47 protein-coding genes, 1 pseudogene and 1 riboswitch (1 of these 49 running past the window's edge) are annotated in these 51,621 nt (G+C 72.1%); of the genes and pseudogenes, 26 read left to right on the forward strand and 22 right to left on the reverse strand.

What is annotated here, in order from left to right:
* The 3 genes from ACIP94_RS24275 to ACIP94_RS24285 all read right to left on the reverse strand — a co-directional run.
* A protein-coding gene (locus ACIP94_RS24275) for a SpoIIE family protein phosphatase (RefSeq protein WP_402429277.1) crosses the window boundary here: on the reverse strand, positions 1–2,406 show its 5' portion. It extends 144 nt beyond the left edge of the window; the window shows 2,406 of its 2,550 coding nt (coding positions 1–2,406); its start codon is at positions 2,404–2,406; its stop codon lies off the left edge, out of view.
* Between the two features lie 139 nt (positions 2,407–2,545).
* Positions 2,546–4,477, reverse strand: coding sequence for an AMP-dependent synthetase/ligase (locus ACIP94_RS24280; protein WP_402429280.1), 1,932 nt, complete (start codon positions 4,475–4,477; stop codon positions 2,546–2,548).
* Between the two features lie 181 nt (positions 4,478–4,658).
* A complete protein-coding gene (locus tag ACIP94_RS24285) occupies positions 4,659–5,609 on the reverse strand; it encodes a TauD/TfdA dioxygenase family protein (RefSeq protein WP_402429283.1) in 951 nt (316 codons plus the stop codon).
* Positions 5,610–5,846: 237 nt separating this feature from the next.
* Between ACIP94_RS24285 and efeU the strand changes: the two genes are divergently transcribed.
* Both efeU and efeB read left to right on the forward strand, forming a co-directional pair.
* Positions 5,847–8,039: an iron uptake transporter permease EfeU gene (gene efeU, locus ACIP94_RS24290; RefSeq protein ID WP_402429285.1), complete on the forward strand. Its 2,193-nt coding sequence runs from the start codon at positions 5,847–5,849 to the stop codon at positions 8,037–8,039.
* 47 nt (positions 8,040–8,086) lie between these two features.
* Positions 8,087–9,367 carry an iron uptake transporter deferrochelatase/peroxidase subunit gene (gene efeB / locus ACIP94_RS24295; protein ID WP_402429694.1) on the forward strand — a complete coding sequence of 427 codons (1,281 nt, stop codon included), beginning with the start codon at positions 8,087–8,089 and terminating at the stop codon, positions 9,365–9,367.
* Here the strand turns inward: efeB and ACIP94_RS24300 are convergent.
* Positions 9,298–10,407: an LLM class flavin-dependent oxidoreductase gene (locus tag ACIP94_RS24300; protein ID WP_402429288.1), complete on the reverse strand. Its 1,110-nt coding sequence runs from the start codon at positions 10,405–10,407 to the stop codon at positions 9,298–9,300. The two genes, efeB and ACIP94_RS24300, sit on opposite strands and share 70 nt — an antisense overlap.
* A 242-nt stretch (positions 10,408–10,649) precedes the next feature.
* Between ACIP94_RS24300 and ACIP94_RS24305 the strand changes: the two genes are divergently transcribed.
* Entirely contained in the window at positions 10,650–12,116 is a 1,467-nt protein-coding gene (locus ACIP94_RS24305) for an aminotransferase class V-fold PLP-dependent enzyme (RefSeq protein ID WP_402429291.1), read from the forward strand.
* Positions 12,117–12,161: 45 nt separating this feature from the next.
* On the opposite strand, the gene ACIP94_RS24310 is transcribed toward ACIP94_RS24305, so the two are convergent.
* Both ACIP94_RS24310 and ACIP94_RS24315 read right to left on the reverse strand, forming a co-directional pair.
* Positions 12,162–12,977, reverse strand: a complete 816-nt coding sequence (locus tag ACIP94_RS24310) for an ABC transporter permease subunit (RefSeq protein WP_402429294.1) — start codon at positions 12,975–12,977, stop codon at positions 12,162–12,164.
* Positions 12,974–13,918 carry an ABC transporter ATP-binding protein gene (locus ACIP94_RS24315; protein ID WP_402429297.1) on the reverse strand — a complete coding sequence of 315 codons (945 nt, stop codon included), beginning with the start codon at positions 13,916–13,918 and terminating at the stop codon, positions 12,974–12,976. Before ACIP94_RS24315 ends, ACIP94_RS24310 begins: the two co-directional genes overlap by 4 nt.
* Before the next feature lie 263 nt (positions 13,919–14,181).
* On the opposite strand from ACIP94_RS24315, the gene ACIP94_RS24320 reads away from it, so the two are divergent.
* Both ACIP94_RS24320 and ACIP94_RS24325 read left to right on the forward strand, forming a co-directional pair.
* On the forward strand, positions 14,182–14,955 hold the full coding sequence (locus ACIP94_RS24320) for an NPP1 family protein (RefSeq protein WP_402429300.1): 774 nt from the start codon (positions 14,182–14,184) through the stop codon (positions 14,953–14,955).
* Positions 14,956–15,128: 173 nt separating this feature from the next.
* Positions 15,129–15,824 (forward strand): annotated as a pseudogene (locus ACIP94_RS24325) (chitinase); the annotation flags it as partial.
* A 200-nt stretch (positions 15,825–16,024) separates the two neighbouring features.
* Here the strand turns inward: ACIP94_RS24325 and ACIP94_RS24330 are convergent.
* From ACIP94_RS24330 to ACIP94_RS24340, 3 genes are all read right to left on the reverse strand, one after another.
* On the reverse strand, positions 16,025–17,389 hold the full coding sequence (locus ACIP94_RS24330; protein ID WP_402429303.1) for an FAD-dependent oxidoreductase: 1,365 nt from the start codon (positions 17,387–17,389) through the stop codon (positions 16,025–16,027).
* A 104-nt stretch (positions 17,390–17,493) separates the two neighbouring features.
* Positions 17,494–18,603, reverse strand: coding sequence for a PP2C family protein-serine/threonine phosphatase (locus ACIP94_RS24335; protein WP_402429306.1), 1,110 nt, complete (start codon positions 18,601–18,603; stop codon positions 17,494–17,496).
* A 207-nt stretch (positions 18,604–18,810) separates the two neighbouring features.
* The gene (locus ACIP94_RS24340; protein WP_402429309.1) at positions 18,811–20,334 is read right to left on the reverse strand and encodes an NlpC/P60 family protein; all 1,524 of its coding nucleotides are present in this window, start codon (positions 20,332–20,334) and stop codon (positions 18,811–18,813) included.
* An 8-nt stretch (positions 20,335–20,342) separates the two neighbouring features.
* Positions 20,343–20,515: riboswitch (cyclic di-AMP (ydaO/yuaA leader) on the reverse strand.
* Positions 20,516–20,905: 390 nt separating this feature from the next.
* Here ACIP94_RS24340 and ACIP94_RS24345 point away from each other — a divergent pair.
* Positions 20,906–21,433 (forward strand): hypothetical protein, encoded by a 528-nt coding sequence (locus tag ACIP94_RS24345; RefSeq protein ID WP_402429313.1) that lies wholly within the window; start codon positions 20,906–20,908, stop codon positions 21,431–21,433.
* A gap of 171 nt (positions 21,434–21,604) precedes the next feature.
* Positions 21,605–21,802: a hypothetical protein gene (locus tag ACIP94_RS24350; RefSeq protein ID WP_402429316.1), complete on the forward strand. Its 198-nt coding sequence runs from the start codon at positions 21,605–21,607 to the stop codon at positions 21,800–21,802.
* Positions 21,803–22,126: 324 nt separating this feature from the next.
* Here the strand turns inward: ACIP94_RS24350 and ACIP94_RS24355 are convergent, their stop codons facing one another.
* Entirely contained in the window at positions 22,127–23,317 is a 1,191-nt protein-coding gene (locus ACIP94_RS24355; protein WP_402429319.1) for a PP2C family protein-serine/threonine phosphatase, read from the reverse strand.
* 171 nt (positions 23,318–23,488) lie between these two features.
* Between ACIP94_RS24355 and ACIP94_RS24360 the strand changes: the two genes are divergently transcribed.
* Positions 23,489–23,965 carry an SRPBCC family protein gene (locus ACIP94_RS24360; RefSeq protein WP_402429322.1) on the forward strand — a complete coding sequence of 159 codons (477 nt, stop codon included), beginning with the start codon at positions 23,489–23,491 and terminating at the stop codon, positions 23,963–23,965.
* A 137-nt stretch (positions 23,966–24,102) separates the two neighbouring features.
* On the opposite strand, the gene ACIP94_RS24365 is transcribed toward ACIP94_RS24360, so the two are convergent.
* The 4 genes from ACIP94_RS24365 to ACIP94_RS24380 all read right to left on the reverse strand — a co-directional run bounded on the left by ACIP94_RS24365 (position 24,103) and on the right by ACIP94_RS24380 (position 28,028).
* Complete coding sequence (locus tag ACIP94_RS24365) at positions 24,103–25,338, reverse strand: cytochrome P450 (RefSeq protein WP_402429325.1); 1,236 nt, start codon at positions 25,336–25,338, stop codon at positions 24,103–24,105.
* 38 nt (positions 25,339–25,376) lie between these two features.
* On the reverse strand, positions 25,377–26,771 hold the full coding sequence (locus ACIP94_RS24370; RefSeq protein ID WP_402429328.1) for an NAD(P)/FAD-dependent oxidoreductase: 1,395 nt from the start codon (positions 26,769–26,771) through the stop codon (positions 25,377–25,379).
* On the reverse strand, positions 26,761–27,006 hold the full coding sequence (locus tag ACIP94_RS24375) for a ferredoxin (RefSeq protein WP_402429332.1): 246 nt from the start codon (positions 27,004–27,006) through the stop codon (positions 26,761–26,763). Before ACIP94_RS24375 ends, ACIP94_RS24370 begins: the two co-directional genes overlap by 11 nt.
* A 344-nt stretch (positions 27,007–27,350) precedes the next feature.
* Positions 27,351–28,028 carry a hypothetical protein gene (locus tag ACIP94_RS24380; RefSeq protein ID WP_402429334.1) on the reverse strand — a complete coding sequence of 226 codons (678 nt, stop codon included), beginning with the start codon at positions 28,026–28,028 and terminating at the stop codon, positions 27,351–27,353.
* A gap of 519 nt (positions 28,029–28,547) precedes the next feature.
* On the opposite strand from ACIP94_RS24380, the gene ACIP94_RS24385 reads away from it, so the two are divergent.
* The gene (locus tag ACIP94_RS24385; RefSeq protein ID WP_402429337.1) at positions 28,548–29,132 is read left to right on the forward strand and encodes a hypothetical protein; all 585 of its coding nucleotides are present in this window, start codon (positions 28,548–28,550) and stop codon (positions 29,130–29,132) included.
* Positions 29,133–29,368: 236 nt separating this feature from the next.
* Complete coding sequence (locus ACIP94_RS24390; RefSeq protein WP_402429340.1) at positions 29,369–29,815, forward strand: SPW repeat protein; 447 nt, start codon at positions 29,369–29,371, stop codon at positions 29,813–29,815.
* 177 nt (positions 29,816–29,992) lie between these two features.
* On the opposite strand, the gene ACIP94_RS24395 is transcribed toward ACIP94_RS24390, so the two are convergent.
* Entirely contained in the window at positions 29,993–31,096 is a 1,104-nt protein-coding gene (locus ACIP94_RS24395; protein ID WP_402429343.1) for a galactosyldiacylglycerol synthase, read from the reverse strand.
* 247 nt (positions 31,097–31,343) lie between these two features.
* Between ACIP94_RS24395 and ACIP94_RS24400 the strand changes: the two genes are divergently transcribed.
* The 5 genes from ACIP94_RS24400 to ACIP94_RS24420 all read left to right on the forward strand — a co-directional run bounded on the left by ACIP94_RS24400 (position 31,344) and on the right by ACIP94_RS24420 (position 37,192).
* Positions 31,344–32,183 carry an SDR family NAD(P)-dependent oxidoreductase gene (locus ACIP94_RS24400; RefSeq protein WP_402429346.1) on the forward strand — a complete coding sequence of 280 codons (840 nt, stop codon included), beginning with the start codon at positions 31,344–31,346 and terminating at the stop codon, positions 32,181–32,183.
* Positions 32,184–32,189: 6 nt separating this feature from the next.
* The gene (locus ACIP94_RS24405) at positions 32,190–33,116 is read left to right on the forward strand and encodes a DMT family transporter (protein ID WP_402429349.1); all 927 of its coding nucleotides are present in this window, start codon (positions 32,190–32,192) and stop codon (positions 33,114–33,116) included.
* Between the two features lie 268 nt (positions 33,117–33,384).
* Positions 33,385–34,536, forward strand: coding sequence for a glutathione-independent formaldehyde dehydrogenase (locus tag ACIP94_RS24410; protein ID WP_402429697.1), 1,152 nt, complete (start codon positions 33,385–33,387; stop codon positions 34,534–34,536).
* Positions 34,537–35,221: 685 nt separating this feature from the next.
* The gene (locus ACIP94_RS24415) at positions 35,222–36,355 is read left to right on the forward strand and encodes a Dyp-type peroxidase (RefSeq protein WP_402429352.1); all 1,134 of its coding nucleotides are present in this window, start codon (positions 35,222–35,224) and stop codon (positions 36,353–36,355) included.
* Positions 36,356–36,370: 15 nt separating this feature from the next.
* Entirely contained in the window at positions 36,371–37,192 is an 822-nt protein-coding gene (locus ACIP94_RS24420; RefSeq protein ID WP_402429355.1) for a family 1 encapsulin nanocompartment shell protein, read from the forward strand.
* 89 nt (positions 37,193–37,281) lie between these two features.
* Here the strand turns inward: ACIP94_RS24420 and ACIP94_RS24425 are convergent, their stop codons facing one another.
* Entirely contained in the window at positions 37,282–37,995 is a 714-nt protein-coding gene (locus ACIP94_RS24425) for a DUF1275 family protein (RefSeq protein WP_402429358.1), read from the reverse strand.
* Between the two features lie 91 nt (positions 37,996–38,086).
* A complete protein-coding gene (locus ACIP94_RS24430; protein ID WP_402429361.1) occupies positions 38,087–38,923 on the reverse strand; it encodes a DUF1206 domain-containing protein in 837 nt (278 codons plus the stop codon).
* A 181-nt stretch (positions 38,924–39,104) separates the two neighbouring features.
* Between ACIP94_RS24430 and rpmG the strand changes: the two genes are divergently transcribed.
* From rpmG to ACIP94_RS24450, 4 genes are all read left to right on the forward strand, one after another.
* The gene (gene rpmG / locus ACIP94_RS24435; RefSeq protein ID WP_402429364.1) at positions 39,105–39,269 is read left to right on the forward strand and encodes a 50S ribosomal protein L33; all 165 of its coding nucleotides are present in this window, start codon (positions 39,105–39,107) and stop codon (positions 39,267–39,269) included.
* Positions 39,270–39,340: 71 nt separating this feature from the next.
* The gene (locus tag ACIP94_RS24440; protein WP_402429368.1) at positions 39,341–39,601 is read left to right on the forward strand and encodes a type B 50S ribosomal protein L31; all 261 of its coding nucleotides are present in this window, start codon (positions 39,341–39,343) and stop codon (positions 39,599–39,601) included.
* A gap of 37 nt (positions 39,602–39,638) precedes the next feature.
* On the forward strand, positions 39,639–39,761 hold the full coding sequence (ykgO, locus tag ACIP94_RS24445; RefSeq protein WP_020132570.1) for a type B 50S ribosomal protein L36: 123 nt from the start codon (positions 39,639–39,641) through the stop codon (positions 39,759–39,761).
* A gap of 377 nt (positions 39,762–40,138) precedes the next feature.
* Positions 40,139–41,602: a dihydrolipoyl dehydrogenase family protein gene (locus ACIP94_RS24450; RefSeq protein ID WP_402429372.1), complete on the forward strand. Its 1,464-nt coding sequence runs from the start codon at positions 40,139–40,141 to the stop codon at positions 41,600–41,602.
* 49 nt (positions 41,603–41,651) lie between these two features.
* Here ACIP94_RS24450 and ACIP94_RS24455 read toward each other — a convergent pair whose 3' ends face one another.
* From ACIP94_RS24455 to ACIP94_RS24465, 3 genes are all read right to left on the reverse strand, one after another.
* Positions 41,652–41,831 (reverse strand): hypothetical protein, encoded by a 180-nt coding sequence (locus ACIP94_RS24455; protein WP_402429375.1) that lies wholly within the window; start codon positions 41,829–41,831, stop codon positions 41,652–41,654.
* Between the two features lie 78 nt (positions 41,832–41,909).
* On the reverse strand, positions 41,910–42,266 hold the full coding sequence (locus tag ACIP94_RS24460) for a PRC-barrel domain-containing protein (RefSeq protein ID WP_402429378.1): 357 nt from the start codon (positions 42,264–42,266) through the stop codon (positions 41,910–41,912).
* A gap of 124 nt (positions 42,267–42,390) precedes the next feature.
* Positions 42,391–42,843 carry a hypothetical protein gene (locus ACIP94_RS24465; protein ID WP_402429381.1) on the reverse strand — a complete coding sequence of 151 codons (453 nt, stop codon included), beginning with the start codon at positions 42,841–42,843 and terminating at the stop codon, positions 42,391–42,393.
* A gap of 237 nt (positions 42,844–43,080) precedes the next feature.
* On the opposite strand from ACIP94_RS24465, the gene ACIP94_RS24470 reads away from it, so the two are divergent.
* A complete protein-coding gene (locus ACIP94_RS24470; RefSeq protein ID WP_402429386.1) occupies positions 43,081–44,142 on the forward strand; it encodes an NAD(+)/NADH kinase in 1,062 nt (353 codons plus the stop codon).
* 266 nt (positions 44,143–44,408) lie between these two features.
* Here the strand turns inward: ACIP94_RS24470 and ACIP94_RS24475 are convergent, their stop codons facing one another.
* The gene (locus ACIP94_RS24475; protein ID WP_402429389.1) at positions 44,409–45,218 is read right to left on the reverse strand and encodes an SGNH/GDSL hydrolase family protein; all 810 of its coding nucleotides are present in this window, start codon (positions 45,216–45,218) and stop codon (positions 44,409–44,411) included.
* 325 nt (positions 45,219–45,543) lie between these two features.
* On the opposite strand from ACIP94_RS24475, the gene ACIP94_RS24480 reads away from it, so the two are divergent.
* Positions 45,544–46,746, forward strand: a complete 1,203-nt coding sequence (locus ACIP94_RS24480) for an MFS transporter (protein WP_402429392.1) — start codon at positions 45,544–45,546, stop codon at positions 46,744–46,746.
* 185 nt (positions 46,747–46,931) lie between these two features.
* Positions 46,932–47,780, forward strand: coding sequence for an alpha/beta fold hydrolase (locus ACIP94_RS24485; protein WP_402429395.1), 849 nt, complete (start codon positions 46,932–46,934; stop codon positions 47,778–47,780).
* Positions 47,781–47,896: 116 nt separating this feature from the next.
* On the opposite strand, the gene ACIP94_RS24490 is transcribed toward ACIP94_RS24485, so the two are convergent.
* Positions 47,897–48,802, reverse strand: coding sequence for a LysR family transcriptional regulator (locus tag ACIP94_RS24490; RefSeq protein WP_402429398.1), 906 nt, complete (start codon positions 48,800–48,802; stop codon positions 47,897–47,899).
* An 81-nt stretch (positions 48,803–48,883) separates the two neighbouring features.
* On the opposite strand from ACIP94_RS24490, the gene ACIP94_RS24495 reads away from it, so the two are divergent.
* From ACIP94_RS24495 to ACIP94_RS24510, 4 genes are all read left to right on the forward strand, one after another.
* The gene (locus ACIP94_RS24495; RefSeq protein WP_402429401.1) at positions 48,884–49,840 is read left to right on the forward strand and encodes a DMT family transporter; all 957 of its coding nucleotides are present in this window, start codon (positions 48,884–48,886) and stop codon (positions 49,838–49,840) included.
* A 127-nt stretch (positions 49,841–49,967) separates the two neighbouring features.
* Positions 49,968–50,798 carry an ammonia-dependent NAD(+) synthetase gene (nadE, locus tag ACIP94_RS24500; RefSeq protein ID WP_402429404.1) on the forward strand — a complete coding sequence of 277 codons (831 nt, stop codon included), beginning with the start codon at positions 49,968–49,970 and terminating at the stop codon, positions 50,796–50,798.
* Between the two features lie 155 nt (positions 50,799–50,953).
* A complete protein-coding gene (locus tag ACIP94_RS24505) occupies positions 50,954–51,154 on the forward strand; it encodes a hypothetical protein (protein ID WP_402429407.1) in 201 nt (66 codons plus the stop codon).
* Between the two features lie 161 nt (positions 51,155–51,315).
* Positions 51,316–51,486 carry a DUF5670 family protein gene (locus ACIP94_RS24510; RefSeq protein WP_402429410.1) on the forward strand — a complete coding sequence of 57 codons (171 nt, stop codon included), beginning with the start codon at positions 51,316–51,318 and terminating at the stop codon, positions 51,484–51,486.
* Positions 51,487–51,621: the final 135 nt, after the last annotated feature.

Genomic DNA, 51,621 nt, shown 5'->3' on the forward strand with positions numbered 1-51,621 from the left:
GATCCCCGTGAGCGACAGGCCGCCCCCGCGGTGGGTTCCGTACTTCGCGCGGGACAGCTCGGCGCGCAGCGCCTCTACCCCCTCGTCGATGTCGGCCTCCGGCCGCTCCACCAGGCCGTCAGTGTACAGCGCCAGCACGGCACCGGGCTCCAGCCGCAGATGGGTCACCGGATAGCCGGCCTGGGGATCCACCCCGAGCACCAGTCCGCCGGGCAGGTCCAGGACGTCGGTACGGCCGTCCGGATGGCGCAGCAGCGGCTGCGGATGTCCGGCCCGCGCGGCCCGGGCGTGCCCCGTGACCGGGTCCAGCCGGACATAGCAGCAGCTGGCGAACTGGCCCGGGTCGAGGTCGATCAGAAGCCGGTTGGTGCCGCTCATCACCTGGTGCGGGGCGTGGTCGCCGAACGCGAACGCCCGGACGGCGCTGCGCAGTTGCCCCATGGTGGCCGCGGCCTGCACCCCGTGCCCCTGGACGTCGCCGATGACCAGGGCCAGGCCGTCGCCGGCCTCGATGACGTCGTACCAGTCGCCGCCCACGTCCATGCCCTGGGTGCCGGGCAGATAACAGCCCGCCGTCTCCACCTGCGGGTGGGTGGACAGCCGGTGGGGCAGCAGGGCCTCCTGAAGACCGCGGGCGAGGGCGGCCTCGGAGTCGTAGCGCTGTGCCCGCTCCAGGGCCTGCGCGATCAGCCCGGCCAGCGCGGTGAGCACCGTGCGCTCCTGGTCGCTGAAGGTGCGGGGACTCTCGAAGCCGAGGACGCAGGCGCCGACCGACCGCCCGGAGGCGATCAGCGGCAGAAAGGCCCGGGAGCCCTGGGTGGTGTCCAGCGGCATGCCCGGGAAGGCGGCCGCGAGTTGCTGCATCGACTCGAAGAACAGGGGGCGGCCCGTGGTGAGCGTCTCCACCCCCGGCAGTTTGGAGTCCAGCCCCACCCCGTCGAACTGGGAGAGGTACCCCGGCGGGAAGCCCGTCTCCCAGGCGAGGTACAGATGCCGGTCCTGCAGCAGGTAGATGGCCAGCCGGTGTCCGCCGAACGTGGGCAGCAGCTCGCGCATCACCACTTCGGACACCTGGCGCGCGGTCACCGCCTCGGACAGCGCGATCGCGAGGATGACGGGACGGTACACCGGCGCCGGCGAGTCCCATGTGCTCAGATGGTCCGCGGCTCCGGTCGATGTCGCGCTCAGCGAGGTCGCCTCCGCGGTGTGACCGAACGGCATCACCCGGCAGGTCAGGACATCCGTGCCCGGATAGACCGAAAGGCTGAGCCAGTCGCCGTCCCCCTCGTCGTCGGCACCCGCCGTGGGACGGCGGACCTGGAAATGCACCGGCTCCGGAGCCAGCAGCGCCGCGCGCAGATGGTCCTCGTACGCGGGCCGGTCCAGCCAGGGCAGGGCGTACCACAGGTGCCGGCCGACCAGTTCCTGCGGCGAGCGGCCGAGCAGGTCGCCGGCGCGCGGGTTGACGTAGGTGATCAGGCCCATCCGGTCGAAGGCGAACACGCCGTCGGGCAGCAGGTCCGTGGCACCCTGCGCGGCGGGGCCCGGTCCCGGATCGACCACGAGACCGCCGACGCGGTGCGGCCCTCCCGGTGCCGGGTTCTCCGTCCAGAACTCCAGCAGCCGCTGTCCGCCGTCCTTGGCCCGCACCCGCAGGGGACGGGTCGGCGGGCAGCCGCCCGCGGTCTCGCGCAGCGCCGACAGCACCAGGCGCGCGTCGTCCGGTGACACTGCCTCGGCGAGCGCCTCGGGCGACCCGGCGAGGTCCTCCACGGCGCCCCCCGACAGCTCCTGGAAGGTGTCGTCCCCGGTCACCGTCGCCTCGGTCGGGTCCCAGACGAAGTGCCCGATGCGGCCCCGGAGCCGGGCGGCGGCCGGGGGGCGCATGGACAGCGGCGGGCCGTCCCAGACCACCGGGTTCCCGGCCTTCTCCAGGGCACCGAGGGCCTCGGCGAGGCGTTCCGCGGTCGCCATCATCCGGTCCAGGTCGGGCAGCGCCTCGACGGCCTCCTGCTCCGAGGGGCGCAGCACCATGAGCACGCCGTACGTGGTCGTGGCACCCACCACGGGCACGTACACCGAGCCGAAGCGGAACGGCAGCCCGGCCGCCAGCTGGGGGTAGCGCCGCATCGTCTCCGTGGCGTCGCTCAGCAGCACCGGAGCCCCGAGCCGGAAGGCGTCCGCGACGGGGAACGGCCGGTCCAGGTGCAGCCGTGACCAGGGCCGGAACAGGCTCGAGGGCAGCCCGGCGAGCACGGCCAGGCGCAGCACCTCTGGCGTGCTCGAGCGGAGGTACATACCGCCCACCAGGCCGCCGGCGGCGTGGATCGCGTCCGCCACGGCGCCGGTCAGCACGGCGGTGGGCATGCCGGGTGTGCTGTCCGCGCTCTCGGCGCTCCCTTGCATCGGTCTGCCCTCGTCACGGGCCGTCGGGTCGGGTAACACAGCAAGAATGCGCCGTATCGCCCCGCCCGCGCATCCGGACGACCCGGGGCGGCGCACTCCACCGGCCGCGGCCCCCGCCGGCGCATGCCGCGCCGCCCGCCTACCTCACCCGGCGGAACACGTCGTCGTAGTCGTCCCAGGCCGGTGGCTCCTCCGCTCTCCGCTCCCGGGGGACGCGCGACGAGGACTGGTACATGGCGTCGATATCGACCGCGTACCGGCGTGTGACGGCGTCCCGGCGGAGCTTCATCGACGGCGTCAGCAGTCCGCTCGCGACATCGAAGGGCTCGGGCAGGATCCGGAAGACCCGGATGGATTCCGACCGGGACACCGTGGTGTTGGCCGCGGCCACCGCCCGGGTGATCTCCTGGCGCAGGGCGTTCTCCTCCCGTGCCTCCCGCCCCGCCGTGTCGCCCTGGGTGGAAAGACCGCCGCGCCAGTGCGCCACGAAGTCCGGGTCCAGTGTGATCAGGGCGCCCACGCAGGGACGGTTGTCGCCCACGACCACGGCCTGGTGGATGAGCGGATGCGCCCGCAGCCGCTCCTCCAGGGCCGCCGGGGCGACGCTCTTGCCGCCGCTCGTGACGATGATCTCCTTCTTGCGGCCCGTGATGGACAGATAGCCGTCGGAGTCCAGATGCCCGAGGTCGCCGGTGGCCAGCCAGCCGTCGCGCAGCGTCGCACGGGTGGCGGCGTCGTCGTTGACGTACCCCTGGAACACCGACGGTCCGCGCACCAGGATCTCGCCGTCCTCGGCCACCCGGACCTCGACCCCCGGCAGGGGGGTCCCCACGGTGCCGGACTTCTCCCGCCCGACGGGCTGCGCGGTGATGCCCCCACCCGTCTCGGTGAGTCCGTATCCGTCGTGGACGAAGATCCCGATACCGGCGTAGAAGAGGGCCAGTTCACGGTTCAGCGGCGATCCGCCGGAGACGGCGCCGTAGACCCGGCCGCCCAGTGCGGCGCGCAGCTTCCGGTACACCGCCTTGTCGTACAGGGCGTGCTGAAGCCTCAGATCGATACCTGGGCCGGACCCCGCTCCCATCCGGTGCCGCTCCACCGCCAGGGCGTAGTCCTGCGCCGTGCGCACGGCACGTTCGAACAGGGCGCCACGGCCCGCCTGCTGGGCCGTGCGCAGGAAATTCTTGTACAGCTTCTCGAAGACGAACGGGACCGCGTACAGATAGGTGGGGCGGAAGGACCGGAACGCCGCCGCCAGGGCTTCCGCGGTGAGCTCGGGTTCATGGCCCATGAGCAGTCCGCCGCGCAGACACAGTCCCTGGATCATCAGCCCGTACACATGGGAGAACGGCAGGAAGGCGAGGACGGCGGGCTGTTCGCCGGGCGGCGCTCCGGTGTGCCCCCAGCCGGCCAGCAGCGTGTCACAGGGGCTCGCCAGATTGCGGTGGCTGAGGGCGCAGCCGCGGGGGTGACCGGTCGTGCCGGAGGTGTAGGCGACGACCGCGGTGGAGTCCGGCAGCACGATGCGGCGGAGCGAGTCGATCGTGGTGGCCGGCACCGGACGGCCCCGGAGCACCAGGCTCTCCAGTGCGCCGGAGTCCAGCTGCCACACATGCCGCAGCTGGGGCAGGGACGCGCAGACCGACCCGACGGTCATGATGCCCTGCTCGTCCTCGACCACCACCGCGACACAGGTGGCGTCCCTGAGGATCCACTCGACCTGTTCGTGCGAGGACGTCGGATAGATCGGTACGACCTCGGCCCCGATCGCCCAGAGCGCGCAGCTGAACAGGGTCCACTCGTAGCGGGTGCGCGCCATGACGGCCACGCGGTTGCCGGGGCGGATGCCCGAGGCGACGAGTCCCCGGGCCAGAGCGACCACCTCGTCGCGGAGTTCGGCCGCCGTCACCTGGGTCCAGGGCGTGTCCGGGGGACCGTTGCGGCGGGCGACCACCGGCAGGGCGGGGTCCCGTTTCGCCGTCTCGAAGACGCTGTCGGCAAGCCCTCCCGACATGACCGGTCCGGACGCCGTCGCCGGGGCGGCCGCCCCGGCGTTCCCGAAGTCGCGCATGCGCCGTTCCCGAGCCCTTCCTGCGACGCCGCCGACGGGTGCGGCACCGGCGGGGCTCGAATCTAGCCCAGGTTGCCGCCCGACGTGGGGGGAACCGAAGAGGAATCCACACGAGAGGGGAGTGCGGACTCCGCGGGACCGGGGGGCGCCCGTCCATGGGCGCCCCGTGAGGCCCGCCGGCTCACCAGCGGCCGGGCTCCGTGCCGGTGATCGGCTCCGAGGGCCGGCCGTCCGGGCCCACCGGGACCTCGCCCGCGAGCATCACCCGGTGCATGATCCGGGGGTGTTCCGGGGTGACCAGATCGGCGGGGGCGAGATGGATGGTGGCGCGGTTGTCCCAGAAGGCGATGCTGCCGGGCTCCCAGCGGAACCGGACCGTGTACTCGGGGCGGGTTGCCTGTTCCAGCAGCATCCGCAGCACATGCCCGCTCTCGGCGCGGGAGAGTCCGAGGATCTGCTCGACGTAGTAGCCGTTGACGAACAGCGATCGCTCGCCGGTCTCGGGATGCACGCGGACGAGGGGATGCTCGGAGGCCACCTGGTGGTCCAGGAGATGGCGCAGATACGCGTCGTCGCCGGGCCGCGCCTGGTAGCCGACGCCGAGCCGGTGCTCGGCCCGCAGACCGTCCACGAAGCGCCGTACGGGCTCCGACAGGCCCGCGTAGGCGGCCGCCAGATTCGACCACTGGGTGTCCCCGCCGTACGGCGGCACGGTCTCGGCCCGCAGGATCGTCGCCGCGGGCGGATCGATCCGGGCGCCGTGGTCGCAGTGCCAGCCCCGCAGCGGGGAGTGGCGCCGGCGCCGTAGCCACTCGTCGTGCTCCATGCCGTAGCGGCCGCCCAGTTCCAGCCGGTCGGCCGTGGTCTCGATCTCCGGGAAGTCCGCGGGCGAGGCGCTGCCACGCCGGCGCAGGACGACGGGGTCGCCGAACCGCCGCGCGAGCGCGATATGCGCGGCATGGTCCAGTTTCTGGTCCCGGAAGAACACCACCTTCCAGCGCAGTACGGCCGACCGGATCGCGGCAACCGCCGCGTCGTCCAGATCGCCGGCCAGATCGACCCCGGTGATCTCGGCGCCGATACGGCCCGCGACGGGCCTCACCGAGATCACGGTTCCGCTCTCCGTCGTCATACGGCCTCCATTGGTCGTGCGGGCGGGCGTCACGGGCCTCAGCATGACCCGTCCGGGGTCCGTGCGAAAGATCACACGGGCGCCGTGCCGCCGGCCTCGCGTGGGTGCTTTTACCGTTCCATTGCCTTCTCATGGGCGATTGACGACACACCTGTAGTCATGATGGTTCGGCGCAAGTAAGGTATGCCTTCGCTAACCTGCACGACCGTCGGCGGGGGGCGTACATGGGAGGGTCGCATGTGGGATGACGCGTTTCCGAGCTTTCTCATCGGACTGAGGGAAGGGCTCGAAGGCGGACTCATCGTCTCCCTCCTGATCGCCACCCTCGTACGGGCGGGTGCCAAGTCCCGGCTGCCCCAGGTGTGGACGGGAGTGCTGGCCGCGATCGCGCTCGCCATGAGCTTCGGCGCGGTCCTGACGTTCACCGCCGCGTCCCTGTCGGCCACCGAACAGGAGGCGTTCGGCGGCGTCCTCAGCGTGATCTCCGTCGCGTTCGTCACCGCGATGGTGTTCTGGATGCGCCGCTCGGCCCGCAGCCTCTCCGGTGAGATCAGGCACAAGGTCACCGAGGCGCTCGCCATGGGCGCGGGCATGCTGATCGTCACCTCGTTCCTCGCGGTGGGCCGCGAGGGCCTGGAGACGGCCCTGTTCCTGTGGACCACGGCCCGTGCGGCCGGAGAGTCCGCCGGTCCGCTGACCGGCGCCGGAATCGGCCTGGTCCTTGCGGCGGGCCTGTGCTGGGGCCTCTACCGCCGGGTGCTGAAGATCAACCTGACCAGGTTCTTCACCGCGACCGGCGCGGTCCTCATCGTGATCGCCGCGGGTGTGCTCGGCTACGGGCTGCGCGATCTCCAGGAGGGCGGGATGCTGCCCGGTAAGGGCGCGTACGCCGTCGACCTGAGCGGCAGCATCGACGCGGGCTCCTGGTACAGCACCCTCGTGCAGGGTGTGTTCAACCTGATGCCGACGATGACATGGGTGCAGGTCGCGGGCTATGTCGTGTACCTCTCCACGGTGATGACGCTGTTCGTGCGCGGCGTACGCGCCGCCCCGTCCGCCAAGCCCCAGGCCGCGGGGAAGGCGCCCGGGAAGTCCGAGGCCGCGACCGAGGCCCCCGGGAAGCCCGAACCCGCGACCGAGGACCCCGGGAAGTCCGGGCCCGAGGAGAAGGCGGAGCCCGCCGCGCAGGCCCCCGGGAAGTCCGAGCCCGCCGCGCAGGCGTCCGGCTCCGAGCCTGCCCCGCGCGCCCCCGAGCCGGTCGCCGCCCGGCGTCGTCGTCCCGTCTGGGTGGTGCCGGTCGCCGTCGTCGCCGTGCCCGGCGTTCTCGCCGGGCTCACCGTCGCCCTAAGCGGCTCGAAGCCCGCGGGCGCCCAGACCGTCGCCGTCTCGGAGACCGAGTGCGGCAAGGGGTTCAACGCGCCCCGGCCCGGCCGGCAGACCTTCCAGATGCACAACACCGGGGACAAGACCTCCGAGGTCTACCTCGTCGACCCCGCCACCAACGCGGTCTACGGCGAGATCGAGGGACTGGCCCCCGGCACCACCCGCGACCTCGTCGCCACGGTCGCCGGCGGCAGCTACGCCTGGCGCTGTGTGCCCACCGGCGGCAAGGCCGTCACCTCCCAGGCGGTCCGCGTGACCGGCGGCAGCGGCGCCAGGGCCGTCGTACCCGTCTCCGAGAACGACCTCGCCGCGCCCCTGAAGGCGTACAAGGCCTACGTCGGCCAGGGCCTGGCCACCCTCGTCACCCAGACCCGGAAGCTGAGCGACGACATCGCCGGCAACCATCTCGACACGGCGCGCACCGACTGGCTGACCGCCCACCGCACCTACTCCTCGCTCGGCGCCGCCTACGGCACCTTCGAGGACTTCGACAAGAAGATCAACGGGCGGGCCGACGGGCTCCCCGGCGGGGTGAACGACCAGGGCTTCACCGGATTCCACCGAGTCGAGTACGGGCTGTGGCACGGCCAGTCCGCCGAGCAGATGAAGGCTCCCGCCCAGCAGCTCGCCGACGCGGCCGCGGGGCTCCAGAGGGCGTTCCCCACGCAGACCTTCGACCCCGGCGACCTGCCCCTGCGCGCCCACGAGATCCTGGAGAACACCCTTCAGTTCGAGCTGACCGGCGACGCCGACCAGGGCAGCGGCACGGAACTGGCCACCGCGGACGCCAATCTGTCCGGCACCCGTGAGCTCCTCACCGTGCTCACGTCCCTGCTCACCAGCCGCGCCCCGCACCTGCTCCCCACCGTCGACGCGGACATCGCCCGGGTGCAGAAGCTGCTCGACGCCGCCCACCAGGGCGACTCCTGGACCCCCGTGGACCGCCTCGACGCGGCCACCCGCGCCCGTCTGAACGGGGCCGTAGGACAGCTCCTCGAAGACCTCGCCCCCATTCCGGACCTGCTGGAGATCCGGAAGTCCGCCTGATGACCGACCCGCGCACCGACCGCGTGACCACCGAAGGGAACCTCCGCATGCCGTCCGCCGAAACGCCCGCCCACCCGGGCGGCTGTCCCGCCGGTGCCGGCCGTCGCTCCTTCGTGAAGACGGCCCTGGGTGCGGGAGCCGCCGGCGCCGCCCTGGCCGGCGGCGGGTTCGCCCTCAGCCAGACCGGCACCACCGAGGCCCGCGCCGCGGACGGCACCGACGCCGCGAAGGTCCCCTTCCACGGCACCCACCAGGCGGGCATCATCACCCCTGCCCCGGCCGCGGCCACCTTCGTGTCCCTCGACGTCATCGCCGACAGCCGCCAGGAACTCGCCGACCTGTTCAAGACCGTCACCGAGCGGGCCCGCTTCCTCACCGCCGGCGGCACCCCGCAGGACCTGGGCGTCGGTGCCCCGCCCTCCGACAACGGCATCCTCGGACCGGAGGTCCCCGCCGACGGGCTCACCGTCACCGTCGGCGTCGGCGCGTCTCTCTTCGACGACCGCTTCGGTCTCGCCGCGGCCAAGCCCCGGCGGCTCACCCCGATGCGCACGTTCCCCAACGACAACCTCCGGCCGGCCGAGTGCCACGGCGATCTGTCCCTGCAGATCTGCGCCGCCCGCCAGGACACCGTGCTGCACGCACTGCGCGACATCGCGCGGCACACCCGGGGCGGCATGCAGATCAGGTGGCGCATCGACGGCTTCCAGAACACGCCCCGTCCCACCGGCGCCCAGCGCAATCTGCTCGGTTTCAAGGACGGCATCGCCAACCCGGACGTCAGCTCCGCGCGGGAGACGAGCCGGCTGATCTGGGTGGGTGAGGGCCAGGGCGAACCCGCCTGGGCCACGGGCGGCAGCTACCAGGTCATCCGGATCATCCGGATGCTGGTGGAGTTCTGGGACCGGGTCTCGCTGACCGAGCAGGAGAAGATGTTCGGCCGCCGGAAGGACACGGGCGCGCCGCTGGACGGTGCCAAGGAGACCGACACCCCCAACTACGCCAAGGACCCGCACGGCACGGCGATTCCGCTCGACGCCCACATCCGCCTCGCCAACCCCCGGACCGAGCGGACGGACAGCTCCCGCATCCTGCGGCGGGGCTACAACTACGACCGGGGGGTCGACAACGTCGGCAACCTCGACATGGGACTGGTCTTCTGCTGCTACCAGCAGGATGTGCAGCGCCAGTTCGAGGCCACCCAGACGCGGCTGATCGACGAGCCCCTCGTCGACTACATCTCGCCGACCGGGGGCGGCTACTTCTTCGCCCTCCCCGGCGTGAAGAACTCCTCGGACTGGCTGGGACGCGGACTGCTGGCCGGCTGACAGCCCTCGACCGTCACCCCACGCTCAGCCGGCCGCCAGCCGAGTGCCGGGCCCAGCCTGGTCGCCATGTCGGTGAGGATCTGCACATAGTCCTCGTGCTCGAAGGTGAACGGCAGCGCGAACGCCACCTCCGTCACCTCCCGGAACGCGGCATGCGCGTACAACTGTTCGGCGATCCGCTCGGACGGCCCGACGAGGTCCGGCGCGAACATCATCCGTGCCGGACCCTGCGGGGCCGCCGTGCGCGGCATCCGCTGCGCCGCGTACGCCTCGTACTTGGCGCGCTGTCCGGGCGAGGCGCTGTCGGTGGGGATGACGACCAGGCCCTGCGAGACACGGGCGCGGTCGCCGTCGGGGTGCCGGGCGCGGAAGGCGCGGATGTGCGAGAGCTGCACCTCGGCGAAGTCTTCCGACTCCTCGGCCTTGACGACGCTGCTGGTCAGCAGATTCATCCCGTGCTCGCCGGCCCACCGGGCGGAGCGCAGGCTCCCGCCGCCGTACCACATGCGCCTTCCGAGACCGGGCGACACGGGCTGCACCCGGTTCGAGAACACCTCGAAACCCTCCACACCGCTGAAGTCGGTGGCGGGCTTTCCACGGACACAGTCCAGCAGCCGCCGCACGCGCTCGTATCCGAAGTCCTCGGTCTCGGCCGTGTGCGGGTAGAGCGCCTGCTTCACCCGGTCGTAGTGCATCGGCGGGCCCACGCTGACCCCCGGATTGAGCCGGCCCCCGGAGAGGATGTCCACGGTCGCCAGGTCCTCGGCGAGCCTCAGCGGGTTCTCCCAGCCCAGCGGGATCACCGCCGTGCCCAGCTCGATGCGGCTCGTACGCTGGGAGGCCGCCGCGAGCACGGCGACGGGCGAGGAGATCCCGTACTGAAGATGACGGTGGCGCACCCAGGCGCTGTCGAAGCCGAGCCGCTCGCCCAGCTCGATCATCTCCAGCGTCGACTCGTGCCCGCGGCGGGGGTCGGCCTCGTCGAACAGTCCGATGGTCAGGAAGCCCAGCTTCTCCAGTGGTGTCGAGGTCGGCGGCACAGGGCTCCTCCGGGGTCCATGGCGTCTGCGGCGTACGCCGTTGCCTCGTTCGATTCTCGCAGGTGATCGTTGCACGGGTGTGACGAGACGAGCGCCGTACGGGGCGCCCGCGCGGGACGGCGCCCGGGGAAGATCTCCTCCCGTGGCCGGGGCACATGTCCCGTCGAACAGGCGGAGGATGAGGGCGGCCCGTTCCATGACGGTGAGGGGACGAGGCGGCCGGCCGGACCCGAGGGGGACATGTGGAACACGCGCAGAGCGCCGACGGCATACGCGGGGCCGAGGGCAGCGGGCCGGCCGGCGCGGCCGACGACTTCGCCCGGTTACGCGCCGACGAGTTCGGCTACCTCGACGCCGGTGGACACACCTACCTCGACCACACCGGAGCGGGACTGCCCCCGCGCTCCCTGGTCATGGGCAGCGCGGAGCGGATCACCGGCGGTCTGTTCGGCAATCCGCACTCCGAGAGCCCGGCCTCCCGCTCCTCCGGCCGGTTGCTGGCCGAGGCGCGGCAGGCGGTGCTCCGCCACTTCCACGCGGACCCGGCCGAGTACGCGGTGGTGTTCACCCCCAATGCGACCGGCGCCCTGCGGCTGGTGGGAGAGGCGTACCCGTTCACGCGCCGCGGCAGGCTGGTGATGTCGCTGGACAACCACAACTCCGTGAACGGGCTGCGTGAGTACGCCCGTGCGAGGGGGGCGTCCGTCGTCTACGTACCGGTGGGCGGTCCGGGCCTGCGGCTCGACGAGCAGCGGCTCGAGGCCGCGCTGACCGCCCGCCCACGCCCTCTGGGGCGCGGGCGCGGCCACGCGCCTGGACTGCTCGCCTACCCGGCGCAGAGCAACTTCACCGGCGTGCGGCATGCGCTGGACTGGATCGCCCGGGCCCAGGCGCTCGGCTACGACGTACTGCTCGACGCCGCCGCCTTCGTCCCCACCCATCCCCTCGACCTCGGCCGAGTGCACCCGGACTTCACCGTGGTCAGCTGGTACAAGGTCTTCGGCCACCCCACCGGCGTCGGCAGCCTGATCGGGCGCAAGGAGGCGCTCGCCCGGCTGCGCCGTCCCTGGTTCTCGGGCGGCACGGTCCACGCGGCCAGCGCGCAGGCGCAGTGGCATGTCCTGGCCGCCGACGAGACGGCCTTCGAGGACGGCACCGTCAACTTCCTTGCCCTGCCCGATGTCACCGCGGGACTCGCATGGATCGACGAGATCGGGGTGCACCGGGTGCGGGCCCATGTGGCCGGGCTGACCGACCGACTGCTCGGCGGGCTCGCGCAGTTGCGCCACAGCGACGGCTCACCCCTGGTGAGGGTGTACGGGCCGGGGGCGGGGGAGCCGGACCGCGGCGGTACGGTGGCGCTCAACGTGCTGGACGCGGAGGGCCGTGTCGTCGACGAGCGGATCATCACCCGGGACAGTGCCGCACGCGGCATCTCCGTGCGCACGGGCTGCTTCTGCAACCCGGGCGCCGGCGAGGCGGCCTTCGCCCTGCGGCTGCCCCGGCTGCGCGCGGCCGTCCGCGGCCGGCCGGACTCCCTCGAGGGCTACGTGGAGGCGCTGGGACTGCCGTCGGCGGGCGCGGTCCGGGTCTCCCTCGGGCTGCCGTCGCAGCCGGGCGACGTGGACGCGTTCCTGCGCTTCGTCCGTGAGACCTACCGCGACCGAAGCCCTGCCTCCGATGGCCTGCCGGCGCGGGCGGGCTGCTGAGGACGCCGGGGGACGGGGCGCCGTAGCGGCGCCGGTACGACGGGATCAGGCGTCCCGTCGTCTGAGGGCCACCCCCGCGCCGGCCAGCGCGAGCAGCGCGTAGAGGCAGAACACCGCGAACCCCGTCCAGGGCGCAAGAGTGTGGGGCTGCTGCTGCACATGGACGAGGCCCTGGCCGGCCGTGCTCGGCAGATACGGATTGATCACGTCGAGCCATGACGAGGGGAGCGCCTGGGCGAGCAGCGGAAGTACCAGCAGCACACCGAACAGGGTGGCGATGCCGCCCGCCGTGTTGCGGATCAGCGCGCCCAGGGCCACCCCGATCACGCCCACGACGGTGAGATACAGACCCGCGCCGAGGACCGCGCGCGGCACACCGGGGGCGCTCAGCGACGTTCCCATGTGCGCGCCGGACAGCGCGAACTGCCCCAGCAGGAACGCCGCCAGGGCGGCCGTCGTCATCGACGCCCAGGCCACCGCCGCGTACACCAGGACCTTGGCCCACAGCACGGGAAGGCGGCGCGGGACCGCGGACAGGGACGCCCGGATCATCCCGGTGGCGTACTCGCCGCTGATGACCAGCACGCCCAGGACGCCCACGGCCAACTGGGCCAGGAAGAGGCCGCGCAGACTGACCAGCGTCGGATCGAAGGCGAGTCTCTCCTCCGGGGGAAGACGGTCCCAGCGCACGGCGGTGAAGTAGCTGAACAGAAAGCCCAGGCCCGGCATCGCGACGACGGCCGCGAGCAGCGTGAAGAGCGTGGAGCGCAGCGACCGCAGTTTGATCCACTCGGAGCGGATCACCCGAAGCTGGGTGACGTTACCGCGCTCCGCCTCCGGAATCGCCGTGGCCGTCGTCATCCCACACGCCCTTCCCCGGCCGCGCCGACGAGTTGCGCCGCCGGTGCCTGGTACTCCAGGGCGTCCCGGGTCAGTTCCATGAAGGCCTCCTCCAACGACGCCTGCTGAGGCGTCAGTTCGGCCAGAGCGACGCCGTTGTCGGCGGCGATCCGCCCGATCCGCTCGCTGGCGAGGCCCGTCACCTCCAGCACCCCCGGCTCCCGCGAGGTGACGGACACACCCGGGCAGGCCAGAAGGGTGCCGAGCCGCTCCGCCTCATCGGCACGCACCCGCACCACGTCCCCGGCGGCCCGGGCGATGAACTCCGCGACCGATGTGTCGGCGATCAGCCGTCCCCGCCCGATCACGATCAGATGCTCGGCCGTCAGCGCCATCTCCGACATCAGGTGTGAGGACACCAGGACCGTACGCCCCTCGGCGGCCAGCTTCTTCAGCAGAGTGCGGATCCAGACGATGCCCTCGGGGTCGAGGCCGTTGACCGGCTCGTCGAGCAGCACCGTCGCCGGGTCGCCGAGCAGCGCGCCGGCGAGGCCCAGCCGCTGCCCCATGCCGAGCGAGAAGCCGCCGACCCGCTTCTTCGCCACCTCGCGCAGGCCGACCAGGTCGATCACCTCGTTCACCCGGCGCCGGGAGATGCCGGTGGTCGCGGCGAGCGCGAGCAGATGGTGGTAGGCGCTGCGCCCGGTGTGGACGCAACGCGCCTCCAGCATCGCCCCCACCTCGTGCAGCGGTGCCCGGTGTTCGGCGTAGCGCCTGCCGTTGACCAGGGCGCGGCCCGTGGTGGGCGCGTCCAGCCCGAGCAGCAGCCGCATGGTGGTGGATTTGCCGGCCCCGTTGGGCCCGAGGAACCCGGTCACGACGCCGGGGCGGACGGTGAAGCTCAGGCCGTCGACGGCGGTTCGCTCTCCGTACCGCTTGGTGAGGGAGTGGGCCTCGATCATGAAGTGTCCTCGCTCATGATCTCCACCCTCGTACGCGCCCCGCCGCCTGTCGCGCGGGACTGCTCCGCCCGGAGTCGCCCCGCCGGCGACGGCTTCCTCGGAAGCCGCCCGGCCCGGCTTCGTCCGGCAGCCGCTCGTCGAACGGCCTTCACCGGTCCGGCCGCCGACATCCGCCGTGCCCCAAGGGTTCCACCGCGTTGTTCTGGGCATGTCAATCGGTGCGCAACGCAACCCCCACCGTCGCCGCCCTCGAGGAGGACGCAGTGAAAGCGCAGAAGGGCCCGAGATTCCGCAGGCTGTCGCTGGTCGTCGGCACCGCCGTCGCGCTGGTCGTCGCCTTCCCCGGCATCGCGCCGGCCGACCCGCCCAGGGCGCTGCCCGCCCATGCGGACGATCTGGAGCAGACCTTCCAGCCGGCCTATGACTACGACACGGACGGCTGCTACCCGACACCCGCCATCGGCCCCGACGGAACCCTGAACGGGGGGCTGAAGCCGACCGGGGCGCTCAACGGCAGCTGCCACGACGCCTCGGACCTCGACAACACCAACGGCTACAGCCGTTACAAATGCGACAACGGCTGGTGCGCCATGCTGTACGCCCTCTACTTCGAGAAGGACCAGGCGCTGCCCGGCATCAGCCTCGGCGGCCACCGCCACGACTGGGAGCATGTGGTGGTGTGGGTGCAGAACGGCCAGGCCCAGTACGTCTCCACGTCCGCCCACGGCGACTTCGACATCTACAGCCGGGACCGGATCCGCTGGGACGGCACGCACCCCAAGATCGTCTACCACAAGGACGGCATCGGCACCCACTGTTTCCGCCCCGCGAACAGCAATGACGAGCCGCCGGAGAACCACCGCCACACCTGGCAGTTCCCCGCGCTCGTGGGCTGGAACGGCTACCCCGCCGGGATCCGCGACAAGCTGAGCCAGGCCGATTTCGGCAGCGCCCACTTCGGCCTGCGCGACGACAGCTTCGCCTCCCATCTGGCGAAGGCCGAGCCGTCCGGGATCCCATTCGACCCGAACGCCTGACGGAACCGCCCGGCGCCCGTGGCCGACGGGCGCCGGCCCGGTGTTCCCAAGAGCCAAGTACTGGTCTCTACCAAGTACTTGACACTCCCTTGGTTCACTTCTCAAATCGCGGTCTGAAGTAACTCTCACCTCACCCCCCACGTGAAAAAAGGGAGAGTCATGCGCTCCCCTGCACGGTCCGGGCGAACGGCGGCGATGTGATCCCGTCCTTCGGTGGCTACAGCGGCAACAAGCTGGAGAGTTCCTGCTCCAGCGCGGGCGAACTGGCGGGTGCCTACCAGAAGGTGATCAACACCTACGGGCTGAAGGCGATCGACATCGACATCGAGGCCGACGCCTACAGCAACCCGGCCGTCCAGCAGCGCACGGTCGACGCCCTGAAGACCGTGAAGGCGGACAACCGCGGCCTGAAGGTGTACGTCACCATCGGCACCGGCCAGAGCGGCCCCGACACCAGCCTGATCAACCGGGCCGCGGGATCGGGCCTCACGGTGGACAGCTGGACCATCATGCCCTTCGACTTCGGCGGCGCCGGCCAGAACATGGGCACGCTCACCCTGCGCGCGGCCGAGGGCCTCAAGTCGGCGCTGAAGAACGCCTACGGCTACAGCGACGACCAGGCCTACCGCGACGACCAGGCCTACCGCGACATGGGCATCTCCTCGATGAACGGCGTCACCGACCAGAACGAGACGGTCACCGTGGCCGACTTCCGCACCATCCTCGGTTACGCCCAGCAGCACCACCGGCTCACCTTCTGGTCCGCCAACCGCGACCGACCGTGCACCGGGGGCCCGGCCGACAGCTGCTCCGGCGTGAGCCAGCAGCCCTGGGACTACACCCGCGTCCTCGCCTCCTACACCGGCTGACCGAGGCCGTCCCACCCCCCCACCCCGTCACGGCCGGCCACCGGTCGCTGGTTCTACGTCGTCAAACCCGGCGCCACGGCCGCACAGATGAACGCGGCCCTGGCAGCGGGTAAGAACCTCCTGTCGCCTACCCCTGACCGGTCCGCAGCGAGGCCGCCGGCCGGGGCGTCCGGCCGGCGGCCTCCATGCTCAGGTGCGGCTCAGGCTCCGCTCTCGCGGAGCATGTCCTCCCGCTCGACGAGCTTCACGCGCTCACGGCCCTGCGGCGCGCCGAGCGCCTTCTCCGCGGCGTCGAGGCGGTACCAGCCCTCCCAGGTGGTGTAGCGGATGTTCCGCTCGGCCAGGAAGCCCTCCACCGCCTCGGGCGCGGGGGCGGCGGGCGTGTGCAGCCGCCCGGCCGCGTGGTCGTCCAGCAGGTTGGCCACCGTCTCGTTGGCGTCGCCCTTGGTGTGACCGATCAGGCCCACCGGGCCGCGCCGGATCCAGCCGGTGACATAGGTGGACTGAAGGTGCTCCCCGCTCTCCTCCACGACCCGCCCGCCCCGGTCCGGCACGGTTCCCGACGCGAGGTCCCAGGGCAGCTTGGGCAGCGGGTCCGACAGATATCCCACGGCTCGGTAGACCGCGGTCACGTCCCAGTCCCGGAAGGTCCCCGTGCCCTTGACGTTGCCGGTGCCGTCGAGGGCCGTGCGCTCCGTGCGCAGACCGACGACCCTGCCGTCCTCGCCGAGGATCTCGGCGGGCGACTCGAAGAAGTGCAGGAAGAGCTTGTGCGGCCGGCCGCCGACGTCCCGGATCGCCCAGTTCTCCAGTGTCTTGGCGACCATGTCGGCCTGCTTGTTGCCGCGCCGCGTCGCGATCGAGCCCTCGTCGTAGTCGATGTCCTCGGGGTCCACGATGACCTCGATGCTGGGGGAGTGGTCCAGCTCCCGCAGCTCCATCGGGCTGAACTTCGCCTGCGCGGGGCCGCGGCGGCCGAAGACATGGATCTCCAGGGCCCTGTTGGCCTTGAGGCCGTCGTAGACGTTCGGCGGGATCTCCGTGGGCAGCAGTTCGTCCGCGGTCTTCGCCAGGATGCGGGCCACATCGAGCGCGACATTGCCCACGCCGAGGACGGCGACCTTCTCGGCCGTGAGAGGCCAGGTGCGCGGCACGTCCGGGTGTCCGTCGTACCAGGAGACGAAGTCGGCCGCGCCGTAGGAGCCCTCGAGGGCGACGCCGGGTATGTCGAGCGCCCGGTCGGCCGTCGCGCCCGTGGAGAAGATCACGGCGTCGTAGAACGTGCGCAGGTCGTCCAGGCTGATGTCGGACGGGTAGTCGACGTTGCCGAAGAGGCGGATCTGCGGCTTGTCGAGCACCTGGTGCAGGGCCGTGATGATGCCCTTGATCCGCGGGTGGTCCGGGGCGACGCCGTAGCGTATGAGGCCGAACGGGGCCGGCATCCGCTCGAAGATGTCGATGGAGACACCCGGCTCGGCGGCCACCTCGGATTTGAGCAGGGCGTCGGCGGCGTAGATCCCGGCGGGGCCGGCTCCGACGATGGCTACCCGTAGGGGGCGCGGCATGTTCAGGTTCCCTTCGAGCGGTGACAGACGGCTCGTCGGAAACCCTAAACTAAGGCAAACCTTACTTGGTACGCGGGTCCCCTCTATGACGTCATAAGGCAGCTTTATGCGTCGCCCCGGGGCTGCGGGGTGAGCACGAGCATCGTGGCGTCGTCACGGACGGAGCCGCAGAAGCGCAGAAGATCCTCCCACACTTGCCCGGTCGTCCTGGCGGGCTCGGCGTCGGCGAACTGGGGGAGCCGGTCGATCAGGGGATAGAACGCCCCGGTCGCGTCCCGTGCCTCCCAGATGCCGTCCGAGGCCAGAAAAAGCCGGTCGCCGTGTTCCAGCGGGCAGGTGACCTCGTCGTACGTCCCTCCCTCGGACAGCCCGATCCCGAGGGGCGTTCCGGAGGACACCTCCACCTCGGTGGCCTTGCCGTCGTGGAGCAGCACAGGCGCCGGACTGCCGCAGGCGATGATCCGTACCGTCCGAGCATCCGGGGTGAACTCCAGCAGCACCGCCGTCGCGAACAGCTCCGCGAGCCGGGCGTTCCCGGAGTCCACGAGCAGCCTGCGGTCGAGGCGGGACGCGACCGAGGGCAGATCGGGCTCGTCGAGCACCGCTTCCCGGAAGGCCCCGAGCAGCGAGGAGACGGTCGAGACCGCCGACAGCCCATGCCCCTGCACATCGCCCATGACCGCCCGTACCCCGGTGCAACCCTCGCGCACATCGAAGAAGTCGCCGCCGACCAGCGTCCCGCGCTGGGCCGCCCGGTACAGACCCGTGCACCGGACCGGCCCCACCCGCTCGGGCAGCGGGGGAACGAGCGCGTTCTGGGCCGCCTCGGCGACCGTGCGTTCCATGTTCAGCTGGGCGTCGCGCTGGCTGCGCACATACGACACGAACACGCTCAGCAGCGCGACGAAGCTGATGGTGAGCAGATCCGTGCTCCCCGGCCGGTCCAGATGGAAGACACGGGTGTGCTGCAGCCCGACGACGAGGAGGCCGAGCGCGGCGGTGCCCGCGGGCCCGTAGGACAGGACGGCCAGCGGAGGAATGGCTCCCAGGAGGAAGCCGATGTCCAGCGGCGAGGGTATCGTCAGGCTGACGATCGCCACGGTGATCAGCAGGATCACGGGCAGCACCTTCACCCACCAAGGGGGCGGCGCGCCGCTCAGCCAGCCTCGCTGGTCCCCTTTCCGGTGGGCCCGTGTGACGGCCAGGCTTTTCACATCCCCTACGCTCCTACGCGAAGCCGCCTGCCGCAATGCCGGCGGCTGCCACGGTGATCTGCCCTGATGCGCTGGTGAGTCGGCCGGAACAGCGGCCGGGACGTCACTTCGAGCACGCTCCGCCGCCGGGGCTCGGCGCATGGCCGACGGGGGCCGGGGAACGGGTCCGGCGGCGGGGGCGGGCGGAGGTGCCCGCCCCCGGTGGCGTCACGCGGGCCGCATCACACTGTGGATCGCCGCCTCACCGGCGTACAGGACCGCCTCCTCGCGGATGAAGGCGCCCGGACCCGGGGCGTGGATCATCATGCCGTTTCCGGTGCAGACGCCGACATGGCCGGAGTCCGGGTTGAAGAACACGAGGTCACCGGGCTGGATGTCGGCGAGGGGAACCGCCGTGCCGACCGCCGACTGGTCGCGGGCCGCACGCGGGAGGGTCACCCCGGCGGCCTTCCAGGCGGCCTGCGTGAGACCGGCGGCGTCGTACGACTCGGGTCCGGCCGCGCCCCACAGACACGGCCTGCCGATCTGCGCACGGGCGAAGGTGACCGCCTTCGCGGACTTCGTGTCGTACCCCGGCTCCTGTGTGCCGCCGATACCGAGGGGGAGCCCGGTGCCGGGAAAGGTCTCGGCGGTGGGGAACGGTTCGGTCGTGGTGGGGAACGGTTCGGTGGTGGTGGGGAACGGTTCGGTCGTGGTGGGGAAGGGCTGGGGGGCGGTGGGGAACGCTTCCGTCGTGGGGAGTTGGGGCGCGGCGGGCAAGGGTTCCGTGGTCGGGAACGCCTGACGGGTCACGAGGAACGGGTCGGGCGCGGGAGGCAGTTGAGGGGCCGTCAGCGCGTCCGTCAGCGTGTCCGTGACAAAAGGAGTCGCCGGGACGGTGGCGGAGGGGCCGGCGCCTGGCGAGACCGCCGGAACGTCCAGGCCGAAGGCGGAGGGCTGTTGGCGCCGCCAGGCCTCCTGGACCGTACGGCCGTCCTGCCCCTCCGCCGTGCGCCCGGTGTCCATCGCGTCCGTCGCGGGCGGGGACTCGATCGCCAGGGGAGCCGAAGCCTGCCGCGCGGCGTGCCGGGCCAGCAGGTCACGGGACGCGCCGAGCTTCTGCCGGGTGCGCTCCTTGGCGGTCCTGGGGGTGGACGACCCCGACTCGACGGCGCCCGCGGGCGGGACCTGGGGCATCCCCGGCCGCTTCTGCGGGGCCGCGGGCAGCGCGGCCACGGGGCCGGCGGTCGGCTCCGCCGCGAGACGCGCGGCCGGCTGGGCGACGGTGGCGGTCAGTTCCGCCACGGGACGCGTGGCCGGCCCGGCGGTGAGCTCGCGGACGGGCCGCTCGGCCAGGCCCGGCTCGCGCAGGACGAGGTCGGTCCCCGGAGCACTCGCCGGGCCCGATGACCCGGCCGGGGCCGGACTGTCCGGCATCCTGTCGCGCGGCAGTGCTGCCGGAACGGTCGGGCCCAGCCGCAGGCGCGCCGACTCGAACCACTGCCGGGCCACGTCGTCGACCACGGGATCGGCGCGTCGGCGCTCCTTGTCGAGCACCGGGTTGGCGCGCCTCGGCATCCCCGTCGCCGCCGCGCGGGTCGCGTTGAAGGTTCCGCTGTCGGTCTCCGCCCGGTCGTACAGGCTGTGGATCCGCTGCCGGACCTCGTCGCGGCTCGGCCCGTCGTCCTCGGTGAACCTGCGCATGCCGGGGAGGCCGAAGCCTCCGGGGCCCGGGGTTCGCTCCGGCGCCATGGGGGTCGTACTCCTTCCGTGCTCCGCCTACCGGGTTAGCTGTCGGGTTCGGGCGGACGGATCCGGAAGGTGTGCCCTACGGCCCGTGCCCCTGCGGGCAGTTGGCCGATTCACCCCGTGGTCGGTTGGGTCCCCGGTTCCGGCGGTGGTCAAGGTTCACCGGATTCGGCGGAGGCCGTGCAACCCGGCGAGGTTCGCCGGAGGGAGTCGCTTGGCCTAGCCGTCAACTTAGCCAACTTGTGTGGCTGGCGTGAAGATTGAAGTGCGATATGTCCGATACCAATGTGTGATTTTCGTCTGGACGTTCGCGTGGAGCTTCGGCTTTTCCCGATGCGATCATGGCCCGGTCGTCGTTTTCCGGGCGGAACGGAGCGCGCTCACGTTCGAGCGCTGCATCGGTGGGGCCGGGCGCCCCCGGGCCGGCAGGGCGCCTCACTGACTCCACCGGGACATCGGCGCCTCGTGCGCGCCCTCGCCTCGCATGTCTGATATTCGGTTATTCAGGCGCTTCAGCATGATGAGTCCGGCGCTTCGGCACGGTGAGGCAGAGCGATCAGGAAGGTCATCCCCCATGCGACGCAGGTCCAAGGCGGACGACGCCGACGCCCGGGCGCGCATCGCCGAGCGCCGAGCCCATGCCGACTACACCGGTGGGATCTACGGCTCCCTGCTCGCCGCCTCGGTGGCGGTCGGCGCCGGCACCCACGGCCCGCCGCCGCGGGGGGAGCTGGTGCTGCTGCTGTTGAGCACCGGCGTGGTGTTCTGGATCGCGCATGTGCACGCCCGGCTTTTCGGCGCCCACCTGGCGCAGCCGACCCGGGACCGCCGGACCGTTGTGAACGTGTGCCGTGACGAGTGGCCGATCGTCAAGGCCGCCGTCCCGCCGGCCGCCGCGGTCGCCGTCAGCCCCCTTCTCGGCCTGGATCTGCGGGGCGCGGTCTGGCTGTCGCTGGCCGTGGCCGTGGCCGGGCAGATGGGCTGGTCGGCCGCCGCCGCACGCCATTCCGGCGCCTCCTGGCGCCTCGTGGTCGTCTCCGCCGCGATCAACCTGGTGATCGGTCTGCTCATCATCGTGTTCAAGATCGCTCTGAAGGACTGACGGCATGGGGCGGACCCGTGCGTTCGGCGGCGGGAAGCCTCCCGTGCGGCAGCGGGTGGCGCTCCGGGACGGTTCACCTGCCCCAGGTGAGGTGCGGGGACGCGCAAGGGCGGACGATCTCGGGAGGGGCGCACTTCGCCCGCCCCCAGGCCATCCGCGAGAGAGCCGCTCATGCGCTATGAGATCCGTGTCGACGGGCAGATGTCGGACACGCTGACCCAGGCCTTCCCGGAACTGGACCACGTGACGATATGCGGCCAGACCGTCCTGTTCGGCCCCGTCCTCGACCAGTCGCATGTCTACGAGCTGCTGGCCCGCTTCCAGTCGCTCGGACTGCACGTCATGGAAATGCGCCGACTGCCGGAGTGACGGCGGACCGCGCCCGCTCACCCGTCCCGGGTGAGGTCCGACGCCGGATGCCGTGGGCACCGACCGCAGCGTCGACGAACTCGCCAAGCTCGCCCGGATCCGCGCCCGTGGCGACATCACGGGCGACGAGAGTTCCGCAGGGCGAAGGAGCTGATCCGTGCGGGGCATGCCCCTCGGGGGCCGCCCCACGGCCGCTCCGGCCCCGGCGCCACCCCTGCGGGTACCACCCCTTGGGGCTCTGAGGGCGCCCAGGACCGCCGTACGGCGGACGGAGAGGGCGGGGCCGGAGGGTTGCTCCCGGCCGTTCCCGCCCGCCGATACCGGTCACCGGTCCTGCGGCTGGTTCTGGGGGCGGTGACGGAAGCCGTCGGCGTGGATGATCCGCTGGTACGGGCGGCCGTGGTGGATGGTGGGAGTCCGGTGGAGGGCGATGAGCGCGGCGTCGTCGTCCAGGTGTCCGCCGGTGTGGACGAGGAGGTCACGGCGGATGCGGTGCAGCAGCGTCTCGGGGCTCTCCTCGGTCCACTGGGCCGCGCGCTCCGCCAGCGGATAGAAGCGGCCGGCGGTGTCCCGTGCCTCGATGACGCCGTCGGTGTAGAGCAGGAGGGTGTCGCCGGGCTCGAAGGAGAACACGTCCAGGTGGTAGTCCCCCGGGTGCGCCGAGCCGATCCCCATCGGGGGTGCGGGGTGCACGCTCGGCACGGTGACCGCGTGACCGGGGCTGAGCAGGAGCGGCGGAGGATGCCCGCAGCTGGTCATGCGGGTGATCGGGTCCCCGTCGGGGATCTCCATCAGCAGCGCGGTGGCGAAGCGTTCGCCCAGCTCCTCGGGCGGCTCGAAGTCCGCCAGATAGCGGGTCACGCTCTGCTCCAGCGTGGCGGCCAGATCCGGCAGGGACGACTGCCGGTGGCCCGCCTCACGGAAGGCGCCGAGCAGCAGTGCGGCCTCGCCGATGGCGGAGAGACCCTTGCCGCGTACGTCGCCGATCAGGATGCGCACTCTGGCGTCGGCCCGGGTGGCGGCGTACAGATCGCCACCGATCTGCGCCTCGTCCTCGGCCGCCAGGTACAGGCAGGCCACCCTCAGGGGGCCGATGTTCTCCGGCAGCGGCCACAGCAGGACGTGCTGTGCGGCCTCGGCCACCGACCGGACCTGGGCGAGCTGTTCACGCCGCCGGTCCCGGACGGCGCAGTAGACCACGACTATCACCGACAGCAGGAGGAGGGTGAGGATCTGCACGACGTGGTTGGTGGTGCCCAGTCCGCCGTGCAGGGCGGCGATGACGACCTGCGCCGCCACCGCCAGCGCCCCGATGAGGCCGGTCAGCCGGGGCCCGGCGAAAGAGGGCGTGAGCGCGGGCGCGATCACGAGAGCGGGTCCCAGATGGACGGTCTCGGGAGAGTGGATGTCCACCACCGTGATCGCGATGATGAGCGCGACGGGGAACAGCAGGAGGGCATGGCTCGACTGCCACGACTCCCGCAGCCCGGCGACCGCCCACTGCCGGAAACCCATGCCTACCACCCTGCCTCGCGGACGGGCGCACGGCCACCGGGTGGCCCGTGCCCGTCGGCGGACGGGGGCGTCACAGCCGTAAACAGGTCCTTGCCGGGTACTCGCACGAAGCAAGATCCCAGCGGCCGGCCCCCAGCCGGTCGCAGTCGATCAGCCGACAAGGAGGCGCAGATGAGCACGGTCAAGGAAACGGTCGAGGTCGAAGTCCCCGTCCGCACCGCCTACAACCAGTGGACCCAGTTCGAGCAGTTCCCGAACTTCATGGAGGGCGTCGAGGAGGTCAGGCAGCTCGACGACCGCCACAACCACTGGACCACCAAGATCGGCGGCATCCGGCGGGAGTTCGACACCGAGATCGTCGACCAGCTCCCCGACGAGCGGATCGCCTGGCGTACGACCAGCGGCGACACCCGGCAGAAGGGCATGGTCAGCTTCCAGCGCGTGGACGACACGCACACTCGGGTGGAGCTGGTGATGGACGTCGAACCCGCCGGAGCCGCGGAGCGGACCGCGGACACCCTGGGCGTCATCGACCGGCGCATCAAGGGAGACCTCCGGCGCTTCAAGGAGTTCATCGAAGAGCGCGGCGACGAATCCGGAGCCTGGCGTGGACGCATCCGGCCCGGTGACCCCGGTGCGATCGGCTGAGGCCGTCGCTCGCGGCGTCTCGCCCGCCTCCGGGCGGCCGAGACGCCGCCGCGCGTCGGGGCGACGGGCGCCGTGGTGTGGCCGGTCGGGGCCGGGCCGGGGACGACCGCTCGAGCATGCGGCATGCGGTGCGCGGGTCAAGGACGCAGACCGTCGAAGCTGATCCGCAGGTGGCGCGGGCCGCGCAGCACCGCGTTCTGCCGGTAGGGGGGAGGGTCTTCCAGCAGGCGGGGGTTGTCGAGACGGCGGGCCAGTTCGGACAGGGCGATCTGGGTCTCCAGCCGTGCCAGTGGCGCACCGAAACAGATGTGGATGCCGCTCCCGAAGCCCAGGTGCTGGATGTCCCCGCGGTCGGGGTCGAACCGGTCGGGGTCGCTGAAGCGCTCGGGGTCCCGGTTGCCCGCGGCCAGCACCAGCCAGATCCTCGATCCCCTCGGGATGGTGATCCCGCGTAGCTCGATGTCCGCGATACAGGTCCGCTGCGGCACGAGTTGCACCGGTGGCTCGTAGCGCAGCAGCTCCTCCACGATGTTGACGGCCAGCCTCGGGTCGTCGCGCAGCCTCTCGAGGTACTCCGGGTGGCGCAGCAGGGTGAGCATCCCGTTGGTGATCAGGTTGACGGTCGTCTCGTGGCCCGCGATCAACAGGAGCACCGAGGTGCTGAGCACCTCCATCGTCGTCATGGGGCCGTCCGGGCCGTGGCTTGTGACCAGCTCGGACAGCATGTCCCCGGTGGGTTCCTTGCTGCGCTGCTCGACCAGCTGGGCGAGGTACATACCCAGATGCATCCGTGCCTCGTGCGCCGCGTGCCTGCGCTCGGCGTCCTGCCCGCCGGTGTCCGGGTCGAGGCTCGCCACGATCGGGTCCACCCAGGTGCGAAAGCGCGGCTCGTCCTCACGTGGCACACCGAGCAGCCGGCAGATCACGGTCACCGGGAAGGGATACGCGAACTGATCGACCACATCGATCTCGCGGGACTCTCCGAAGCCGTCGATCAGAGCGGAGACGATCTCGGCGAGGTCGCCGCGCATCGCTTCGATCTTGTGGGGGCTGTGCGGGGGACCGAAGGGGCGGTTGGCGATCCGGCGGAGCCGGTCGTGCTCCGGGGGGTCCTGCCGGATGAAGCTCGGGGGCAGCCCCGTCTCCGCCGCCCCGCCCATCTCGTCGGCGCCCGCGGCGGCGAGGTTGGCGGCGTCGGAGCTGATCCTCGGATCGTGGAGCAGGTTGAGGATGTCCCAGTAGGAGCTGACGAGGTAAGGGCCGCCGTCCTCCTCGTGCAGCACCGGGGTCCTCCGAAGCTCCTCGTACAGCGGATACGGGTTGGCGCGATTGGCGTAGTCGGTGATCTGGCGCAGGAGCGAGCGGTGCGGCATGAGGGCTCCTCTGGGCGTGAGGTCAGGGCGGCTGTCGGTCAGTGGTGGGCCGGGGTGAAGACCAGCCGCCGGTCGGTCGGCGAGTAACCGCTCAAGGTCACCGTCGGGCCGTGGCTCGGCAGGGAGGGGTCGGGGAAGTCGGACGGGACCGGGCGCCGGCCCTCGGGACGGCGGTCCACCGTCGGGAACTCCACCGGGAAGGGCGCGGCCGTCTCGATCTGCCGCTGGTAGAAGTCCAGCCACCGGGTGTTGTCGAAGCTCACGGCGGCGATGACCCGCCCCTGGTAGCCGTATGCCCCGACAAAGCGGCGCTCGGCCAGCGACCCCTGCGTGATCATGATCTCGTCGCCCATCGAGGGGACGCCGACCGACTTGATGTTCACGCCGAACTGCGACGACCAGAACGCGGGCACCCAGATGTGCGGGCGCCGGTCGGCGCTGGCGCTGATCATGTTGTGCGCGGCGACCTCGGCCTGGCTGACGGCGTTGCCCCAGTGTTCGAGGGACAGGAACTGGTAGCCGAACAGTGGGTGCGGGGACCGTGCCACATCGCCCGCGACGTAGATGTCGTCGGTGACGATGCCCCGGAAGTCGAAGGCCCGGCAGCCCGCGTCGCAGGCGATGCCCCGGGGTCCCGCGCCCAGCCCCGATCCGGCCAGCCACTCGGTGTTGCGGGTCGCGCCGAGCGACACCACCACCGCGTTCGCCTCGACGACACCGCCGTCCGAGAGATGCGCGGCCCTCACCCGGCCCGCGGGGTCGCCCTCCAGGGCGGTGACCATGACGCCGGTGCGCAGGTCCACGCCGTTCTCGCGGTGCAGCTCCGCCGCCACCGCGCCGATCACTCCGCCGAGCGCGCCCACCAGGGGTCCGTCCCCGCGCTCCGCCACCGTGACCGGGATGTTCTGATCCCGGCAGGCGGAGGCAATCTCCGACCCGGTGAAACCGGCGCCGATGACCAGCACACGGCGTGGCGAGGCCCGCAGCCGCCGCTCCAGCCTTACCGCGTCATCACGGGTCCGCAGCACGAAGACGCCGTCGAGCCGGGCCTCCGACTCCTTGGGCCAGGGCCGGGCGCGGACCCCGGTCGCGATGAGCAGCCGGTCGTACTCCACCTCGTCGCCGTCCGCCAGCCGCACCCGCTTGGCCGACACATCGAGGCCGGTCGCCGCGACCCCGAGGCGCCACTGGGCGTCGATGTTCCGGCGCCGGGGAAGCTCGGTGTCCCGGGGGGAGGCCTTGCCCAGCAGGACCGCCTTCGACAGCGGCGGGCGGTCGTACGGCTCGTACGGCTCGTCCCCGATCATGGTCAGTGAGCCGGTGAAGCCCTCGCCGCGCAGTGTCTCGGCAGCCCGCAGGCCCGCCAGCGAGGCCCCCACGATCACGATCCGGCCCTCGCGCCGCAGCCATGCCAGATGGTCGTCAGCAGTCATGGGACGCCTCCTGGCCGGTCCAGGCCGGAGGATCGGCCTCGCCGTCCACTCCCTCGGCCAGGATGGCCTGCACCGGGCAGGCGGCCATGGCGCGCGCCACCCTGTCCCGGTGCTCCTCCTCGGGCCGTGGGTTGTAGACCAGGGACTCCTCACCGTGCATGGTGAAGACGCCCGGCGCCAGAAACGCACACTGCGCGTAGCCCTGGCATCTGTTCAGATCGACGACAAGCCTCATCACCACTGTGCCCCTTCCGGCGGCCAGGTCCGCTGGGTGCCGCACGCTCCGTGGGCCCCCGGACGGCGGTCATCTCCCCACGCCAGCATCGGAGACCCGCCGGGGCCCGCGCTCGCGGGGTGGGCTGAAGGAGTGAGCGGGGCGGTGCGCGCGGGGCGGGCCGACGGAGTGAGCGGGGCGATGTGCGCGGAGCGGGCCGAAGGAGGGACCGGAGCCGGTGTGCGCGGGGTGGGTTGAAGGAGTGGACGGGGCGGGTGTGCGCGGGGTGGGCTGAAGGAGGGACCGGAGCCGGTGTGCGCGCGGCGGCCCCGAAGAGTGGCTGTTCCCCGGTCCCGCGCCTCGCCTCAGGCCACCGCCGGGGTGCCGGGCAGGGAACGGCCCCACACCGTGAGGATGTGGGCGCTGACCAGCAGGGCCCATGCCGGGAACACCAGCTCGGACCAGGGAACGGCGGTCGCGACGAAGAGCAGCGTCAGGACGGTGAGGAAGCCCAGCAGGGCGAGCCATCGCGGCAGCACGCCGATGCGGTACGCGATCGCCGACAGGGAGCAGGTGCAGACCGCCGCCATCCGCATCGCGTAGTCGATCATCAGCGTGTACGCGAAGTGGCGGCCGTAGGCCCATGTGGGCCCGCCGGGGGCGCCGCGGGACGGTGATGTGGTGTCCAGTACGGCCGAGGCCGCCGCGGCGGCCTCGAACAGCGTGGCCACGAAGATCAGTCCGCTGCCGAGGAACACGGTGGCGAGGAACTTGTCCTCGGCCTGTCCGATATGAGTCCGCACGACGCCGACGAACCACAGGAAGAAGATCCCGGCGAACGGGACGAGCGCGAGCGCCGCCCGTACCGCGCTGCGCCGGACGGAATCGGCCGAGGCATCAGGGGAGGGCGCGTTGGCGCCCTCGGGGATGCCCAGCCGGATCAGCACGATGACCGCCGTGAGCAGGAGCGCGAAGAGGACCCCTGCCAGCCCGGCGGCCCGTGGGGTCTGCAGTGCCTGCTGCCTCGGCTCCGTCGTCTCCATGGGTGCTCGCTTCCTCCGCGCCGGACCTTGGCACCAGCAAGCCGCCGCCCCGGGACGGACGCCACCGGAAGACGGCCGAACGGCAGACCGCGACCGGCCTCGCACAACGAGCGGCCACCGCGTGTCGGTCCGGGCCTCGAGCGCGTGCCGGGCGGCGCCCGCCGCACCGCCCGCCCGGCCGGGCGGCGCACGCCGCACCCCGAAGGGCGCGACACGGAAACTCCTCAGGCGAGAAGCCGGCTGACGGGCCGTCTGACGTCAACTATCGATCAATCCAGGCAAATTGACGCCCTGGCAGGTTTCTCCACGGTCCTGTGCGGAGCCTGGCCGACCGGACTCCGCGCAGGGGCGCAGGTGCCGCTGTCCCCCTCGAGATGACGGGGCGTCAGCGGCGCCACTGCTCCAATCGGATTCATCCTCATATTGTCGGTATGTCCTCTATGACACGACTCAATCCGATATGTACTTTCAATCACGCATCGGTTCACAGCCGACGTGTCTGAGAACAGGAGAAGTGACATGGCAACGCGTTCCATCGCTGTTACCGCGGCCGTCGCGGCCGGCGCGGCCCTGGTGGCCACCGGCATCACGTACGCCTCCGCCGCCTCCGAGCCGGCCCAGGCCGCCGCCATCGCCGCCCCCCAGGGGAGCAACGGAAACAACAACAACAATAACAACAACAACGACAACTCCAAGGGCCACGAGGGCCACGAGGGTGGCGAGGAGCACGAGCACCACCACAAGGGCGAGGGCCGCATCTTCGTCAACGAGCGGGAGTACTCCCCCCACGAGTCCAGCTGCATCACGGTCGTCAGCGGCCTCGGGGCCAACAGCCTCAACGTTCGCAACGACAGCAAGAAGTTGGTCGAGGTCTTCAACGGCGCGACGTGCGACAACGGCGCGCCCATCGCCACGGTCGGCCCGCACAGCTCCAGCAACGGCCTTTTCCCCCGCCGCGTCCGCGATGGCGTGAGGGTCAGGCACGGCGTGGTGGCCAGCATCCGGATCGTGCACCGTTTCGACGAGGACCACAACCACGGCGACCACGACGAGAACGACAACGACAACGACTACGACTACGACTACAACAACGGCGGCAAGTGACACTCACTCGCCTCGTTCCGCAGAACGAGAACCCCGGCCCGCCGGAATCGGGCCGGGGTTCCGGTCTGCGTGGCCGTCGACCGGCGCGCTACACCCTAGGGCGTCGGAGGGCCGCCGTACAGACACATGGCTCTTATCTCGGCAAAGAGTGCGAAAGTCGCGTAAACCCCCCGAATGGGGGAATCTTGTACAAGGGCAGAGAGCACTACAGCACTCGTGGAGAGGGGACGGCAGCGATGTCGTATCCGCATCACTCCAGTGAGATGGGCACACACCCCGAGATAGCCGAAATGCGGGAACGGTTCGAGCGTGCGGCTTCCGGCAAGGCGGTCGTCATCGAGGGCCTGATCCTGCTGGCGGGCGTCTACGCCGCCATATCGCCCTGGGTCGTGCACTTTTCAAAGGCTGAGCCCAACCTCACTGTCAACAACCTGATTGTCGGCCTGACTGTCGCCCTGATCGGCGTCGGTCTGGCCATGATCCCGGAACGGATGCTCCGCCTGGCGTGGCTGGCCGTTCCGCTGGGAGCCTGGCTGGTGATCTCGCCCTGGGTGGTCACTGCCGCTCACGGCGCTCGGGCGGGCGTCATCTGGAACAACTGCGTGGTCGGCGCGGTGACGCTCCTGCTGGGGCTGGCCGCGATGGGCCTGACGATCGGTATGGCCAACCGCACGCGTCGGTGAGTCGGCGGTGAGTCGGCAAGGCCGACGGCGCGGCCCCGACCGGGGAGCCGGTCGTGCCGCTTCGGAGGCCACCCCGGCACACGACCCGCCACCGCCGCCCTGAGCGCACCGGTCGCCCCAGCACGGCCCGCCGTACCTGCCGCACATCCGGGCAGGTCCGGTACGGCACCGGTGCACTCAAGCGGCGGCCGCACCACAGAGTGCGAGCACCCGGGTGAGGACGTCGTCGCGGAACAGGGTGCGCCCCTGGGCGATCCTGCCTTCCCGCTCGGAACCGGCCGACGTGAGCCGGCCCAGTGAGCCGAGCAGTCCGGCGCCGTCCGCCGCGAGCTCCGAGAGGCCGAGTGCGGCCATCCGTCGGACTCCGTCCGCGCCGTGTCCCGGCAACGGGCGGTAGCCCACCACCGGCAGCCCCGCGGCAAGGGCCTGAATGGCCGTCTGCCCGGCGGCATTGTCCACCAGGGCGCGGGCCGCACCCAACAGACCCGGCATGTCGGACACCCAGCCCAGGGCGACGGTGCCCGGCACCCCGGCCAGCCCGCTGCGAAGCCTGACGTTCCGGCCGCACAGCACCACGGGCAGGTAACCGTGCCCGGCCAGCAGCGCGGCGGTCGCGGCGAGGTGCGAGCCGACGCCCCAGGCCCCCGCGGAGAGCAGGACGGGCGGGCGTCCCGGGCCGTGCCGGGTGAACCAGTCGGACCACCGGGCCGCCCCGGGGGCCGGGGCGAGGAACGCGGGGGCGACGACCGCGCCGGGCGCCTCGGCGGGCACGGCGATGTCCTGGCGCACCTCCCGCGCGGCCTCGTCCGTCAGGCAGAGATACGTGTCGTTCCCCGGATGGAGCCATTGCCGGTGAACGGCGAAGTCGATCACCAGGACGGCGCTGGGCACCGCGAGCAGTCCCCGGGATCTGAGGTGGCCGGTGAGCTGCGCGGCCAGATGGAAGACGGGAACCACCACATCGGCCCCGGTGCGGTCCGCCAGGTCCCGCAGGCGGCCCGCGGCCAGACGGGCCAACGGCACGCCGCTCGGACGGCGGCCGTTCCCACGGCGCAGAAACGTGCGGTACAGGGCGGCGTACGCCCAGGGGTAGTGCCGTACGGACGATCGGTAGAAGCCCCGCAGCCCGGGCCCGAGGCCGTACGGCAACAGGCCCAGGACATCCACGACCTGGGCGTGATGGCCGTACTGCGTGGCGCGGCGCGCGAGTTCCGTGGCCACCGTGTCGTGCCCGGACCCCATGCTCGCGCTGACGATCAGCAGCCGCCTCGGCGCGCTCATGGACCGCGCCGCTGACCGGCCGCCGGGGGAGCGGCGGCGATCGTTCGCGTCGCCTGCCGTCGCCGAGCAGGGAAAAATACAGGCATCGGTACCGATTGTCCCTTTCCATGGTCGTCCCCACACATCCACACGTTCCGCGCTTCGGGGTGAGGCGGGCGGGTACCCGCCCCACTCCGGCCGGAACCCTGGAGCAGTAGCGTCCCGCCCGCCCATCCGGTGTTCGCCGTCGCAGTCGAGGTCAGCCGCCATGTCCCATGCCCCCTCCGTCCCCGACCCGACCGTGGCCGCGCCGGGCCCGAGCACACGCCCGGGCCGTCGGGGGCCCGGCCGCCGGGCGGTCAACGGGGGCACGGCGCTCGTGACCGGCGCGTCCTCCGGGATCGGCGCCGCCGTGGCCGGCCGGCTGGCCGCCGAGGGGGGCTGGAGCATGGTGCTGAACGGCCGTGACGTGCCACGGCTCACGGGTGTCGCCGCCCAGGTGTCGGCCGCCGTCTTCCCCGCGGACCTCACCCGGCCCGGCGCCGACCGGCGGCTGGCCGAGTTCGCGCTCGAACGCGTGGGCCGGGTGGACCTCCTGGTGGCCGGTGCCGGCGTCGGCTGGGCGGGTGATTTCACCACCATGCCCCCGTCCGCCATCGCCGAGGTGATCGAGGTCGACGCGCTCGCCACGATGCGCCTGGTACGGCAGTTGCTCCCGCACATGGTCGACGCCGGCTCCGGACGGATCGTGATCATCGGCTCCTTCGCGGGCACCGTCGGCGTCCGCGGCGAGGCCGTCTACTCCGCCGCCAAGGGCGCGCTCGCCACCTTCGCCGACGCCCTGCGCTACGAGGTGCGGGGGACCGGCGTGGGCATCACCCTGGTGATCCCGGGGGTGGTGGACACCCCGTTCTTCGACCGCCGGGGCGTTCCCTACCGGCGTACCAGGCCGCGGCCGGTGCCGGCCGAGCGTGTCGCGGACGCCGTCTGGCGGGCCGTGGTCCGCGGCCGGGACGAGGTCTACGTCCCCGGCTGGCTGCGTCTGCCCGCCCGCGTGCGCGGCGTGGCGCCAGGCCTGTACCGGCGGCTGGCCGCCAGGTACGGGTGAGTGCGGGTGAGCGTCCTCACCGTCGTACTCGCGCTGTTCACCGCGCTCTCCAATGCCTCGGCCTCCGTTCTGCAGCGGCGGGCGGCGACGGACCAGGCCGAGGGCGGCCGGGGGATCCGGCAGGCCGTCCGCTGGCTCGCCCAGGTGCTGCGGCGACCGCACTGGCTGGCGGGCACCGGTCTGCTGGTGCTGTCCACCGTGCTTCAGGCCTCCGCGTTGGCCGTCGGCAGCCTCTCCGTCGTCCAACCCCTGCTGGCCGGCGAACTGCTGTTCACCCTGATGGTCGGCAGCGTGGTCTTCCACCGGCGCCCCAACCGCCGCACCTGGCTGGCGTTCGCGGCGCTCGCTGCCGGCCTCGCGCTCTTCCTGGGGGCGGCGGCTCCCTCGGCCGGGCGGACCACGGCCGTGGCGGGCCGCTGGGCGGTGACCGGGGGAGCGGTGCTGTGCGCCGTGGTGGTGCTTCTCGGGGCGGCTCTCCTGGTGGCGGGAGCGCCGCGCGCGGTGCTGCTCGGCCTGGCGTCGGCGGTGTCGTTCGCCGCCACCGCCGCGCTCATGAAGGAGGTCGTCGGGCACCTCGGGCAGGGGGTCGACGTGGTGCTGACGCAGTGGCCGCCCTACGCCGGGATCGTCGCCGGAACGGTCGGCTTCCTGCTGCTCCAGAGCGCGTTGCGGGCCGGCTCCCTGTCGGCGTCGCAGCCGGCTCTCACCCTGGGGGACGCGCTGACCAGCGTGGCGCTGGGCTGGGTGCTGTTCGAGGAGCACATCGGCCTCGGGCTCCGGGTGCTGCCCGAGGCGGTCGGCGTGGCGCTCATCGGGGCGGGCAGCGTGGGACTGGCGAGCGCCCTGGCCGCCGGCGGAGCCTGGGACACGGCCCCGGGACGGCGCAACGGCTCGGGCCCCGGCGCCCAGGAGCCGAGTCCACAGCGCTCCTGAACGGGCGCCGGAGACGGCACCGAACATGCCCCGAGACGCCGTGGACCACGGGCCGGAGACGACAGGGACGGGCGCGCCCGGTGTGGGTTGCGGCCCGTGCCGCACGGGCGTTACCTGGAAGTAGCCCGGCGGTGGGAACGAGAGCGCCCAGGGGCCACGGCACGGACCGGTGGCCCGCGACGGACCGGTGGCCCGCGCTTCCCGTGTGCCCGGTAGCGCCCCGACTGTCGCCGCGGCCGTGCCGGCGTGCGACGCGGAGGTGACCCAGGTGAAAGCCGTCGTCTACGAGAAGCCTTTCAAAGTGACGGTGCGGGAGGTCGACGATCCGCAGATCGAGCATCCGAACGATGTGATCGTGCGCGTCACGTCGACCGCGATCTGCGGCTCGGACCTGCATATGTACGAGGGCCGCACAGCTGCCGAGTCGGGCATCGTCTTCGGCCACGAGAACCTCGGCATCATCGAGGAGTTCGGCAGCGGTGTGGTCTCCCTGTCGCAGGGGGACCGCGTCGTGATGCCCTTCAACGTCGCCTGCGGGTTCTGCAAGAACTGCCTGGCCGGCAAGACCGGTTTCTGCCTGACGGTGAATCCCGGCTTCGCGGGCGGGGCTTATGGATATGTGGCGATGGGCCCGTACAAGGGCGGTCAGGCGGAGCGGCTGCGGGTGCCCTTCGCGGACTTCAACTGCCTGAAGCTGCCGCCTGGACGCGAGTTCGAGAACGATTTCGTGCTGCTCGCCGACATCTTCCCGACCGGATACCACGGGTGCGAACTCGCCCGGGTGTCCACCGGCGACAGCGTGGCCGTCTACGGAGCGGGCCCGGTGGGGCTGATGGCCGCCTACTCCGCCCTGCTGCGCGGTGCGTCGAAGGTGTTCTGTGTCGACCGGGTGCCCGAGAGGCTCGCCAAGGCGGAGGAGATCGGGGCCATCCCCATCGACTTCACTCAGGGCGACCCGGCCGAGCAGATCAAGGCCCAGACGAACGGCGAGGGGACCGACAAGGGCGTGGACGCCGTCGGCTACCAGGCCCAGGCGCACGACGCCAGCCACGAGGAGCCCGCCGTCGTCCTCAACGCGCTCGTCGAGACCGTACGGCCGACCGGCATGCTCGGTGTGCCGGGCCTGTATGTGCCCTCCGACCCGGGCGGCCCGGATGACCACGCCAAGCACGGCCAGCTGCTGGTCTCCATCGGCAAGATGTTCGAAAAGGGTCAGCAGATGGGCACTGGTCAGTGCAACGTCAAGCAGTACAACCGCCAGCTGCGCGACATGATCATCGCTGGTCGTGCCAGGCCCAGCTTCGTGGTCTCCCATGAGCTGCCGCTCGATCAGGCGCCGCAGGCGTACGAGAAGTTCGACAAGAGGGTCGAGGGCTACACCAAGGTGGTCCTGCACCCCGGCCACGCCCTCGCCGCATAGGACCAGGGGCCCGGCCGCTGCCACCCGGGCCCCTGACCGGATGCCGGCTGCCGGAGTCGTGGACTCCCATGCCCGGCGCCGCCCGCTTCACGCCCCGACCGGTGCCCTCGCCGGCCGGGGCGTGATCCGTGAGATGGGCCTCCACGGCGGGGCTACGGCCGCTGCCCCTGCGTTACGCGCACACGGACACGCTCACCGCCCAGGAGGTCAGGGCCGCCGAAATCACCGCCCGCAGCCACCCGGTGGCGGTGGTCGCCAGGGAGCTCCGTCTCACCGGACAAGGCCTGCGGCAACTGCTCTCCTCCGCCTGTCGCACGCCTATCGCGAGATCGGCACCGATGCCACCGGACTGGCCGGAGCCCTGGAGTCCTTTCTCCGCCCCCGGCCTTCCGGAGCCCGTGACTGACCGGCGCGGGCAATCCGCGGCACAACGGACAGGAGTTGCGCGACCGCGGCGCACCGGGGCCACCCGCCCCCGCCGACCGCGCCGTGGGCCGGGGCGCCGCGGTGGCAGAGGGCGCGGTGGCCGCCCTAGAGTGAAAGAACGTTGTCCGTCAGGCCCGCACGCCGGTCGGCCGGGCGGCTATCGCACCCGGCCGTCGGTGTGGTGCCCGCACGAACCCGGTGCCGAGCTTCGGCCGCGCCCCGGCGCCCCGCTCGCGGCCGCTGGGAAGAGGTGTGGCCTATGGCCGAGCACCCCCGGAATCCCGTTCCCCAGCCGGTGCTGTCCCCGTTGACCACAGCGGCGATCTTCCTGGTGACGACCATCGACCCAAGGGGCGAGCCGGCGGTGCGGGATGTGCTGGCCGACCTGAACGGACTGCAACGGGCCGTCGGTTTCCGGGCCGAGCCGGACGGAAGGCTGAGCTGCGTCGTGGGTATCGGCTCCCAGGCGTGGGACCGTCTGTTCGCCGGCCCGCGCCCGGCCGAACTGCATCCCTTCCGGGAACTGTCCGGGCCCGTCCACCGTGCCGTGTCGACACCCGGCGACCTGCTCTTCCACATCCGCGCCGCGCGGCTCGACCTGTGCTTCGCGCTGGCCGCCGAGATCATGGAACGGCTGCGGGACGCCGTCACGGTGCGCGACGAGGTGCATGGGTTCAAGTACTTCGATGTGCGTGACCTGCTCGGTTTCGTCGACGGAACGGAGAACCCCCGGGGCCCGGCGGCGCACGCGGCCGTGCTGATCGAGGACGAGGATCCCGCCTTCGCGGGCGGGAGTTATGTCATCGTCCAGAAGTACCTCCACGATCTGGACGCCTGGAACGCCCTTCCGGTGGAGGCGCAGGAGCTGGTCGTCGGCCGCCGGAAACTCTCCGATGTCGAGCTGGACGACGAGGTCAAACCGGCCGACTCGCATGTAGCGCTGAACACGATCGTCGATCCCGACGGTACGAAGCACGAGATCCTGCGCGACAACATGCCCTTCGGCACCGTCGGGAAGGGCGAGTTCGGCACCTACTTCATCGGGTACGCCCGCACCCCGACGGTGACGGAGAGGATGCTGGAGCGGATGTTCCTGGGCGCGCCGCCCGCGACCCACGACCGGATCCTGGACTTCTCCACCGCGATCACCGGATCGCTGTTCTACGTCCCCACCAGCGACTTCCTGGACGACCTGCCCGATCCGCCCGGCGCGACCGTGTCAGGTGAGGCGGGTACGCCGCATGAGGCGTCCGGCCCGTCGGCGTACGAGGCCGAGGCGGCCCGGGACGAGGGCGACGAGGGGAGCGACACCGTGCCCCCCGTGCCGGTGCGGGTGCGGGACGGTTCCCTCGGGATCGGTGACCTGAAGGGCAGTCATGAAACGCAGCCTTGAAGGGCGGTTGGGCCGATGAACAACCTGCACCGCGAACTGGCGCCCGTCTCCGCCGAGGCCTGGGCCGATCTGGAGGAGGAGGCGAGCCGCACGTTTCGGCGCCATGTGGCGGCCCGCCGGATCGTCGATGTCCCCGAGCCCGGCGGTTCCGAGCTGTCCGGGGTGGGCACCGGACACCTCCAGGCGGTCGACGGCCCTGCCGAGGGGGTCATCGCCCACACCCGCCTCGTCCAGCCGCTCGTCGAACTGCGGGTTCCGTTCACCGTGGACCGCCGGCAGGTCGACGACGTCGCCCGCGGAGCCAAGGACGCCGACTGGCAACCGGTCAAGGACGCCGCCCGCCGGATCGCCTACGCGGAGGACCGGGCGGTGTTCGAGGGCTACGCGGCAGCGGGCATCGCCGGCCTGCGCGACAGCTCCTCGAATCCGCCCCTGGTCCTGCCCGAGGGGGTGCCCGAGTACCCCAACGCCGTCAGCCAGGCGGTGAGCGCGCTGCGGCTCGCGGGTGTGGGCGGCGCATACACCCTGGCCCTGAGCGCGGAGGCGTACACCGCCGTCAGCGAGACCTCCGACTACGGCTATCCGGTCATCGATCACATGGCCCGGCTCCTGGACGGCGACATCGTGTGGGCGCCCGCCATCGACGGAGCCTTCCTGCTGTCCACCCGGGGCGGCGACTTCGAACTTCGCATGGGGCAGGACCTGTCGATCGGCTATCTGTCGCACGACGAGAACAGCGTACGGCTGTACTTCCAGGAGACGCTGACCTTCCTGGTGTACACGAGTGAGGCCGTGGTGGCCCTTCAGGCCCCGCCGACGCGGCCCACGGCACTGTGAGGCCCTGCCGGGCCCCGGGGCCGCCCGCGGCCGCTGCGGACGGCGACGAACGCCGAGGGCCACGCCGGTGTCATGCCCCGGCGCGTCGCCTACGTCCGTCGTGCAGCCGCCGCCGACCGGTGCAGGAACAGCGGCCGGGCCGCGATGAGCGTGGCGGCCGCGACCAGCACGAAGGGGAGCGCCCCGGCCCACGAGGGTGCCGCCTTGCGCAACGCCATGGCGGCCGCCGCACCGGCGATGAGCGCTCCCAGCCGGGCGGGCACCCAGCCGTCGGGCCGCGCCCGTCCGGCGCCGCGCACGATGTAGGTGGCGAGCGTGCCGGTCAGATAGGTGGTGGGAGCGGCGGCCCGCCCCGCGGCCACCATCGCCGCGGCCTGCCCGCCCATGGCCACCGCCGCGCCGCATTGCAGGACGTCCCGGGCCACCGCCGCGGGCGCGCCGCCCGAGGCCGCCCAGAACCCCGCTCCCACCGCGAGCAGCACGGCCTCGCCGATCAGGCAGAACATCACCCGCGGGGGCCAGTGCGTGGCGACGCCCGTTCGGCCGTGGGTCACCCAGGCGACCAGCCCGGCGCCCGCCCCGAACCCCGCCAGGGCCAGCAGGGCGGAGGCGACTCCCGTACCGCCGCCGTGGCCGATCGCCATGCCCAGCAGGGCCAGGTTGCTCGTCATGACACCGGCGAAGACATGGTCGAGCGCGGTGAACGAGATGGTTTCCACCGCACCGGACGCGGCCACCAGCACCACCACCGCGATCCGCATGGCCCGCCCCGGACTCTCCCCCGGCTCCGTGTGCTCCTCCATCACCGCTCCTCTCCACGCCCGTCACCGAGGGTAAGCGCCGGTCATCCTCCGTGACGGGCAGCCGGGGCTCCGCGGCTCGGGCGGCGGCGGCTCAGAACCTGCCCCACCGGGCCACGGCGAAGGAGAACAGGCCGAACAGGGCGAGCCCGGCGGCGACCAGCGCCAGCAGCCACGGTCCGAAGGGTGTGCCGGCGAACGAGCGCAGCGTGTCGTCCAGTCCCTTGGCCCGGTCGGGCCGGTAGTCCAGCGCCGCGCGCACCGCGAAGCCCCCCGCCGCGGCGAAGACCAGTCCCCGTGCCGTGCCACCGCCGACGCCGGTGATGTCCACCAGCCGCCGGGTCCTCGGGGACATCTCGCCCAGCCTCAGCTGGTCGTGGAAGGCGCGCCGAACGGCCTGGACGGCGACCCACACGCCCGCCACGACGATGCCGATCGCGGCGGCCCCGACGATCCACTGCCCGGCGGGCATCCCCAGCGCCCTGGCCGTCACGTCCCGGGACTGCTGGTCGCTGGACCGGCCCCCGTCGCCGGAGCCCGCGGCGAACGACAGCACCGAGAAGGCGACGCACCCGTAGAACACACACCGGGCCAGGGCCGACAGCCGCTTCGTCGCCTTGCGGCCGTCGGGCCCGGCCGCGCCGAACAGCGACTCGGACAGCCGCCACAGCGCCATGCCGACGAGTCCGATGCCCAGGGCCCACAGGAGCACGGCGCCGAACGGCTCGTGCGAGATCTCGGCGAGGGCACCGCTGCGGTCGGCCTGCTGGCGGCTGTCGCCGAAGGCGACCCGCAGCGCCAGGATGCCGACCAGCAGATAGATCACCCCGCACGCGGTCAGGCCCGCCCGGGCGGCGCCCCGCGTCAGCGAGCCCTTCGCCGCGCGCCCGGCCCGTGTCCGGCCGCCCTCGGTCATCGCGCTCGTGTTCATCTCGACCTCCCGGACATCCGGATGCCCCGGCGACGGACACACATACGCCGCGCGGCGTCGCCGCGCTTGCCTCGCCCCGTCCGCCGAGTCGCCGGGAATGCGAGGGCGGGGGTTGCTGTTACAGAGCACGTAGCTGACATGCGCGAGTCAAGATCGCGGGTGTGGGTGAAGGGAGGACCTCATGGCACGCAGCAACGCACGCCCGGTCGTCACGCTGAAGTCGACGGCCGGTACCGGCGTCACCTATGTGACGCGCAAGAACCGTCAGCACCACCCCGACCGGCTGGTGCTGCGCAAGTACGACCCGGTGGCCGACCAGCACGTCCTCTTCCGCGAGGAACGCTGAACCCTCACGTCCCGGCCGGCCCACCGACGGCCACGGGACCGACACGAACGGCCATGAGAAAGGACACTCCCATGAGGACTGGCATCCACCCCGAACTGCGGCCCGTGGTCTTCCGCGACCGCGCCGCGAACGCCGCGTTCCTGACCCGCTCGACGGCCCGCTCGACGCGGACCGTCGAGTGGGAGGACGGCAACACCTATCCGGTGGTCGACGTCGAGATCTCGTCGGCGAGTCACCCGTTCTACACCGGCACCTCCCGCGTCGTGGACACCGCCGGCCGGGTGGAGCGCTTCGAGCGCCGCTACGGCCGCACGGCCCCGGCCCAGCGCTGACAGCCGGCCGAACGGCGTACGAGAGGAGAAGACAGCCATGAAGGTACGCAAGTCCCTGCGCTCTCTGAAGTCCAGGCCCGGAGCCCAGGTGGTGCGCCGCCGGGGCGTGGTCTTCGTCGTCAACAAGAAGAATCCGCGCTTCAAGGCCCGCCAGGGCTGACGCCGCCTCACCGAAGTCCGCGCAGACGCCCGGCCCCTCCCCGTCCCGTATGGAGAGGGGCCGGGCCGCTGACGGGGCGCGGACCGGGCAAGGCGCCCTCGTACGGCCGAATGTGGCACGTATCCGCGCTCTTCGGGAGGCATGGGGCCGGGCTGCCGTGGTCGGCGGACACCGCGCGGTTACATGACCCGGGATGCGCGCGGAGGCGTCTGGCGCTCCGCCGGGCCGCGGCTGACCGCCGGTCTCCCGGTCAGCGGCCCATGCGCCGGAGTCCGCGCTCGGGAACGCGGGCCACGGGCGCCCCCGGGTCGCATCCGCCGATCCGCACGAGGCCGCGCGGCCGTGCCGGGCGGCCCTGACCAGGATGCGAGGGAGACATGAGCGAAGCAGCGGGAAACAAGGAAGCCGGTACCGCCACCTATGACGTGATCGTGCTGGGTGCCGGCCCGGTCGGCCAGAACGTCACCGACCGCGCCCGCGCGGGCGGCCTCTCCGTGGCCCTAGTGGAGCGTGAACTCGTCGGCGGCGAGTGTTCCTACTGGGCGTGTGTCCCCAGCAAGGCGCTGCTGCGGCCGGTCATCGCCCTGGCCGACGTCCACCGCGTGGACGGCGCCCGGCAGGCCGTGACCGGCCGGATCGACACGGAACGGGTCTTCGCCCGCCGCAACCACTACGTCACCGACTGGGACGACAGCGGGCAGGCCGAAGCGGTCAAGGCCATGGGCGCCGAGGTGTTCCGCGGGCAGGGCAGGCTCGACGGCCCCCGCCGGGTGACGGTCACCCGGGACGACGGCGCGCGCCAGACCCTGACGGCCCGCCATGCCGTCGTCATCGCCACCGGCAGCCGGCCATCCCTGCCGGATCTGCCGGGCATCCAGGAGGCGCGGCCCTGGACGAACCGCCACGGCACCGACTCCAGCAGCGTGCCCGCGCGCCTCGTGATCGTCGGCGGCGGCGGGGTCGGCGTCGAGATGGCCACGCTCTGGCAGGGCCTCGGCTCCCAGGTCACCCTGCTCGCCCGCCGTGCCCTGCTGCCCCGGATGGAACCCTTCGCGGGTGAGCTGCTGGAACGCGGACTCACCGAGGCGGGTGTGGACGTGCGGATCGGCCGGCAGGTGACCGCGCTGCGACGCCCGCAACCGCAAGCGCCCGTCACGCTCACCCTCGACGACGGCAGCGAAGTGGAGGCCGACGAGGTCCTGTTCGCCACCGGCCGGACGCCCGCCACCGACGACATCGGCCTCGACACGGTCGGCCTGACCCCCGGATCCTGGCTGGACGTCGACACGACCTGCCTGGTTCGCGAGGTCCACGGTGACTGGCTGTACGCCTGCGGGGACGTCAACCACCGTGCCCTGCTCACCCACCAGGGCAAGTACCAGGGCCGCACCGCCGGCGACGCCATCGCCGCCCGCGCCGCCGGCCGCCCGCTGGACGACGCGCCCTGGGGCGACCACGCCACCACCGCCGACCAGCATGCCGTGCCCCAGGTCTTCTTCACCGATCCCGAGGCAGCCGCGGTGGGCCTGAGCGCCGAGCAGGCGGCCCGGGCCGGCCACCGCGTCAGAATCGTCGACGTGCCCTTCAACGCGGCCCAGGGGGCCAACCTCTTCGCCGACGGCTACCGCGGCCACGCCCGGCTGGTCGTCGACGAGGACCGGGAGGTTCTGCTGGGAGTGACCTTCGTCGGGCCGGGGGTCAGCGAGCTGCTGCACTCGGCGACCGTCGCGGTCGCCGGTGAGGTGCCGCTGAAACGGCTGAGGCACGCGGTCGCCTGTTTCCCGACCGTCAGCGAGATCTGGCTCTTTCTCCTGGCCGCCTACCAGCGCGAACGCGGCTGACCCGAACCGCTGGGGGCGCGCCCCACTACGGCGCGCCACCGCGGCGGCCTCACCGGACGATGTGCCGGTGGGAGCGGCGGGACCAGCGAAGACCCGAGAGCAGCAGAGTCGCCACGAAGACCACGACGCCGATGATCAGGAGGTAGAAGAGCCCCTTGACCACCGCGCCGATGAGCCCGAGGGCGACCGCCGCGAGGATCAGGAACAGGAAGAACGCCAGGAACGCCATGGGAGAACACATCCTTCCAGCCGGTGGTGCGGATGACGAATCGACGATGATCAGCGGGCCGGTCGGCGAGATGGCAGGTCAGCGGCGTGCGAGGCGCCGTCCGTGCTCGGCCCCGGGCGCGTAGGCCTGGTCGTAGTGCTGGAAGATCTCCGCTTCCCGCTCGGCCGGCAGGACGTCGTCCAGGCCTATGGACGGCGCCTTCCTCACCAGGCCTCTGGAATGCGCCACCTGGACGTAACCCGGCCCGAGGGTCGCCTCGTCGAGGGGGACGAAGACGAGCCGCTGCCGGGTCGGCAGCCCGGTACGGACGGTGGCCATGGCCGGCGTGTCGGTGGTGGTGTCCACATAGACCGCTTCCAGGGCCCCGATCCTGCGCCCTTTGGGGTCCACCACGTCACGGTTGCGCCATTCGCGGATATCGGCTGAGTGGATCATGCCTCGCTCCTTGCGGCCCGGGGCCTCCCACAGGCACCCCGAACCGCGGGGGCGGCTGTGCGAGAGCCGGCACTGTCTTCACTGTACGTCCCAGGAGCCTTGACCAGCAGCTACTGCGCCTCCGTCAGGGCAGTGCCTCGTACACGGAAGCCGTGGTCAGGCCGTAGGGGAGATGGGAGGCCGCGTCCGACGCCCAGGACGTCAGGGGCCAGGAGGCCGGGTCGGTCACCTTCAGGACGGTGGCCGGGAGATCGCTGCCCGCCATGGCGGCAGCGCCGAGCAGTGGTGCGGCCGTCCAGATCGACGGCCGGCCGGCCCGTTGCCGCAACAGCCCGTAGGCGCAACCGATTCCCAGGCCGATGACGTACCCCAGCATGGCACCCAGGGCTTGTTCACGGTTGGACTTCTCTTCCCCGTCACCCAGTGGGACGCCGGCGCGGTCGGCGAGACGGTCGGCCACCTCGGCCGGCACATTGCTGGACGGACGGCCGCGCAGCGGCATGTCGCCGTGGCTGACCAGGTTCAGTGCGAGGGTGCCGGCCGCCCCCGCCAGCAGGCCTTTGGTCACGGACTGCATGCGACACTCCCTGGGTTGCGCTGCGGCTGTGCCGGACAGACCCTCCGGGTTCCGCCCATGGGGCCCGGCAAACGGAGGACCGGGCTACGGCAGGAGTGCCCGCCCGCCGTGCGACAGGAGGCGCGGCTTCCGCTGCGCGACGATGATGAGGCGGGCCGCCCCCGCCGCAGGCTTCACCGGGAGCGGGGCCGACCGATTCCGGCCTGGCGCGGGGGCAACGGCGCGGGAGGTGGTGTCATGCCGATCAGCCGGGTGGGCCTGGTGGTGCACGGGGGCCGCCCCCAGGCGGTCGCCGGGGCGCGCACGGTACGGGAATGGTGCGCGCGGCACGGTATCGGGTGCGTCGACATCGATGTGTGGCAGGACGGGGCGAGCCGCCGCCACGCCCGTGAGGAAGTGCAGGCGGCGGGCGGTCCGGACCTGATCGTGACACTCGGTGGAGACGGTACGTTCCTGCGCGGCGCGCGCATCGCGGCCAAGAACGACGCCATGGTGCTGGGCGTGGACGTGGGCAGGGTCGGCTTCCTGACCGAAACCCCGGTCGCGGAGGTGCGGCAGGCGCTGGAGGCGATTCAGGACGGGAGATGCGAGTGCGAGGAACGCATGATGCTGATGATGCGGTCCTCCAGGCTGCTGGAGATACCCCTCGGCATGGAGGAGACCCTGTGCTACGGACGGGGCCCGGCGCTGCCGCCGCCCGAGCCGCGGCCGGAGCGGGACGCCGTGGAGGAGGACACATGGGGGATCCCGCTGGACATCAACGCCCTGAACGACGTCGTGGTGGAGAAACTGGCCCGGGACCGGCAGGTCAGCGTGGGGGTGTACATCGCGGGCCGGCTGCTGGCGTCGTACTCGGCCGACGGCGTCATCCTCGCCACCCCGACCGGCTCGACCGCCTACAGCTTCGCCGCGGGGGGCCCGGTGCTCTCGCCGCGGATGAGGGCCCTCGTCTTCACCCCCGTAGCCCCGCACATGGCGTTCAACCGCACGGTGATCGCCAACGTGGACGAGCCGATCGCCCTACTGGTGCTGCCCCACTCCGGCCGGGCCGCGGTGAGCGTGGACGGGCAGTCGCGCGGCATCCTCGAGCCCGGTGACTGGATCGGCGTGGCCGCGGCGCCGCGCCCGCTGCGCCTGGTCAGGCTGACCCCCGCCAACTTCTACGGGCGGCTCAGGGAACGCATGCGGCTCACCGACGCGCCCGCGACGGCCGCCGACGGCGAAGCGGCGCCCGTGTTCCGGCCCGCGGGCCCACTGCCGGAGGACCTGCACGGGTTCCGTCTGCCCCCGGCGCCATGATCCGCGGCGCGGAGGAGTGGTGTTGCCGACGGGGCAGGGTGGCGGGTCGGGACCTGGCCGCGGAGCGCGGGCCGGACACGGTTCTTCTCGTGACAGGAAGCGGAATCTCGGTCGTGGTGCACGGAGACGGTGCCCGGGTTCCCCACGCGTCCCCCGCAGGACCGTCCGGGACAGGGCGACACGTCCGGGACAGGGCGACGCGACGTCCCGTCACCGATGACGCCCCGGCTGCTTCGTCCCGACGGCGCCCCGCCGGTGGGCGGCCGTCAGGCGGTGCGTGTGAAGACCGGGAGGTAGCCGCGGGACTGTCCGAGCGAGGTGGGATGGTACGACTCGACGGGCGCCAGCAGGCTGACGCTGCGCACCCAGGGGCTGGGGGAGCAGATCTCGTGGTCCCTGAAGGCGGAACGTACGTCGGCGAACGCGTATCCGTGGTCGGCGGCGCGCTTCGCGGTCACCGTGTTGAGATGGTCGACGGCGTTGTTCAGGGCGGACCGTGACGTGTCGGCGAGCCCGGCCGTGCAGGTGCCGTGGACCTTGTACAGGTGCGGATAGCCGAGGACCACCACATGGGCGGCCGGGGCCTTCCTCCTGATGCTCGTGTAGAGACGGTCCAGATCGCGCGGGAGAGTGCTGTCCATATAGGTCCGTGCCTCGGCCACGGCGGCCAGACATGCGGTGTTGCCGCGCAGCACACAGGTCGTCATCACATGGCCGAAGCCCGAGTCGCTGCCGCCGGCGGTGACGCTGACCAGTCCCGTACGGGTGTTGAGCGGGCCGAGCTGGTGTTCCATGACATCACTCGTCCGGGCGCCGTTGCACGCCGTGAAGCTGAACGACGCGCGCGGATGGGATGCGGCCCACAGGGCGGGATACGCCCGGCTGCTGCGCAGGCAGTCGCCGCTGGAGGCGAAGTAGCCGCCGGCTCCGACCCCGGAGGAGTAGGAGTCCCCGAGGGCCACGTAGCCCGTGGCCGCCGCCCGTGGGGCGGCCTGCGCCGGCGCGGTACCCGTGAGGGTGCAGACGGCGGAGAGAAGGAGCGAGGACACACATGCCGCGATTCGGGACTGTCTCATAGCCCTCGCTTAGCACGTCCGGGCCGTTCGGGACGTGCTGGGCGGCGTGCCCGTCCGCGGCGCTTCGGGGGCCGTCCCGGAACGTGATCCTGTCCAAGTCCCGCTTCTCTTACGGAATTTGCGGCCGAGCGAGAGGAACCAAGGCGTGTGCCGTCCCGCGTGGACGTCACCCGTTGAGCCGTCACCCGTCCGGCCCCCTCTTCGCCGGGGCGCACGGACCGGACGCGGGCCGCGAGGTCGTCGCCCGCGCCCGGCCCTGCGCACCGCGAGGTCGTCGCCCGCGCCCGGCCCTGCGCACCGCGCCGGGATACCTATCGTGGATGTGATGAGCCGTGACACCGAACGCCGTCGACCGGCCCGTCGGCCCGGGTATGTGGCCGCGGCGGGCGTCTTCGCCGTCGGCATGCTGGGCACCACCCTGCCGACGCCGCTGTACGGGCTGTACCGCCGGCAGATCGGGTTCTCCGAGCTGATCGTCACCGTGGTCTTCGCCGTCTACGCGGTGGGCGTCATCACCGCCCTGCTGGTGGCCGGTGACTTCTCCGACCTGCTGGGGCGACGCCCGGTGCTGCTGGGCGCGCTCGGGCTGGCCGCGCTCAGCGCGGTGTGCTTCCTCTGCGAGGGCGGACTGCCGTTGCTCTACGCCGGACGGGTCCTGTCGGGGTTCTCCGCGGGCCTGCTGAGCGGCACCGGCACCGCGGCCGTCCTCGAACTGGCACCGCCCGAGCGACGCGCCCGCGCCGGTTTCGCGGCGACCGCCGCCAACATGGGCGGCCTCGGGTTCGGCCCCCTGGTCTCCGGTGCCCTCGCGGAGTACGCGCCCTGGCCGCTCAAACTGCCCTTCCTCGCACATCTGGTGCTCCTGGCGGCCGCCGCCGTGGTCACCGCTGCACTGCCGGAGACCGCGCGCCGGACCGGCCCCCGGCCCCCGCTGCGGCCCCAGGGCATGACCGTCCCGCCCGAAGTGCGGGGGGTGTTCGCCTCCTGTGCCCTCGCGGCCTTCGCCGGTTTCTCGCTGCTCGGCCTGTTCACCGCGGTCGCCCCGGCCTTCCTCGGCCAGACGCTGGGCGAACACAATCTGGCGGCGGTCGGAGCCGTCGTCTTCTCCGTGTTCTGCGCCTCGACCTGCGGACAGCTGCTCCAGGGATATGCGGGGACGCGCAGAGCCCTGCCGCTCGGCTGCCTGGTGCTCGTCGTGGGTCTCCTGCTCGTCGGGGCCTCGCTGCTTCTGGAGTCGTTGCCGGTGCTCCTCGTGGGGGCCGTGACCGGTGGTGTGGGGCAGGGCATGGCATTCCGGGCCGGTCTGAGCGCGGTGAGCTCCGCGGCGCCCGACACGCATCGGGGCGCCACCATCTCGGCGTTCTTCGTCGTCGCGTACGTGGGCATCTCGCTGCCCGTCGTCGGGGTCGGCGCACTGGCCGTGGCCCTCGGTGTGCGCGACGCCGGTGTGGTCTTCGCGGGCTGTGCGACCCTCCTCGTCGCCGGAGTGGGCACCGCCCTGTGGCGGAGGCCATCCGCGGAATCCTGACCGGAGCCAGAGCCGGAGCCGGAGCCGGAGCCGGGACCGGAGCGGCTCGGGGCGGGCCGGCCGGGCGGCAGGCAGCCCTCACTCCGACGGCCCAGCCTTGCCCCGTTCGGACCATGCGGCCGGGCCCGCCGCCACGGATGGGTGAACACTCGGGTCACGGAGACCCTGAGCAAAGAGAGAACGCCATGACAGCAACTGCGAGCCACGGCATACCGCGTCGCATACGAGGCGCGTACCTCACCGCCGCCGGGTGCGCCCTGGCCGTGTGCGCCGTCGGGGCAGCCCCCGCCGGCGCGGCCGACGCCGCCTCCGGCACCAAACCCACCGTCGTCCTGGTCCACGGGGCGTTCGCCGACGCCTCGAGCTGGAACGGGGTGGTCGAACGGTTGCAACGCCAGGGCTACACCGTCATCGCTCCGGCCAACCCGCTGCGCGGCCTGTACAACGACTCCACCTACATCGCCTCGGTGCTCAAGGGCATCAAGGGGCCGATCGTCCTGGTGGGCCACTCCTACGGCGGCGCGGTGATCAGCTCCGCCGCGGCCGGGAACAGCCAGGTGCGATCGCTCGTGTATGTGTCGGCCCTGGTCCCGGACAAGGGCGAGAGCGGGATGTCACTGGCCGGCAGGTTCCCGAGCGAACTCGCCGGCGCCCTGCGTTCCGTTCCGTACCGGGCCGGCGGCGGAGTGAGCGGGACCGATCTCTACCTTCAGCCGGACAAGCTCCACCGGGTCTTCGCCGCCGATCTGCCGGAGCGCACGGCGAGAGTGCTCGGGGCGACCCAGCGGCCCGTGAGCACGGCCGCCTTCTCCGAGAAGGCCAAAGAGGCCGCCTGGCGCACCGTTCCGTCCTGGTTCCTCGTCGCGAAGCAGGACAAGACCATCAACCCGGCCCAGGAACGCTTCGAGGCGGAGCGCGCGGGCTCGCACACGGTGGAGATCGACTCCTCCCATGTGGCCATGATCTCCCATCCCGACGCCGTCACCGACCTCGTCCTCCAGGCCGCCAGGTCGGCCGCTTCCGCACAGCGGTAACGGTTCCGCCGCTGTTGGGCACGCGGGTAGCGGCACACGGCAGCCTGGCCGATCCGGTGACCGTCGGGCTGCGGGCTGAGCGGCCGTCCGGCTGGGCCGGCCCTCCGCCCCGCCCGTCACTCGGCTCCCGAGCTGATGGCCGCCGCCGCGTGTCGCAGTTGCGTGAGGACGGTCCGGACGGCCGTGCGTGCCGTGTTCTCGGGACGGTGGAGTGCGTCGATGTGACGTCGTGCGCTGACGCCGGCCAGAGGCCTGAGCACCACCTCGGGGTGCGGGCGGCCCGTCCAGCGCGGCATCAGGGCGATTCCGGCGCCGGCGGCCACGACGTGGGCGACCACGGCGAACTCGTTGATGCGGTGGGCGAGGTGGAGCCGACGGTCGGCCGCGGCGGCGATGGCCTCGATGGTGGCCATCAGCGGGAAGCCGTCGTGGACGGTGATCCAGGGCTCGCCGGCCACATCGCGGGGTGTCAGCCGCGCCTTGGCGGTCAAGGGGTGGCCGGCGGGCAGCGCGACGTCGAGCGGTTCGTGCAGCAGGGCGGTGGCGGTCACCGTCGGCGGCCAGGGCGCGGCGTGGTCGAGGCGGTGGCCCAGGACGATGTCGTACTCGCGGGTCAGCGGTGGGAAGTCGTCCTGGGCCACATCCTCGTCCGCGAACGCGAGCTTCGGTGAGCCGGGGGTGGACAGCGCGCGCACCAGGTGAGGCCAGAAGGCCGCGGCGGCGCTGTGGAAGGCCGCCACCGACACCAGGCCGTCGGCCTGGCCGAGGAACTCCTCCACGCTGTGGCGGGCTCGGGCCAGGGCGGCCTCGACGCCGATCGCGGCGTCGGCCAGGGCCCGTCCGGCGGGGGTGAGCACCAGCCGCCGGCCCTCGCGCTCGGTGAGCGGGACGGGCACCGAACGCTGCAACAGGCGCAGCTGCTGGGAAATCGCCGAAGGGGTGACCATCAGCGCCTCGGCCGCGGCCGTGACGCTGCCCAGCTCGCCCAGCTCACGCAGGACCCGCAGCTGCCTCTCGTCCATATCTACAGTGTAGCTTCGCTAAAGATTCATTTCAGTAGCTGGTACTTGGCTTCATTGTGCTGCTGGGGCACCGTGGAGCGCATGCCTGACACACGTCGAACCGATCTGGTGCTCCTGATCGTCGCGATGGTCTGGGGGTCCAGCTATCTGACGGCGAAGACCGCCACCGAAGCCGCCCCGGTTCTGGTGGTGCTGTTCCTGCGCTCACTGCTCTCCGCGCTGGCCGCTGTGCCCCTCGCCCTGGCCACCGCGCGCCGTCGGCAGCTCCCCTGGACCCGGGAGGAGATCCGCATCGGGTCGGTGCTGGGCCTGACCCAGACGGCGGTCCTGATCCTGGAGATGTACGGCGTGGCGCACACCACCGCCGCCAACGCGGGCCTGCTCATCAGCCTCACGCTGGTGATCACTCCGCTGCTCGACCGCTCGGGCGGCCGCAGCGGGGTGCCGCCGCGCTTCTTCCTCGCCGCCGGCGTGTGCGTCGTGGCGGTCGGCCTGCTCGCCTCGGGACACGGGCTGCGCACACCCGGGGCGGGCGACCTGCTGATGCTGGCCGCGGCCGCGGTCCGAGCCGCCCATGTGGCCCTGGTCGGACGGCTCACCTCGGGCCGCGCACTCAGGCCGCTCCAACTGACCTCCGTGCAGACCGTCGTCGGGTCCGCGCTGTGTCTCGCACCGGCCGTCGCGGGCGGTCTGCCGACCCTGGCTCGTGCCACCGCCGGTACCTGGGCCCAGCTCGTCTATCTCGCCCTGTTCTGCAGCGTGTTCGCCTTCCTCGCGCAGACCTGGGCCATCCAGCGCACCTCCGCGAGCAGGGCCAGCCTTCTGCTGGGCACCGAACCTGTGTGGGCAGTCGCCATCGGCATCGGCGTCGGAGGCGAGCGTCTGACCGCCCTCGCCGCCCTCGGCGCGGTGCTGATGGTCGCCGGGACCTACTGGGGCCAGGCCATCGAGCAGGCTCACCGCACCGCCCGGGAGAGGACCGCCGAGGAGGCGGAGGAGGACGGCACCTGCCCGGCCACGGCGCCCGCCGGCGCCTGACCTGCTCCTTGCCGGACCACGCGGGACTGCGCACCTCCTTTAGAGTGCTTGCGCCCCTGCACGCGTCGGTAGCCCCGACCGCCCGGCGCGTGCCGGCCCTGACCACGAGCACGACCGAGGAGCAACCGTGACCGACCCGTCGTCCATATCCCTGCAACAGGACATCGCCCGGGAACTCAGGGTGAGCGCGTCCTTCGATGTCCGGCAGGAGATCGAGCACCGGGTGGCCTTCCTCGCCGACCAGTTGACGTCCACCGGCCTGCGCTCGCTGGTGCTGGGCATCAGCGGCGGCGTGGACTCCACGACCGCGGGCCGGCTGTGCCAACTCGCGGTGGAGCGGGTCCGCGACACCGGGCGGGAGTCGACGTTCTTCGCGATGCGACTGCCGTACGGCGCCCAGGCCGACGAGAAGGACGCGCAGCGGGCGCTGGAGTTCATCCGGCCCGACCGTGTCCTGACCGTCGATGTGAAGCCCGCCAGTGACGCCGCGCTGGAGGCGCTGCTGGCCGGCGACACGGTGTTCCGTGACACGCACCACCAGGACTTCGTGCACGGCAACATCAAGGCCCGGCAGCGCATGATCGCCCAGTACGCGGTGGCGGGAGCGCACGACGGCCTGGTGGTGGGCACCGACCACGCGGCCGAGGCGGTCTCCGGCTTCTTCACCAAGTTCGGCGACGGCGCCGCCGATGTCGTTCCGCTCACCGGCCTCACCAAGCGGCGCGTACGGGCCATCTCGCAGGCGCTGGGCGCGCCCTCCGAGCTGACCTGGAAGACCCCGACCGCGGACCTGGAGACACTGAACCCGGGCAGGCCCGACGAGGAGGCGCTCGGCGTCACCTACGACGGCATCGACGACTTCCTGGAGGGCAAGCCGGTCGACGAGGCCGTCTTCGCGGCCATCGTCCGGCGCTACCGGCTCACCGAGCACAAACGGCACCTGCCCATCGCCCCCTGAGGGCGCGCGGTCCCGTCCGACCCGCCGATGGACCCCGGGGAAGTCCCGGCGAAAGAGTGATCATCATCCTTCGTTCGGAGCCTTCTGCCTCTAGGCGGTGCGTTCTCGGGCAGGAACGAGCGTGTGCCCATACCTGCGGATGAGAGGAGAGCCGTATGAAGGAGCGTCATGCGAATCGGCTGCGGAAGCATCCGTCAGGCAGGAGCGCAGCGCTCAGGCGTACCGACTCTGGCCTGCCCGCGTGGCTACGACGCCATGGGCGCCGTGTCCCCGACCGGTTTCTGGAGGGCGCGGCGTACAAGCTCGGCAGCGGTGCCGTGACCGTGGTGCTGCTGTGGTGGGCGACGAGGCGCTGACGTCCCGGCGGCCCCGTCCCGGCGGCCCCGCCCCGGCGGGGCCGCCTCACGGGGTCGGGTGAATGCCGTCGGGTTCCCGCAAGATCCATGAAGAAACCATGGTGTTCGAGCGCGTGTTCCTCGGAATCCGGGGGCAGACGGAGCGGCGGAGGTTGATAACTATGGTTCCCCTGCTTCTGGTTCTGCTGCTCGCACTGATCCTCTTCGGTGCCGGATTCGCCCTGAAGGCGCTGTGGTGGATCGCGGTCATCGTGCTGGTGCTCTGGCTGCTGGGCTTCGTCGTACGGCCGACGGGCCCCGGTGGACGCAAGGGCCGCTGGTACCGATGGTGACCGTGGCCGGCGCTCCGGCCGGGTGACATGGGTGTGGGGGGGGCGGGGTGCAGGGGCGGGCCCCCCCCCAAGTGCCGGGGGGGGGCCGGGCGAAGCCCCCCCCCCGGGGGGGCGTGGGGGGGCCCCCCGGGGCCC

The organism is Streptomyces sp. NPDC093261 (genome assembly GCF_044753645.1).
Lineage (GTDB): Bacteria > Actinomycetota > Actinomycetes > Streptomycetales > Streptomycetaceae > Streptomyces.

Coding starts and splice junctions, on each gene's coding strand:
- ACIP94_RS24505 (WP_402429407.1), top strand. CDS start 50,954: ATGAAGGAGCGTCATGCGAATCGGCTGCGGAAGCATCCGTCAGGCAGG.
- ACIP94_RS24330 (WP_402429303.1), bottom strand. CDS start 17,389: ATGCCGCGCCCCCTACGGGTAGCCATCGTCGGAGCCGGCCCCGCCGGG.
- ACIP94_RS24360 (WP_402429322.1), top strand. CDS start 23,489: ATGAGCACGGTCAAGGAAACGGTCGAGGTCGAAGTCCCCGTCCGCACC.
- ACIP94_RS24280 (WP_402429280.1), bottom strand. CDS start 4,477: ATGCGCGACTTCGGGAACGCCGGGGCGGCCGCCCCGGCGACGGCGTCC.
- efeU (WP_402429285.1), top strand. CDS start 5,847: ATGTGGGATGACGCGTTTCCGAGCTTTCTCATCGGACTGAGGGAAGGG.
- ACIP94_RS24400 (WP_402429346.1), top strand. CDS start 31,344: ATGTCCCATGCCCCCTCCGTCCCCGACCCGACCGTGGCCGCGCCGGGC.
- efeB (WP_402429694.1), top strand. CDS start 8,087: ATGCCGTCCGCCGAAACGCCCGCCCACCCGGGCGGCTGTCCCGCCGGT.
- ACIP94_RS24455 (WP_402429375.1), bottom strand. CDS start 41,831: ATGGCGTTCCTGGCGTTCTTCCTGTTCCTGATCCTCGCGGCGGTCGCC.
- ACIP94_RS24440 (WP_402429368.1), top strand. CDS start 39,341: ATGAGGACTGGCATCCACCCCGAACTGCGGCCCGTGGTCTTCCGCGAC.
- ACIP94_RS24475 (WP_402429389.1), bottom strand. CDS start 45,218: ATGAGACAGTCCCGAATCGCGGCATGTGTGTCCTCGCTCCTTCTCTCC.
- ACIP94_RS24425 (WP_402429358.1), bottom strand. CDS start 37,995: ATGGAGGAGCACACGGAGCCGGGGGAGAGTCCGGGGCGGGCCATGCGG.
- ACIP94_RS24380 (WP_402429334.1), bottom strand. CDS start 28,028: ATGGAGACGACGGAGCCGAGGCAGCAGGCACTGCAGACCCCACGGGCC.
- ACIP94_RS24465 (WP_402429381.1), bottom strand. CDS start 42,843: ATGCAGTCCGTGACCAAAGGCCTGCTGGCGGGGGCGGCCGGCACCCTC.
- ACIP94_RS24470 (WP_402429386.1), top strand. CDS start 43,081: ATGCCGATCAGCCGGGTGGGCCTGGTGGTGCACGGGGGCCGCCCCCAG.
- ACIP94_RS24460 (WP_402429378.1), bottom strand. CDS start 42,266: ATGATCCACTCAGCCGATATCCGCGAATGGCGCAACCGTGACGTGGTG.
- ACIP94_RS24420 (WP_402429355.1), top strand. CDS start 36,371: ATGAACAACCTGCACCGCGAACTGGCGCCCGTCTCCGCCGAGGCCTGG.
- ACIP94_RS24485 (WP_402429395.1), top strand. CDS start 46,932: ATGACAGCAACTGCGAGCCACGGCATACCGCGTCGCATACGAGGCGCG.
- ACIP94_RS24430 (WP_402429361.1), bottom strand. CDS start 38,923: ATGAACACGAGCGCGATGACCGAGGGCGGCCGGACACGGGCCGGGCGC.
- ACIP94_RS24370 (WP_402429328.1), bottom strand. CDS start 26,771: ATGACTGCTGACGACCATCTGGCATGGCTGCGGCGCGAGGGCCGGATC.
- ACIP94_RS24385 (WP_402429337.1), top strand. CDS start 28,548: ATGGCAACGCGTTCCATCGCTGTTACCGCGGCCGTCGCGGCCGGCGCG.
- ACIP94_RS24355 (WP_402429319.1), bottom strand. CDS start 23,317: ATGGGTTTCCGGCAGTGGGCGGTCGCCGGGCTGCGGGAGTCGTGGCAG.
- ACIP94_RS24415 (WP_402429352.1), top strand. CDS start 35,222: ATGGCCGAGCACCCCCGGAATCCCGTTCCCCAGCCGGTGCTGTCCCCG.
- ACIP94_RS24390 (WP_402429340.1), top strand. CDS start 29,369: ATGTCGTATCCGCATCACTCCAGTGAGATGGGCACACACCCCGAGATA.
- ACIP94_RS24350 (WP_402429316.1), top strand. CDS start 21,605: ATGCGCTATGAGATCCGTGTCGACGGGCAGATGTCGGACACGCTGACC.
- ACIP94_RS24450 (WP_402429372.1), top strand. CDS start 40,139: ATGAGCGAAGCAGCGGGAAACAAGGAAGCCGGTACCGCCACCTATGAC.
- ACIP94_RS24315 (WP_402429297.1), bottom strand. CDS start 13,918: ATGATCGAGGCCCACTCCCTCACCAAGCGGTACGGAGAGCGAACCGCC.
- ACIP94_RS24375 (WP_402429332.1), bottom strand. CDS start 27,006: ATGAGGCTTGTCGTCGATCTGAACAGATGCCAGGGCTACGCGCAGTGT.
- rpmG (WP_402429364.1), top strand. CDS start 39,105: ATGGCACGCAGCAACGCACGCCCGGTCGTCACGCTGAAGTCGACGGCC.
- ACIP94_RS24495 (WP_402429401.1), top strand. CDS start 48,884: ATGCCTGACACACGTCGAACCGATCTGGTGCTCCTGATCGTCGCGATG.
- ACIP94_RS24490 (WP_402429398.1), bottom strand. CDS start 48,802: ATGGACGAGAGGCAGCTGCGGGTCCTGCGTGAGCTGGGCGAGCTGGGC.
- ACIP94_RS24310 (WP_402429294.1), bottom strand. CDS start 12,977: ATGACGACGGCCACGGCGATTCCGGAGGCGGAGCGCGGTAACGTCACC.
- ACIP94_RS24340 (WP_402429309.1), bottom strand. CDS start 20,334: ATGGCGCCGGAGCGAACCCCGGGCCCCGGAGGCTTCGGCCTCCCCGGC.
- ACIP94_RS24510 (WP_402429410.1), top strand. CDS start 51,316: ATGGTTCCCCTGCTTCTGGTTCTGCTGCTCGCACTGATCCTCTTCGGT.
- ACIP94_RS24480 (WP_402429392.1), top strand. CDS start 45,544: ATGAGCCGTGACACCGAACGCCGTCGACCGGCCCGTCGGCCCGGGTAT.
- ACIP94_RS24365 (WP_402429325.1), bottom strand. CDS start 25,338: ATGCCGCACCGCTCGCTCCTGCGCCAGATCACCGACTACGCCAATCGC.
- ykgO (WP_020132570.1), top strand. CDS start 39,639: ATGAAGGTACGCAAGTCCCTGCGCTCTCTGAAGTCCAGGCCCGGAGCC.
- ACIP94_RS24395 (WP_402429343.1), bottom strand. CDS start 31,096: ATGAGCGCGCCGAGGCGGCTGCTGATCGTCAGCGCGAGCATGGGGTCC.
- ACIP94_RS24285 (WP_402429283.1), bottom strand. CDS start 5,609: ATGACGACGGAGAGCGGAACCGTGATCTCGGTGAGGCCCGTCGCGGGC.
- ACIP94_RS24345 (WP_402429313.1), top strand. CDS start 20,906: ATGCGACGCAGGTCCAAGGCGGACGACGCCGACGCCCGGGCGCGCATC.